Genomic DNA, 41,413 nt, shown 5'->3' on the forward strand with positions numbered 1-41,413 from the left:
GGCGCGAGCGATCGCCGCCGCCAGCGAGCGCTGGGCGAACGGGGTACTCGAGCTGACCAATAGGGCCAACCTGCAATTGCGCGGCGTGCGCCCGGACGGCGCCGACGCCCTGGTGGCCGCGCTGCAGGCCGCCGGTATGGGTCCGGCCGATCCGGCCGCCGACGACGTGCGCAATCTGCTGCTCAGCCCGGCGGCGGGGCGTGATCCGCAGCAGCTGCGCGACGTCCGCCCCCTGGCCGCCGAATTGCTCGCCCTGCTGGAGGGCGACCGCCGACTGCATGGGCTGTCGGCCAAGTTCGCCCTGCAACTGGACGGCGGCGAAGCCCTGGCGCGGCTCGATCATCCCCACGATGTCTGGCTGTCGGCTCGCGCCGAGGGCTACGTGCTCGGTCTCGCCGGTATCCCGCTGGATGCGCCGGTTGGACTGATCGTCCCGGGCCAGGAGGTGGCGACCGTGACGCGGTTGCTGCATCGCTTTCTCGATCTCGCCGGTCCCGAGCAGGGCCGCATGCGCCAGCTGCTGGCGCAGCGTCCGGTCGCAGAGGTGGTGGCCGGCCTGGATCTGCTGCCGCCTCCCACGACCTCCCGCGCGCCGGCGCGCAGCGTGTTGCGCCTGGGGTGCCATCCACAGCGTCAATCGGGCCTCTGCTGGGTCGGTGCCCAGCCCGCGTTGGGGCGGCTGCCGGCCATGACCCTGGCAGCGGTCGCCGACCTGGCCGAGCACCAGGGCAATGGCGAACTGCACCTCACCCCCTGGCAGGGCCTGTTGCTGCCCGATGTGCCGGTCGACCAGGCCCAGGCGCTGCTCACGGCCTTGACCACCCTGGACCTGACCACCGACCCTGCCGCACCCCTGGCCCGGCTGATCGCCTGTACCGGCAGCCAGGGCTGCGCCAAGGGCCAGGCCGACACCAAGGGCGATGCCCTGCGCCTGGCCGAGCGGCTGCCGGCGGACCTGGAGGTGCATCTCTCCGGTTGCCCGCGCAGTTGCGCACTGGCCGGCCAGGCGCCCCACACCCTCTTGGCGGTGGCCCCCGGTCGCTATGACCTCTTCGTGCGCGACGCCACCCAGCCCGGTCCGGGCCGGCGGCGCGCCACCCACCTTTCTCTCGACGAGGCCGCCGCCTGGCTGGCCCGGAGTCCTAGTGATGCTTGAATACGAACGCGACGGCCAGGCGATCTATCGCCAATCCTTCGCCACCATCCGCGCCGAGGCCGATCTCTCGGCCATCCCCGCCGACCTGGAAAAGCTCGCCGTGCGGGTGATCCACGCCTGCGGCATGGTCGACGTGGTCCAGGACCTGGCCTTTTCCCCGGGTGCCGGCGCGGCCGGTCGCGCGGCCTTGGCGGCCGGCGCGCCCATCCTCTGCGATGCCCGCATGGTCGCCGAGGGCGTTACCCGCACTCGCTTGCCGGCCAACAATCAGGTGATCTGCACCCTGCACGACGAGGGTATCCGCGAGCTGGCCGTGGCCCAGGGCAACACCCGCTCGGCGGTGGCCCTGGAGCGCTGGCGGCCGCACCTGGCCGGCAGCGTGGTGGTGATCGGCAACGCCCCCACGGCGCTGTTCTATCTGCTGGAGATGCTCGATGCCGGGGCGCCCAGGCCAGCGCTGATCCTCGGCATGCCGGTGGGCTTCGTTGGTGCCATGGAGTCCAAGGACGCCCTGGCCGCCGACAGTCGCGGCGTGCCCTACGTCATCGTCCGCGGCCGCCGTGGCGGCAGCGCCATGGCCGCGGCAGCGGTCAATGCCCTGGCCACGGAGGTGGAGTGATGGCCGGCCGCCTGCTCGGCCTGGGCGTCGGCCCCGGCGATCCGGAACTCATCACCCTGAAGGCCCTGCGCCTCCTGCAGGGCGCGCCGGTGGTGGCCTATTTCGTCGCCAAGGCCAAGGCCAACGCGGGCCAGGGCGGCAATGCCTATGGCGTCATCGAAGGCTATCTGCTGGACGGCCAGCAGCGCCTGCCACTGGTCTATCCGGTGACCACCGAGAAGCTGGCGCCGCCGCTGTCCTACGAGACGGTGATCGCCGACTTCTACGACACCGCCGCCGCCCAGGTGGCCGACCATCTGGACGCCGGCCGTGACGTGGCGGTGATCTGTGAAGGCGATCCCTTCTTCTACGGCTCCTACATGTACCTGCACGACCGCCTGGCCGAGCGCTACGAAGCCCAGGTGGTGCCGGGGGTCTGCTCCATGCTCGGCGGTGTGGCCATGCTCGGTCTGCCGCTGGTCTATCGCAACCAGACCCTCACGGTGCTTTCCGGGGTGCTCTCCGCCGAGGAACTCAAGGCGCGCCTCGCCAGCGCCGACGCCGCCGTGGTGATGAAGCTCGGGCGCAATTTCGAGAAGGTGCGCCAGGTGTTGCGCGACCTGGGCCTGGACGAGCGTGCCCGCTACATCGAGCGCGCCACCATGGACAACCAGCGCATCGTCGCGCTGGACGCCGTCGAGCCCATGGCCTCGCCGTATTTCTCGCTGGTGGTGGTGCCGGGGGTGAAATGGAAGGGTTGAGCCCGGCCATCGTCATCCTCGGCCCCGGCGCCCTGGCCACCGCCCGCCGCCTGCAGGACGGCCTGCCGGGCAGCCTGGTGCATGGCCTGGCCGGGCGGGTCGAGGGCGATGTCAGCTACAACGCCTTCGGCGACCACCTGCGTGACCTCTATCGCCAGCAGCGGCCCTTGGTGGTGCTCTGCGCCGCCGGCATCGTCATCCGCACCCTGGCGTCCTTGCTGGATGACAAGACCGCCGAGCCGCCGGTCCTGGCGGTGGCCGAAGACGGCAGCGCCGTGGTGCCGCTGTTGGGTGGTCTGGCCGGTGCCAACCGTCTGGCTCGCCAGCTGGGTACCTTGCTGGACGTGGCCCCGGCCATCACCACCAGTGGCGAACTGAGATTCGGCACCTGCCTGCTCGATCCACCGGCCGGCTATGCCCTGGCCGACGTCGACGTGGCCAAGCATCGGGTGGCCGATCTGCTGGCCGGCGCCCCGGTACGCATCGAGGGCGAGGCGCCCTGGCTGGATGAGGTACCCCTGGCTCGCGATCCCGAGGCGCGGCAGCGCATCCTGGTCTCGCCCCTGACCAGCGCCGACGACCATACCCTGCTGATCCATCCCCGCGCCGTGCTGGTGGCGGTACGCGCCGATGCCACCGCTGCCGCCGTCACCGAACTGCTTGCCAGCACCGGCTATGCGCCAGGTGCCGTGGCGGTGCTGCTGGCGCGGGCGGAAGACATGGCCGCGCCCGGCCTGGTCGAGCTGAGCCAGGCGCTGGATGTGCCGTTGAGATTCGTCGACGTCAACACGCCGGACTTCGCCCTGACGACGGTGGAACGTGCCCAGGAGCGGGGCATCGCCCTGCACCTGCATGACCGGCCGCTTGACGCCGAGGACCTTGGCCAGCGGCGTGGCCGCCTCAGCGTGGTGGGCTTAGGCCCCGGTGCGGCCGAACTCATGGCACCGGTGGTACGCCGCGCCCTGGACCAGGCCGAGGACGTCCTCGGCTACGCGACCTACGTGCAGATGGCCGGTCCCTTGCGTCCGGACCAGCTGGCCCATGCCAGCGACAATCGCGAAGAACTGCAGCGCGCCCGCCATGCCTTCGAACTGGCCGCCAGCGGGCGCCAGGTGGTGATGGTGTCGTCCGGCGATCCGGGCGTCTTCGCCATGGCCGCCGCGGTGCTGGAGGTGCTGGAGGGCGCCGCTGACCCGCGCTGGGCGGCGGTGGAGCTGGAGATCCTGCCGGGCATCACCGCGGCCATGGCCAGCGCCGCTCTGGCCGGGGCGCCGCTGGGCCACGACTTCTGCCTGATCTCCCTGTCCGACAACCTCAAGCCCTGGACGGTGATCGAGCAGCGCCTGCGCCAGGCCGCAGCAGCGGACCTGGCCATGGCCTTCTACAACCCCATCTCCAAGGCCCGCCCGCACCAGTTGGAGCGGGCGCTGGACGTCTTGCGCAGCTGCCGTCCGGCGAACACCCCGGTGATCCTTGGTCGCGACGTCGGCCGTCCGGGTGGCGGTCTCGAATACACCAGCCTCGGCGCCCTGCGCAGCGACATGGTGGATTCGCGCACCCTGGTGATCCTCGGCTCCAGCCATACCCGGCGCTTTCCGCGGGCCGACGGCGGCGAATGGGTCTATACGCCGCGCTGGTATGATCCGGAATTGTTATAAAGTAACATTTAATGCTTGAATCCTGGTCGCCGCTGGCCCACCCTCGGCGACCTTCCTGTTCCCTGGCGGGAAGCCGGTGAGAGTCCGGCGCGGTCGCGCCACTGTGAGCTTCGTAAGAAGCGAGCCAGACCTCGCCAGGGGACACCCATCATCCACAAGGGACGCGTCATCCCAAGGAGAGTCCATGTTTCGCCGTCTTCTGCCGCTGCTCAGCGCCGGCCTGCTGTCCGTATCCCCCCTCGCCACCCAAGCCGCCACTGCCTATCCACTGACCGTGCACAACTGCGGCCGTGACCTGGTCTTCGAGCGCGCGCCCCAACGGCTGGTCAGCCTGGGCCAGGCCAGTACCGAGTTGCTCTTGCGCCTGGGCGTGGGCGCGCGCCTGATGGGTACCGGGGTCTGGTTCGGCGGCCTGCCGAAGGACCTGCAGGAGGAGGGCAAGGGCATTCCGCGCCTGGCCGACAACGCGCCCAGCTTCGAAGCCGTGGTCGGGACCCGGCCGGACCTGGTGGCGGCCCAGTACACCTATCACGTCGGCCCGGGCGGCGAGGTGGCGGACTTCCCGCGCTTCGCCAAGCTGGGCATCGCCGCCTATGTGGCGCCCAGCGATTGCGAGGGCAAGGCGGTGACCGCCGATTCCAACAGCGACGGCAGCCGCAGTGCGCCCTTCGACATGAATCTGGTGACCCGCGAGGCCCAGGAACTGGCGGCCATTCTCGATGTGCAGCCGGCCGGCAAGCAGCTGGTCGCCGAGCTGGACCGCCGCATCGCCGCCGCTGGCGGGCAGGCCAAGGCCGCCGGGGTCCAGGGGCGTTCGGTGCTGTTCTGGTTTTCCAGTCCGCGGCTGGAAGGGGATCCCTGGGTCGCCGGCAACCTCGGCGCGCCGGCCTGGATCGCCCGGGCCTTGGGCCTGCGCAACGTGGTCGACAGCGCCGAGGAATGGCCGGCGGTGAGCTGGGAGCGCATCGCCAGTCTGGACCCTGACTATATCGTCGTGGCGCGCATGGACCGTCGTCTCTATCCCGCCGATGACGTCGACAAGAAGCTGGCCTTCCTGCGCAGCGATCCCCTGACCCGCGAATTGCGCGCGGTGCGCGAGAACCACCTGCTGGTGGTGGACGCCCCGACCCTCAATCCCTCGCTGCGGGTGGTGGACAGCGTCGAGACCCTGGCCGCCGATCTAGCCAAGCCGCAACCATGAGCCTGCCCCTGGCAGCCGAGGGGGCCCGGCCCTGGCGCTGGCTGCTGGGCCTGACCGCCGTGCTGGCGCTGGCGGCGAGCGTGGTGCTGGCGGCCTCCTTCGGCGAGATGCCCATCGCCCCGCTGACCAGTCTGCAGGCCATCGCCAACGGCCTGGGCCTGGGGCCCTATCCGGTGGAGCGCATCGTCCAGGGCATCGTCTGGGAATACCGCCTCAGTCGCGCCCTGGTGGCGGCCTGCTGCGGCGCCGGCCTGGCGGTCTCGGGTGCCATCCTCCAGGCGCTGCTGCGCAACGCCCTGGCTGAACCCTATGTGCTGGGGCTGTCGGCAGGAGCCTCCACCGGTGCGGTGCTGGTGATGCTGCTGGGCGTCGGCGGCGGGGTGCTCGGCGTCTCCCTCGGCGCCTTTCTCGGCGCCGTGCTGGCCTTCGCCGTGGTGCTGCCCTTTCTGGGCAGTGGCGGCAGCACCCGCATCATCCTCGCCGGGGTGGCCGCCTCCCAGCTGTTCAATGCCCTGACCGCCTATATCGTCGCCACCGCGGCCAACGCCGAGCAGGCGCGCAGCGTGATGTTCTGGCTGCTCGGCAGCCTGGCCGGGGTGCGCTGGCCGGACGTCTGGCTAGCCGCCGGGGTGGTGCTCGCGGGGCTGCTGGTGTGCCTGGCCTGCGCCCGGGCGCTGGACGCCTTTGCCTTTGGCGAGGACGCCGCCGCCAGCCTCGGGGTCGCTGTGGGGCCGCTGCGCCTGCTGCTGCTGGCGGTCACCGGCCTGATCACCGCCTGCCTGGTCAGCCTGGTGGGCGCGGTGGGCTTCGTCGGCCTGGTGATTCCCCATGTGGCACGTTTCCTGGTCGGCCCCGGGCATGGCCGGCTGCTGCCCACCTGCGCGCTGATCGGCGCCCTCTTCATGGTGCTGGCCGACATCGTCGCCCGCACCCTGGTGGCCAAGCAGACGCTGCCCATCGGCGTGGTCACCGCCCTGGTGGGCGCGCCGGCCTTCGCCTTCATCCTCTATCGCGCGCGGGAGGTCCGATGAGCCTGGCCGCGCGGGACGTGGCCTGGAGCGCCGGCGGCCAGCCGATCCTCCGCGGGGTGACGCTGGCGGTGCCGCCCGGCGGGGTACTGGGGCTGCTCGGCCCCAATGGCTCGGGCAAGTCCAGTCTGCTGCGGCTATTGGCCGGGCTGCGCCGCCCGGAGCAGGGCCGGGTCAGCCTCGACGAGACGCCCCTGCAGGACCTGCGTCGTCGCAACCTGGCGCGCCGGGTGGCCCTGGTGGAGCAGCAGGCCGGTACCGAGGCCGATCTGTCGGTGGCCGAGGTGGTGCGCCTGGGGCGCACGCCCCATCGCGGCCTGCTCGACGCCTGGAGCGCGCGCGACGCCGAGGTCTGTCAGCGCGCCCTGGCCCAGGTCGGCCTGGTCGACAAGGCTACCCGCCGTTGGCACAGCCTCTCGGGTGGCGAACGCCAGCGCGCCCAGATCGCCCGCGCCCTGGCCCAGGAGCCCAGCGAACTCCTGCTGGACGAGCCCACCAATCACCTCGATATCCAGCACCAGCTGGAGATCCTCGGCCTGGTCCGCCGCCTGCCGGCCACCTGCGTGCTGGCCATCCACGATCTCAACCTGGCCGCGCTGTTCTGCGACCGCCTGGCGGTGCTGCGCGACGGTCGCCTGGTCGCCGAAGGCGCCCCGGCCGCGGTGCTGACGGCCGAGCTGATCCAGCAGGTCTGGGGCGTGAAGGCACAGGTGACGCTGGACGGCCCCGACGGTCGGCCGACGATCCGCTATCGGCTGGATTGACGGCGCCGTACCGGGCCAGCCCGCTCTTCGATCGCCTGCCTGAGCTGCGGGCGACCACCCAGCCAGAAGACCGCTTCGGTGGTGATGAACAGCGGACCGATGGCCAGGCCGGCGAGGTCGTCGAGAAAGGCCGGCTTGCGCCCCTCGTAGTGGTGACCGACGAACTGGATGGCCCAGCCGACCAGGAACAGACCCAGCCCCCAGCCCAGCCAGACGCCCGTGGCCTGGGCCGCCAGCGCGGCACCCAGCCAGAGGGCAAGACCAAGCAGCACGCTCATCAGCAGCCCCAGCGGCCGATCCAGGCGCAGGTAGAAGACCGCCACCGCCCCGGCCAAAGGTACCGCGGGCGACAGCGGCCAGCCGGCCAGGCTGAAAACCGGTCGCGACAGCAGGATGGCCACCGCCAGCACGATCAGCAGGATGCCGGGAAAGTGGCTGGCGATGTTGCGCGGATCGCGGTGGTAGCTCGCGTATTGGCTGAGATGATCTTCCAGGGTCTTCATCGGCAGGCATCCAAGCGGCTGGGCGGGAAGCCTCAGCATGCACCGGGAAGACCCTGCGCGTCAGCGGGCACCAGGAGAAATGCGATTGCGATAATCGCCCCCTCGCTCGATAATCGATCAAAAGCCTGCCGAGGACCGGTCCGATGGACGATAACCGCACCGCTCACGCCACGGGCCTGCCGCCACTGGCCGCGCCGCCCATCATCGCCTCGCCGGCCAAGCGCATCGAAGCCTTTACCGGTGACCCGAATTTCATGACCTCTTTGGCCCGCGGCCTGGCGGTCATCCATGCCTTCCAGGAGCGCAAGCGCCAGCTGACCATCGCCCAGATCAGCCATCGCACCGAGATCCCGCGCGCCGCGGTGCGCCGCTGCCTGCATACCCTGATGAAGCTGGGCTACGTCACCACCGACGGCCGCACCTACTCGCTGCTGCCCAAGGTGCTGACCCTGGGACACGCCTATCTGTCGTCGACGCCGCTGGCGGTCACCGCCCAGCCGGTGCTCGATCGCTTGAGCGAGCAACTGCACGAAGCCTGCTCCATGGCCACCCTGGAAGGCGACGAGATCCTCTACATCGCCCGCTCGGCGACGCCGCAGCGATTGATCTCGGTGGACCTCAGCGTCGGCAGCCGGCTGCCGGCCTATTGCACCTCGATGGGCCGCATCCTGCTCGCCGCCCTGGACGATGCCGCCCTGCACGACTACCTGGAACACGCCGATCTGCAGGCCAAGACCAGCCGCACCCTCTATCAGCCGCCAGCGCTCATCGAGTGCCTGGGCCAGGTGCGCCAGCAGGGCTACGTCATCGTCGACCAGGAGCTGGAGGTGGGGCTGAGATCCCTGGCGGTGCCCCTGAGAGACGCCGCCGGCCAGGTGCTGGCGGCACTCAACGTCGGCACCCACGCCAGTCGGGTCAGTCGCCAGGAACTGGAGACGCGCTTCCTGCCGGTGCTGCTGGCGGCCAGCCAGGAATTGAGTACCCGGCTGTTTCACTAGCGAATCCGGTCGATTATCGGCCATATCGTCGATAATCGAATTGTCAGCTGTTCGGAGTTGGGCTTAACGTCGGCGCAGTGGCGCACTACGCCGATAACAACAACACGAGCAGACCACCATGACGCAAACCCTCGCGGGCGCCGTGCCCCTGGCCGACCATCTGGCCACGGCGACAGCCGGCACCCTGGACGTCCAGCAGTTCATCAATCGCCAGGCGCTGTCCGCCTACCAGTGGCGCATCGTCGCCCTGTGCTTTCTCATCGTCTTCCTCGATGGGCTGGACACCGCGGCCATGGGCTTCATCGCCCCGGCGCTGTCGGTGGAGTGGGGCATCCCACGCGCCAGCCTGGGGCCGGTGATGAGCGCCGCCCTGGGCGGCATGGTCTTTGGTGCCCTGGGTTCCGGCCCGCTGGCCGATCGCTTCGGGCGCAAGGGCGTGCTGGTGGTCGCCACCTTCATCTTCGGCGGCTTCAGCCTGCTGTCGGCCTTCAGCGCCAACCTCGAACAGCTGGTGATCCTGAGATTCCTCACCGGGCTGGGCCTGGGCGCGGCCATGCCCAACGCCACCACGCTGCTCTCGGAATACACCCCCGAGCGCCTCAAGTCGCTGCTGGTGACCAGCATGTTCTGCGGCTTCAACCTGGGCATGGCCGGCGGCGGCTTCGTCTCGGCCTGGATGATCCCGGCCTACGGCTGGCACAGCCTGCTGGTGCTGGGCGGTGTGCTGCCCCTGGCGCTGGCCGTGGTGCTGCTGCTCTGGCTGCCGGAGTCGGCGCGCTATCTGGTGGTGCACGGCAAGAGCGCCGAGCGCATCCGCCGGGTATTGGCGCCCATCGGCCGCGAGGCCACCGAGGCCCGGCACTTCGTGGTGCCCGAGCAGAAGTCGGTCAAGACCGGCAACGTCTTCGCGGTGATCTTCAACCGCAACTACAGCGCCGGCACCCTGCTGCTGTGGCTGACCTATTTCATGGGCCTGGTGATCGTCTACCTGCTCACCAGCTGGCTGCCGACGCTGATGCGCGACGCCGGCGCCAGCCTGGAGCAGGCCGCCCTGATCGGCGCGCTGTTCCAGTTCGGCGGGGTGCTCAGCGCGGTGTTCGTCGGTTGGGCCATGGACAGGTTCAACCCGCACAAGGTGATCGGCCTGTTCTATGCCCTGGCTGGGATCTTCGCCTACTGCGTCGGCCAGAGCCTGGGCCAGGTCGCCCTGGTGGCCACCCTGGTGCTGGTGGCCGGCATGTGCATCAACGGCGCCCAGTCGGCCATGCCCTCGCTGGCGGCGCGCTACTACCCGACCCATGGCCGCGCCACCGGGGTGTCCTGGATGCTCGGCATCGGCCGCTTCGGCGCCATTACCGGCGCCTGGATGGGCGCGACCCTGCTGGGCCTGGGCTGGACCTTCACCCAGGTGCTCACCGCACTGCTTCTGCCCGCGGGTCTCGCGGCCCTGGCCGTGCTGATCAAGGGCGTGGTCAGCCACGCCGACGCGACCTAGCGTCGACGGCTTCCCCTTTGCCGGTGGCGGGCGCTAGGCGCAGGCGCTGCCACCGCGTAAAGTTGCACCCTTTGCACGCTCCGCAGTCACCCGGCTAGAGCGGTGCAGACGTCCAAGGGGTTCCATGAAAGGTTTCGCTCGCCGCGGGCAGTGGGCTGTCCGGCTGGTAACGCTTATCGCTTGCTTTCTGATTGCTCCGGCCTTCGCCGAGACGCGCCAAGTCACTGACGTCCTCGGGCGTACGGTGACCATCGACGCGCCGGCCAAGCGCGTGGTGCTGGGCTTCCACTATGGCGACTACCTGGCGGTCGGTGGCGAGCACGCCTTCGACGCCGTGGTCGGTGTCTCCCGCGGTGCCTGGGAGCGCAAGGTGCCGGCCAACTGGGCGCTCAACGTCGCCCACCGGCCCTCCCTGGCCACCCTTCCCGATGTGGGGGAGACGGAAAACAATAGTTTTTCCGTGGAGAAGGTGCTCGCTCTAAAGCCGGACCTGGTGGTGCTGGCCGCCTGGCAATTCCAGGCGCTGGACAGCGAGGTCAAGCGCCTCGAACAGCTCGGCATCCCGGTGGTGGCGATCGATTACAACGCCCAGACCCTGGAGCGCCACCTGGCCTCCACCCGCTTGCTCGGCATCATCACCGGCCAGGAGGCACGGGCCGCCGAGCTGGCCGATTTCTATGCCAAGGTGGTGGAGGACATCCAGACCCGCATCGCGGCCGCTCATCGTCCGAAGCCGCGGGTCTATGCCGAGTTCGGCAACAAGGGGCCGGCCGAGTACTCCTTCACCTATGGCCGCAACATGTGGGGCGCCATGGTCACCCTGGCCGGCGGCGACAACATCGCCGCGCCCTTCATCCAGTGGTGGGGGGTGATGAATCCGGAGCAGGTGCTCATGGCCCAGCCAGAGGTCATCTTCATCTCCGGGCGCGAGGACAACAGCAATCCCACCGCCTTGCCCATGGGCCCCGGCGTGACCGCCGATGACGCCCGCAGCCATCTGCGCGCCTTCATGCAGCGACCGGGCTGGAGCAATCTGCCGGCGATCCGCGACGGGCGTCTCTATGGTGTCTACCAGGGTGCCTCGCGCAGCCTGGAAGACTTCGCCATGCTGCAGTTCATCGCCAAGCAGCTCTATCCGGATCTGTTCCAGGACATGGATCCCATGGCCAACTACCGTGAGTTCTACCGCCGCTACATGCCGATCCAGCCCCAGGGCACCTTCGCCATAGGCCTGAACCCATGAGCGCTTCCTCACCCTCCAGCCACGCGGACGCCATCGCCGACCAGCGCGCCCGCGAGCGGCGGCGCTGGCGGGCCTGCGGGGTGTTTCTGCTGCTGACCCTGGCGGGTCTGGTGCTGGACATCGCCACCGGGCCTTCGCTGCTTTCACCGCTGGAAGTGCTCAAGTCCCTGACCGGCCTCGGCGAGCGTCAGCCGATGACCGACGCCATCGTCCGCGACCTGCGCCTGCCGGTGGCGCTGATGGCCCTGGCGGTGGGCGCCGCCCTTGGCGCCGGCGGAGCGCAGATGCAGACGCTGCTCAACAATCCCATGGCCAGTCCCTACACCCTGGGCATGGCGGCTGCCGCCGGCTGTGGCGCGGCCCTCAGCCTGGCACTGGGCAGCTTCGGCCTGGGCGCGCTGATCGGGGTGCCGCTGGGCGCCTTCGTCTTCGCCATGCTGGCGGCGCTGTTCCTTTTCGCCCTGGCTTCGCTCAAGCGCACCGGCAGCGACACCATCATTCTCGGTGGCATCGCCCTGCTGTTCCTGTTCCAGTCATTGCTGTCGCTGGTGCAGTTCCTCTCGTCGCCGGAGCTTTCCCAGCAGATCCTCTTCTGGCTGTTCGGCAGCCTCGGTCGCGCCACCTGGACCACCCTGGCCATCGTTGCCGGGGTGACCCTGCTGTGCTGCATTCTGCTCTTGCGCGATGCCTGGAAACTGGCTGCCCTGCGCCTGGGCGAGGCGCGGGCCGAGAGCCTGGGCGTGGACATCCGCCGCCTGCGCCTCAAGGTGCTGATCCTGGTGGCGGTGATGACCGCCACGGCCACCAGCTTCGTCGGGGTGATCGGCTTCGTCGGCCTGGTCGCGCCCCATATCGCCCGCTGGCAGGTGGGGGAGGATCAGCGCTTCCTGCTGCCACTGTCCGCCATCTGCGGCGCCCTGATGCTGTCCTTCGCCTCGGTGCTGTCCAAGTCCATCCTGCCCGGGGCGCTGTTTCCGGTGGGCATCGTTACCGCCATCGTCGGGGTGCCCTTCCTGCTCTGGCTCATCTTCGCCCCGCGCAGGTCCAGCCTATGATCCGCCTCCATGACCTCGCGCTGAAGCGCGGCGACCGCACCGTGATTTCCGGTTTGAGCACCGAGCTGCATCCCGGCCAGGTCCATGTGATCCTCGGCCCCAACGGCACCGGCAAGACCACCCTGCTGCGCGCCCTGGCCGGGGACCTGCCGCTGGCGGCCGGCCATATCGAACGCGGCGAGCGGCGGCTGGTGGCAGGTGCTTCGCTCCGCGCTCAGCGCGAGGGTTGGCGCCAGGGCGTGGCCTATATGCCCCAGGATTCCCATGCCGAGGCGGCGCTGTCGGTGCTGGAGACGGTGGCCATGGGCAGCCTGGAACGGCTGACCCTGCATCTGGACGATGAGCTGCTGGAACGGGCGCTGGGCAAGCTCGACGAGGTGGGGATCGGCCATCTGGCGTCGCGCCAGCTGGGCACCCTGAGTGGCGGTCAGCGGCAGCTGGTGTTCTTCGCCCAGGTGCTGATGCGCGAACCCGAGGTGATGCTGCTGGACGAACCGGTCAGTGCGCTGGATCTGCGGCACCAGATCAACCTGCTCGATCGGGTACGCCACGAGACCCGGCTGCACCAGCAGGTGACCGTGGTGGTGCTGCACGACCTCAACCTGGCCTGCCAGTACGCCGATTCCCTGCTGGTGCTGGTGAACGGTGGCCTGCTGGCCGCCGGGCGACCCGCGGCCATCGTCACCGCCGACCTGCTGGAGGCCACCTACGGCGTGGCGGTGGACATCCTGCAGGACCGCCAGGGCCGTCCGGTGGTCCAGCCGCTGACCGGCCAGGCCTTCACCGAGGCCTGACCGCAGGGTTGCAGAGGGTGGGGCGTCAGAAGGTGTAGGTGAAACCGGCCTGCACGGTACGCGGCTCGCCCGGATAGCTGTAGGCGTTCCAGGAACTCTCGTCGTAGCCCTTGTTGAAGACGTTGCGCACGTCCAGGTTCAGTCGCAGGTGCTCGTCGACCTTGTAGAAGCTCAACAGGTCGGTGACCGTGTAGCTGTCCATGGTGTAGTCGCTGGCAATTGTTTTCTGGCCTTCGCGTTCACCCACGTACTTGAGGTTGGCGCCCAGTCCCAGGCCGCGCAGCACGCCGTCATGGAATTCGTAGACGTTGAGCAGATTGACGGCATTGCGCGGGATATTGGTCAGGCGCGTACCGCGGACCAGGGTGTTGTCCTTGGTGACCTCGGCATCGGTGAAGGCGTAGCCGCCGAGGATGCGCCAGTTGGGCGTCAGGTCGCCGGTCACGTTGACCTCGAAGCCGCGGCTGCGTACCTCGCCGGCGGCGACGTTGAAATTCGGATCGACCGGGTCCAGGGTCAGGACGTTTTCCTTGACCGTATGGAAAATCGCCGTGTCGACGCTGAGGCGGCCGTCCAGCGCCGCCCACTTCATGCCCACTTCGTAGGCCTTGCCTTCCTCGGGGTCGAAACCGCCGCCCAGGCGCGCCGCGCCGGTGTTGGGTTTGAACGACTTGGAGGCGCTGGCATAGAGCGCCAGTTCCGGGGTGAGGTCGTAGCTGACGCCCAGGCGCGGGGTGACGGCGTTGTCGGCGTTGGACCAGCTCTGACCACCGGCGACGAAGTTGTCGTAATCGTGCTCGAAGCGCTCCAGGCGCACGCCACCCAGCACCTTGAAACGCTCGGTGAGGGCGATCTGGTCCTGCACGAAGGCGGCCCAGGTCTTGAGGGTCTCGTGGTCATGGGTCGGCGTACGGGTCAGGGCCGGACGCGGCTGACCAAGGACCGGATTGACCAGGTTGACCGCATAGACACCGGTGCCGCCGGGGGAGCGCTGGATGATCGACTGATAGTCATAGTCTTCCACCTCGATCCCGGTGATCAGGGTGTGACCCAGGCCAAAGGTGTCGAAGCGACCGGTCAGGTTCAGCTGCAGGTCGCGATCAGTCCACTCCAGCTTGCGGTAGTTGAAGTTGCGGCCCAGGGTCACGCCGTCGGCTTGCACGCCGTTGGCTTCCACGGCATTGCCCTTGAGGCTGCCGTCCAGGTACTGGAAACCACCCGCCAGGGTCCAGGCGTCGCTCAACTGGTGCTCGAAGCGCAGCTGATAGGTCTCGCTGTCGCTGTGCAGCAGGTTGGTGGTGCCCTTTTCCCAGGCATTGGTGGAACGACTGGCCTCGGCGCGCTGAGTCAGGTAGTTGGTGCGGCCGCGATCCAGCGGGGCGTTGCTGCGGATGATGTCCGCCTCGAAGGTGATGAGGGTGGCGTCGGTGGCCTGCCAGCTCAGCACCGGGGCGACTTCGTAGCGCTCGGTGTGCACGTCGTCGCGGAAGGTGTCGCCGCCCTCGGCGATCAGGTTGAGGCGATAGGCCAGGCGGCCGTCCTCGTCCACCGGGCCGGTGGTGTCCAGGGTGCCGCGTTTCTGGCCCTGGTCGGTGAACTGGCTGCCAAGGGTGGTCTTGCGCTCGCCCAGCGGCTGCTTGGTGACCACGTTGAAGGTGCCGCCCGGATCGCTGCGGCCATAGAGGGTCGCGGCCGGGCCGCGCAGGACCTCGACCCGTTCCAGGGTGGCGGCATCCGGCGCGCTGGGATAGCCACGATTCATGGGGAAGCCGTTGCGGAAATACTCGGAGCTGGTGAAGCCGCGCACCGTGTAGCTGGTCAGGCCCTGGCCGCCGAAGTTGTTGCCGCGGCCGACGCCACCGGCCTGGTCCAGCGCCTGCTGCAGGCGGGTGGCGGAGAGATCGTCGAGGGCTTCGCGGGAGACCACGCTCACCGACTGGGGCGTCTCGTGCAGCGGGGTGTCGGTACGGGTGGCACTGCTGGAACGCTCTGCCTTGTAGCCCTGCACCGGCCCGGTGGGCGATTCGGCCGCGCCGACGATGGTGAGCTCGGACAGGGCTTGGGGCGAATCTTCCGTCTGCTCCTGGGCATGACCAGTGAGGGGGAGGGCACAGAGGGGCAGCAGATAGAAGGCAGGAACCAGCCGGCGCATTGTTGTTGTCCTGGGATTCGGGGAGGCGGATTCTAGAGCGCCTGACAAAGTGGATACAACTGCGAGTCGTTACCGCCTGAGACATATTTTCATCGGACTGGTCGGTTCGTGGGGGAACTTGTCTGCCGAAGGGCACGAAGGGTGAGTCGCAGAGGACGGTTGCCGGGCTTGCCGCAGCGGGCCTCGGGAGGCGACGCCGGCGCTTTTGCCGTAGCATGCCGCTCCTTTGCCGTCGTGATCGCCCATGAATACCGCCACCCTTGCCCGCCTTACCGACCTGCTCCTGGTCGCCCTCGATCCGCCCCCTGCCGAGGCGCGCCGACTGGTGCACGGCCGTGGCCGGTTGCTGCCGGGGTTGGAACAACTGACCGTCGACTGGCTGGAAGGCGTGGTGCGGGTAGGGCTGTTCCGCGAAGTGCCCGCGGTCGAGCTGGAGGCCCTGCGCACGACCCTCACGGCTCTGGGCGAGACCCCGGCGTGGCGCGCCAGTGGTGCCCAGAGCCTGCTGCTGCAGCATCGTTACCGCCTGGATGCCGCCAGCGAGGCGCTGATCGGCGCGCCGGTGGGCGAGCACGTCATCCATGAGGACGGCCTGACATTCGGCCTGGACCTCTCCCGTCACCAGAACATGGGGCTGTTCCTCGACATGCGCCTGGGCCGCCGCTGGGTGCGCGAGCAGGCCACCGGCCTGCGCATCCTCAACCTGTTCGCCTACACCTGTGGTTTCTCCGTAGCGGCCTTGGCCGGCGGCGCGGCCCAGGTGGTCAATCTGGACATGGCTCGCGGGCCCCTGACCCGCGGCCGCGAAAATCATCGGCTCAATGGCCACGACCTGGGCAAGGTCAGCTTTCTCGGCCACGAACTGTTCAAGTCCTGGGGCAAGGTGCGCAAGCTGGGGCCCTATGATCTGGTGATCGTCGATCCGCCCAGCTTCCAGCAGGGCAGCTTCGCCCTGACCAAGGACTATGCGCGCATCCTGCGCCGGTTGCCGGAGCTGCTCACCCCTGGCGGGCGAGTGCTGGCCTGCGTAAACGATCCCGGTGTGGGGGCGGACTTCCTCATCGCCGGCATGGCCCAGGAAGCACCGGGACTGGCCTTCGTCGAGCGCCTGGCCAATCCACCGGAATTCGCCGACGAGGACCCCGAGGGCGGCCTCAAGGTACTGGTCTTCGGACAGTCCTGAGCCTGGCGTTGCCGTGATACCCGGCGCCGATGAGGCAGGCACTGGCACAGGTACCGCAGGCACACATCGTTACGGCAATCCCTCCGCAGACCGCTCTCCACTGCCAGAGCCCCATCGCGCCGAGGAGCCGCCCAGGGCGCGCTTCTCAGGCTCTGCGGTGAGCCGCGAGCGCCTCATAAACGGCCGTTTCGAAGTCCAGGTAACCCTTGACCGAAGGCGGATCGACGAAGGGCAGGATCTGCGTGGCCCAGAAGCCACCGATGCCGTTCTGCCGGTCGATCCAGTAGTAGAGGTTGGCCAGCCCGGCCCAGGCCAGGGAGCCGGCTGGGCGACCGGTCGGGGCATCGGTGTCGTTGATCATGAAGGTCAGTCCCCAGGACTTCGCCATGCCGGGAAAGAATTCGGCCGGGTTGGACAGGTGGGGAATGACACCGGGCAGGCCCCTGATCTTCAGCGCGCCGAGTCCGTTCGCCGCGGCCATCCGCACGGTCTCCGGCCTGAGCACCCGGCCGTCGGGGCCGTCGCCGTCGTTGAGCCACAGGCGGATGAACTTGGCGTAGTCCAGGGCCGTCGAGTAGAGGCCGTGCCCGCCCATGAAGACCTCCGGCTCCTGCGGTAGCACGAAGTCGTCGAGAGGAGCGAGTTGGCCGGTGGCGTCGCGCTGGTGCAGGGTGGCGAGCCTGTCGCGCATGTCGGCGGTAAGCACGAAGGCGGAATCATGCATCCTCAGGGGAGCGAAGATCCGCTCCGCGAAAACTTCGTCCAGGCGGCGGCCAGTGATGCTTTCCACGACCAGACCGGCCCAGTCGATGTTCGAGCCGTATTCCCATCGTTCGCCCGGATCGAAGAGCAGCGGCGTTTCCAGGGCGGCGCGGGTAGCGGTGATGACGCTGGGTTGGCCGTGCTCGGTGGCGAGGCGCTGGTAGTGCGCATTGAAGAAGTCGTAACCAAAGCCTGCCGTGTGCAGCAACAGCATGCGGGTGGTGATGGCTCGCCGCGGCGCACGCAGGCGCGGTTGGCCATCGTCGGCAAAGCCTTCGAGCACCTGCAGCTTGCCGATGGCGGGCACATAGGTGCTGGCGGGCGCATCCAGGTCGAGCAGGCCCTGCTCCACCAGTTGCAGTACCGCGGTCCCGGTAATCGCCTTGGTAGTGGAGAAAATCGCGCACAGGCTGTCGGGCGCCATGAGGTCGGCACTGCCTAGGGTGCGCCTGCCGGCGGCGCCCACATAGAGATTGCCGTGCCGGTTGGTTACCACGGCGGCAACGCCGGGAACGCCTGGGGTGCTCTCGACTGCCCTGGCCAGGATCGCGTCCGCGGCCGTTTTGAGAGTGTCTGCCATCGTCTGATCTCGCTCTGGCGCTGGTTTACGCGCCCGGTCGGGCGCGCGTGGCGAGATCTTGCGATGACCAGGGTCCGGGGTGATATCCGGCCTCGGCAGGCGCTGTCTGCCATCGGCAGATAGCCGAGACGGTCAGGCGGTGCCGCGGCGCAGGGTGTCTGAAGGTCGCTCGCCGAAACGCAGGCGATAGCTGCGGGCGAACTCGCCCATGTTGATATAGCCCCAGGCCGCGGCGATGGCGGACACGCTGGCACCAAGTGGTGCGGCGCTCAAGACTCGGCGCGCCCCTTGTAGGCGTTGCTCGCGCAGGAAGGCGCTGGGTGGATAACCGCGAAAGCTCTTGAAGGCGGCACTCAGGGTGCGGACGCTGGTGCCCACGGCGCGGGCGACATCGGCCATGGTGGGCAACTCGGCAGCATGCTCGATCATGAATTGCTCGGCGGTGCGGACCGTGCGCGGGGCCAGGCGGTGGCAGGGATCGTTCAGGTCCAAGCCGGCGCGCAAGGCCCACTCGTTGAGCAGGCGGACGCAGATGGTCTGCTCCAGGTGTCGAGCGAGCGGCCCCTGGGTGAGCCGTTCCGGCGCCTCGGCGATGGAGCGGGCGACGTAATCCATCAGCCCCAGCCAGCTGGATTCCGCGCCGCCCAGACCCACCTTGGCCTGCCAGAGCGCATCGCCGGGATTGAAGCCGAACCAATCGAGGGCGGTCCGCTCCAGTAATTCGTGGGGAATGGTCAGGTTGAATTGCAGATGGTCGGGATCGAAGTCGACCCAGTAATCGGTCCGACTGCAGTCGACGACGAAGGAGCTGCCCACCGGAGTTTCGACCGCCTGTTCGCGATCCACCCAGTGCCGCGCGGTCCCGCCGATGGTAGTGGCGACGAAGGCGTTGCCGGCGTCCTGGTCCCAATCCTTGATGTGTACCGGGATGCCATAGGCGAAGCGGGTGGCGGTGATGGCGCCGATCTTCGCCAAGTGCATCGTCGAAGCCGGGGCGATGTGGCGACCGATGGGCGCCACGTCGTAGGGCATGTACACCTCGCTCGACCAGGCCTTGATCTCGTCCCAGGCGTTGGAGAAGACCTTGTGGTGCTGGGCGATCGGCCGCCCTTGAGCATCGACGAGCAGTGCTTTCTCGAGCATGTCCTGTCTCCCTGCCGGCGTATTCGCCTACGGCGCAGTGGTTCGTTCGACTATAGGGCAGGGTTGCTGCGGTGTCGACAGGGGCGAAAGGCTCTAGTCAGGCTATTAGCGCCGGGGCAGGCGCCGGTAAAGCTGCTCGACCTTTTCCCGCGCCCAGGGCGTGCGGCGCAGGAAGGTCAGGCTGGATTTGATACTGGGCTCATGGGTGAAGCAGCGCAGCGGGATGCGCCGACCGAGTTCTTCCCAGCCGTGATGCTCCACCAGGCGGGTGAGCAGGGCTTCGAGGGTGATGCCTTCGAGGGAGGCGCGGGGCTTGTCGGACATCGGCTGGGCTCTGGATGAGGGGAGGGCAGTGTAGCCGCTGCAACAGCGCGCTGCGCGTCGAAGGGGTCGACAGCCCATAAAGCGATGCTGTTCGATAATCGAACCCTTAGTCGATTATCGGATTGTTTGCGCGGATGGGGCTTTGTAGTCTGACTCCAGACCGCCGCACCGGGCGGCGCCGACAACAAAGACGCGAGTCGACAATCCATGGCCCAGATCCTGTCCCTGAGCGAAGCCATCCAGCGCTTCGTCCACGATGGCGAGACCGTCGCCCTCGAAGGCTTCACCCATCTCATTCCGACCGCCGCCGCCCACGAGCTGATCCGCCAGAGCCGGCGCGACCTGACCCTGGTGCGCATGACCCCCGACCTGGTCTATGACCTGCTGATCGGTGCCGGCTGTGCCAAGCGGCTGATCTTCTCCTGGGGCGGCAACCCCGGGGTCGGCTCCCTGCACCGGCTGCGCGATGCGGTGGAAAAAGGCTGGCCGCACAAGCTGGAGATTTCCGAGCACAGCCACGCGGCCCTGGCCAACGCCTATGTCGCCGGCGCCTCCAACCTGCCCTTCGCCGTCCTGCGCGGCTACCAGGGCTCGGACCTGGCCAAGGTCAATCCGGACATCAAGACCATCGCCTGCCCCTTCACCGGCGAGCAGCTCGCCGCGGTGCCCAGCGTGCGCCCCGACGTCACCGTCATCCATGCGCAGAAGGCCGACCGCCAGGGCAACGTGCTGATCCAGGGCATCCTCGGCGTACAGAAGGAAGCGGCCCTGGCCGCCCAGCGCTGCATCGTCACCGTGGAGGAGATCGTCGACGACCTGCAGGCGCCGATGAACGCCTGCGTGCTGCCGACCTGGGCGCTCAGCGCCGTCTGTGTGGTCCCGGGCGGGGCGCATCCGTCCTATGCCCACGGCTACTACGAGCGGGACAACCGTTTCTACCAGGCCTGGGACCCGATCGCTCGCGACCGCGACACCTTTACCCAGTGGATCGACACCTACATCCGCAGTACCGCGGACTTCGCCGCCTTCCAGGCGAAGCTGGCTGCGGAGGCCTGAATCATGAGCGACTTCACCACCAATGAAATGATGACCGTGGCTGCGGCACGTCGCCTTGGCAATGGCAGCGTCTGCTTCGTCGGCATCGGCCTGCCATCCACCGCGGCGAATCTGGCACGCCTGACCCATGCGCCGGACGTGGTGCTGATCTACGAATCCGGCCCCATCGGTGCCAAGCCCTCGGTGCTGCCGCTGTCCATCGGCGACGGCGAGCTGGCCGAGACTGCCGACACCGTGGTGCCCACCGGCGAGATCTTCCGCTACTGGCTGCAGGGCGGACGCATCGACGTGGGCTTCCTTGGTGCGGCCCAGGTCGACCGCTTCGGCAACATCAATACCACGGTGATCGGCGACTACCACCAGCCCAAGGTGCGTCTGCCCGGCGCCGGCGGGGCCCCGGAAATCGCCGGCTCGGCCAAGGAGGTGCTGATCATCCTCAAGCAGTCGCACCGCAGCTTCGTCGACAAGCTGGCCTTCATCACCTCGGTGGGCTTCGGCGAGGGGGGCGATCACCGCCAGCAGCTGGGCCTGCCGGGCAAGGGTCCGACCGCCATCATCACCGACCTCTGCATCATGGAGCCGGAGGCCGGCACCCACGAATTCGTGGTGACCGCCCTGCATCCGGGTGTGACCCGCGAACAGGTGGTGGCCGCCACCGGCTGGGCCATCCGTTTCGCCGACCAGGTCGCCACCACCGCAGCGCCGACGGTGACCGAACTCGACGCCCTGCGTGATCTGCAGGCCAGGACCAATGCCGCCCATGGCGGTCAGAAAGGAGCTGAGGAATGAGTCGCCCAGTCTATATCTGCGACGCCATTCGGACCCCCATCGGCCGGCTCAACGGCGGTCTCTCGGCGGTACGTGCCGACGACCTGGCGGCCATTCCGCTCAAGGCGCTGCAGGAGCGCAATCCCCAGGTGGACTGGACGGCGGTGGACGAGGTGTTCATGGGCTGCGCCAACCAGGCCGGGGAAGACAACCGCAACGTGGCGCGCATGGCGGTCTTGCTGTCGGGACTACCGGAAACGGTGCCGGGCGTGACCCTCAATCGCCTCTGCGCCTCGGGCATGGAAGCGGTGGGCCAGGCCTATCGCGCCATCGCTCTGGGCGAGATGGAGCTGGTGATCGCCGCCGGGGTGGAATCCATGACCCGCGCGCCCTATGTCATGGGCAAGGCCGACAGCGCCTTCGGTCGTGGCCAGAAGCTGGAAGACACCACCCTGGGCTGGCGCTTCGTCAATCCGGCGATGAAAGAGGCCTATGGCGTCGACAGCATGCCGGTCACCGGTGACAACGTCGCCGCCGACTATGGCGTCAGCCGCGCCGACCAGGACGCCTTCGGCCTGCGCAGCCAGCAACGTGCCGCGGCGGCCCAGGAATCCGGCTACTACGCCGAGGAAATCGTCCCGGTGACCCTCAAGGGCAAGAAGGGCGACGTGGTGGTGGAGCGGGACGAGCATCCGCGTCCGGACACCACCGTAGAAGGCCTGGCCAAGCTCAAGCCGGTCAACGGTCCGGACCGGACCGTGACCGCGGGCAACGCTTCCGGGCTCAACGACGGCGCCTCGGCCATCATCCTGGCCTCGGCGGACGCGGTGAAGAAGCACGGCCTCACGCCCCGCGCCCGGGTGCTGGGCATGGCCAGTGGTGGGGTGGCGCCGCGCATCATGGGCGTCGGTCCGACCCCGGCGGTGCGCAAGCTGCTGCAGCAGTTAAACCTGCCCATCGAGGCCTTCGACGTCATCGAACTCAACGAAGCCTTCGCCGCCCAGGGCCTGGCCGTCCTGCGCGAGCTGGGCGTGGCCGACGACAGCCCCAAGGTCAATCCCAATGGCGGCGCCATCGCCCTGGGTCATCCCCTGGGCATGAGCGGCAACCGCCTGGTGCTCACCGCGGTGCACCACCTGGAAAAGACCGGCGGCCGCCTGGGGCTCGCCACCATGTGCGTGGGCGTCGGCCAGGGGTTGGCGCTAGCGGTGGAGCGGGTGGACGGGATCTGAGGCTTTGTCGCAGCGACAAATCGCGGCCATGGCGGTCCGCCGATGCGGCCGCTCCTACACGTGCCGCGCCTGTAGGAGCGGCCCATGGCCGCGATTCTCGGGGCCGATCGTAGAGCCTTTGCTTGAGCAAACAACCAAATCTCATTCACCCCATGCCCACACCTCCTGTAACCGCGTGTGTCTCTCCTGGTCCGATGGCGGTAGGCTGTCCTCCGTCCATCCATACCTATAATTAAGGATCTCCATGAGCACTCACCCGCATTACAGCTTCGAGGAGCGCAAGAAGCGCATCTTCGCCATCGTCGGCGCCTCGTCCGGCAATCTGGTGGAATGGTTCGACTTCTACGTCTACGCCTTCTGCTCCATCTATTTCGCCGCCGCCTTCTTCCCCAAGAGCGATCCCACCGTGCAGCTGCTCAGCACCGCCGGGGTGTTCGCCGCGGGCTTCCTCATGCGGCCCCTGGGCGGCTGGATCTTCGGGCGCGTCGCCGATAAGTACGGTCGGCGCACCTCCATGGTCATCTCCATCCTGATGATGGGCGCCGGCTCCCTGGCCATCGCCTGCCTGCCCACCTATGCCAGCATCGGCGTCGCGGCGCCGGCGCTGCTGCTGCTCGCGCGCCTGTTGCAAGGCATCTCGGTGGGCGGTGAATACGGCACCACCGCCACCTACATGAGCGAGGTGGCGCTGCGTGGCCAGCGCGGTTTCTTCGCTTCCTTCCAGTACGTCACCCTGATCGGCGGCCAACTCCTGGCCGTGCTGGTGGTGGTGATCCTGCAGCAGGTCCTGAGCGACGCCGATCTGCGCGCCTGGGGCTGGCGGATTCCCTTCCTGGTCGGTGCCGCCGCGGCGGTGATCTCGCTGTTCCTGCGTCGTTCGCTGGAAGAGACCACCACCGCCGAGACCCGCGCCAACAAGGAGGCCGGTACCCTGAGCGGCCTGTTCAAGCATCACAAGGCGGCCTTCTTCACCGTGCTCGGCTACACCGCCGGCGGCTCGCTGATCTTCTATACCTTCACCACCTACATGCAGAAGTACCTGGTCAACACCAGCGGCATGGACGCCAAGACCGCCAGCGCCGTGATGACCTGCGCCCTGCTGGTGTTCATGCTGATGCAACCGCTGTTCGGCATGCTCTCCGACCGCATCGGTCGGCGCGCCTCCATGCTGCTGTTCGGTGGCCTGGGCACGGTCTGCACCTGGCCGATCCTCACCGCCCTGGCCAGCGTCCAGAGTCCCTTCGTGGCCTTCCTGCTGATCTGCCTGGCCATGGCCATCATCAGCCTCTACACCTCCATCAGCGGCCTGGTGAAGGCCGAGATGTTCCCACCAGAGGTGCGCGCCCTGGGTGTGGGCCTGTCCTATGCGGTGGCCAATGCGATCTTTGGCGGCTCGGCGGAATTCGTCGCCCTGAGCTTCAAGACCCAGGGACACGAAGAGGTGTTCTACATCTATGTCTCGGTGATGCTGGCGGTGGCCTTCCTGGTCAGCCTGCGGCTGCCGCGGCAAGCTACCTACCTGCATCACGACCACTAGGAGCAACCAACAAAACTACTGCGCGTCCGCCATGCGGGCGCGTGCAGTGCTCGGAATCCTCATGTACCCGTCGTACATTCCGGTTCCTGCGCGCCGCTCGCACCCGCCTGACAACCGCTCGCTACGCTTTGTTGGCTGCTCCGCCACTTGAGGAATCCCCATGTCCAACCTGCTGTTCGACGCCTACTTCACCAGCGCCGCCATGCGCGCGGTGTTTTGTGACCACGGCCGACTACAGGGCATGCTGGACTTCGAGGCGGCCCTGGCGCGCGCCGAGGCGGCGGTGGGGGTGATTCCCCAGACGGCGGTGGCGCCCATCGCCGCCGCCTGCCGTGCCGAGCTATACGATGCCGCCGAACTGGCCCGGGCGGTGGTCAGCGCCGGTAATTCCGCCATTCCCCTGGTCAAGGCCCTGGGCCGGCAGATCGCCGCCCAGGATCCCGAGGCCGAGCGCCATGTGCACCGCGGTGCCACCAGCCAGGACGCCATGGACAGCGGCCTGGTCGTGCAGATCCGCCAGGCGCTGGACCTGCTGGACGCCGACCTGGCGCACCTGGCCGAGGCCCTGGCCATCCAGGCCGAGCGCCATGCCGGTACCGTGCTGGCCGGGCGCACCTGGCTGCAACATGCGACGCCCGTGACCCTGGGCATGAAGCTGGCCGGGGTGCTGGGCGCCATCACCCGTCACCGCCAGCGCCTGGCTGAACTGCGGCCACGGGTGCTGGTGCTGCAATTCGGCGGCGCCTCGGGCAGCCTGGCCGCCCTGGGCGCTGATGCCCTGCCGGTGGCCGAGGCCCTGGCCCGGGAGCTGGCGCTGAGCCTGCCGGAGCAACCCTGGCATACCCAGCGTGATCGCCTCGTGGAGGTCGGCACCTGGCTCGGCCTTGTAGCCGGCAGCCTGGGCAAGTTGGGGCGCGATCTGTCGCTGCTGATGCAGACCGAAGCCGCCGAGGTCTTCGAACCCTCGGCGCCGGGCAAGGGTGGTTCCTCCACCATGCCGCACAAACGTAATCCGGTGGGCGCAGCCGTGCTGATCGCCGCCGCCACCCGCGCGCCGGGTCTGGTCAGCACCCTGTTTTCCGCCATGCCCCAGGAGCACGAGCGCAGCCTGGGGCTTTGGCACGCCGAGTGGGAAACCCTGCCGGAGCTGTTCTGCCTGGTCTCTGGCGCCCTGCAACAGGCCCAGGCCATCGTCGCCGGCCTGGAAGTGGACGCCGCGCGGATGCAGGCCAATCTGGAACTGACCCACGGCCTGGTGTTGGCCGAGGCGGTCAGCATCGCCCTGGCTGGGCGTCTGGGTCGCGAGGCCGCCCACCATCTGGTGGAGCAGAGCTGCAAGCGCGCCGTCCAGGAGGGGCGTCACCTGCGCCAGGTGCTCGGCGACACGCCGGAAGTAACCGCCGAACTCTCCTGCGCCGAGCTGGATCGCCTGCTGGACCCCGCCCATTACCAGGGCCAGGCCCGCGCCTGGGTAACCCGCGCCCTGGCTGAACACCGCACCCTGCTTGCCCATCCCTAGACCAGAGGACTGCCTGATGCCCAGCGTACGTCTCGCCGATGGCGACCTGAACTACCGATTGGAGGGCCCCGAGGGCGCCCCCGTGCTGATCCTGTCCAACTCCCTGGGCACTAACTTGGCCATGTGGGATGACCAGGCCGCCGCCTTCAGCGAGCGTTTTCGCCTGCTGCGCTACGACACCCGCGGCCACGGCGCCTCCCTGGTGACGCCCGGCCCCTATCGGATGGACGAGAACGGGCGCGACGTCCTGGCCCTGGCCGACGCCCTGGGCATCGACCAATTCGCCTTCTGCGGCCTGTCCATGGGCGGCTCCATCGGCCAGTGGCTGGGCATCAACGCGCCGGAGCGAGTCACCCGCCTGGTGCTGTGCAACACCGCCGCCAAGATCGGCACCCCCGAGGTGTGGAACACCCGCATCCAGACCGTGGAAGCCGGCGGCGAGCAGGCCATGCGCGACCTGCGCGACGCCTCCATCGGTCGCTGGTTCACCCCTGATTTCGCCAGCGCCGAGCCGAATCGGGTCGACCGCATCGTCGCCATGCTCGCCGGCACCTCGCCCCAGGGCTACGCCGCCAACTGCGCGGCGGTGCGCGACGCCGACTTCCGCGAGGTACTGGACGCCATCCGTGCGCCGACGCTGATCGTCGCCGGCAGCCATGACGCCGTGACCACCCCGGCCGACGGGCGCTTCCTGCAGGAGCGTATTCCCGGCGCCGAGTACGTCGAGTTTCCCGCCGCCCACCTGTCCAACGTGCAGATGGGCGCTGCCTTTACCCAGCGCGTGCTGGCCTTCCTCAGCGCCTAAAGGAGTCGATCTTGGACGAAAGAGAACGTTATGAAGCCGGCATGCAGGTCCGCCGCGCCGTGCTGGGCGACGCCCATGTCGATCGCAGCCTGGAAAAGCTGACCCCCTTCAACGAAGAATTCCAGGAGATGATCACCCGCCACGCCTGGGGCGACATCTGGACCCGCCCGGGCCTGCCGCGGCACACCCGCAGCCTGATCACCATCGCCATGCTGATCGGCATGAACCGCGAAGGCGAACTGCGCCTGCACCTGCGCGCCGCGCGCAGCAACGGGGTGACGCGGGAGGAGATCAAGGAGTTGATCATGCAGAGCGCCATCTACTGCGGCATCCCGGCGGCCAATGCCACCTTCCACCTGGCGGAGGCGGTGTGGGATGAGTTGGGGGTGGAGTCGCTGGAAGGGTGAGTGCGCCCCTCTGTCGCCCCCTGAGTGGGGCCCGCTGGAGTGGTCTGGCGGTTTGGGGCGAACGAGGTTGGGTTGAGCGTTAGCGAAGCCCAAAGGATTACGGGTAGGGTTATAGGTGCCCTAGCTATTTATCGCGGTCTGCTTGTGGCTCTTGTTTCGCCCACCCGGGCGACTCACTTTTTTCAGTCGCAAAAAAAGTAAGCAAAAACGCTTGCCCCACGTTTCGGCCCTCCGCTTCGCTCCGGGTCCCCTCGTTCCGGTGCCGCTCCGGGGGCACGGCACGAAGGGGCCTCCTGCCCCTCGCGCCTTGCTCGGCGTCCTGCCTCGCATCCCCCTCCGCGACACCTGCACTCGGCCTCACTGACGGGGCGGGGCGCCAGCCTGAGGCTGGGGTGTTTACAAGCGGAGCCAGAGCGATTCGTAGCGTGGAAAACCGCGCAGCGTTTTCCACTGTTGGGCACCGACACCATTAGTGGACAAGGCGTTGCCGTTGTCCACGCTACGGGCTTTTTGTGGCTTCTCAGCCAACACTTTCAGGCTGGAGAATCGCCCCGTTCAGGAGGGCGAACGGCAGTGTCGTGGAGTGGGTCGAGCCGCATGGATGCGGCGAGAGGTCCAGTGGGCCAGGGACGGCCCATCTGGACCGACCCCGGAACGGCGCTGTTGTGAGCGGACCTGGAGCGAAGCGGAAGGCCGGATGGTGGGGCAAGCGTTTTTGGTTACTTTTGCCGCGACTGGCAAAAGTGACTCGCCCGGGTGGGCGAAACAAAAGGCGTCAAAGCGCTCGATAAATAGCTAAGGCAACTCAGCTCGATGTTGGGCTTCGCTAACGCTCAACCCAACCTACAAAAGCGGCCCCCAACCCAAGTAAGGGGCCTCAGGCCCCTTACTTGGCCACTACCCGCGTGATCCGATCCCCCTCGGCATCATCCTGGCCCTTGGCCTTGTTCACCGCGTAGACCACGCCCTTGCTGTCCACCACCGCATGGTTGGGGTAGGTGCCCAACTCCAGGTTGGCCTTGATGGTGCCGTCCGGGTCGACCACGGTCAGGGTGCCGGCGCCGCGGTTGGTGACGTAGGCCAGGCGCTTGACCGGGTCGAAGACCACGCTCAGCGCACCCGCGCCGGTGGTGACGTTGTGCAGGGTCTTGCCGGTCTTGGCGTCGACGATCAGCAGGTTGTCGCTGCCCTGGGCGGTGATGAACAGGCGATCGGTCTGGGGATCGTGGGCTACGCCCATGGGGGTCTTGGCGCCCTGGATCGGGAAGACCTTCTCGACCTGCTCGGTCTTGGCGTCGATCACCGCGGCTTCGTTGGTCTTCAGGCTGACGGCGTAGAGCTTGTGCACCGCCGGGTCCAGGTGCATGCCGACCACGGCGAACTGCTCGCCGCGCACGCCCGATTCGATGGTGATGTGCTTGCGCACGGCCGGGGTCTTGGCGTCGAAGCTGACGATGTCCGGGGTCATGGCCGCCGAGGCGAAGGCGCGGTCGAGCTTCTCGTCGACCACCACGGTGTGGGCATGGGGCACGAGGCCGGGTTCGAATTGCTTGACCAGGCCCAGGTCGCTCTGGCGATAGACCGCCACGGTGTTCTGCCGGGTATTGGTGGTCCAGACGTGGCCGTTGCGATCGTCCACGCCCACGCCGTAGACGGCGTAGACACCGGCGTCCTGGCCCGGGGCGGCGGCCGGGGTGATCTGGCGCTGGATGGACAGGTCCTTGGGATCGAGTTTGAGCAGTTGCGAGACCTTGACCGGCGGGCGGCCCACGGCCGAGGTGACGAAGAGGGCGCCGGTCTTGGCGCTGCTGTCCACCTGGTAGAGGCCGGGGACCAGTTTGACCGCGGTGAGGCTATAGGCCTCGGCACCGGACAGCGGGACCACCGGCGAGACCTTGAGCGGGAAGACCGCGGCGCCCGAGGGCTGGGCGGTGCTGATGACGATGGGATGCTGGCCGGGGGCGGCGTCTTCCGGAATGCGCAGGGTCGCCTTGAAGGTGCCCTGGGCGTCGGCCACGTAGGCGGCGTCGGGATTGAGCGCCACGCCACCGCGCGACAGGGTGATCTGCTGACCGGGGGTGAAGCCGCGGCCGTCCAGCGCGACCTCGCTGCCGGCCAGGATGGCGGTGCCGCTGACGGGACTGGCCTTGATCTCGCCGTGGTAGTCCGGATCGGGGGCTTCGAAGCTGGAGCGCGCCTGGGCGGCCTGCCCGCCCAGCGCCAGCAGGGCGGCCAGCAGGGTGACGGAAAAGACGCGCCGGCCCTTGGCCGAAGACGCTGGAGCGATGTTCATCAGGGATTCCTTGTAGCGGCGATCAAGATACCCGCGCCAGAGCGCCGGGCAGCGGAGGCCCTCCTGGGCTAGGCCATGTTAAGGCGAAAGCGAAATACTTGCATTTAGATTTGCAGGTTTTACGAGTGGTCGCTGTCCGGGGTATCGAGGGTGCGCTGCATCAGGCAGGCGCCGGCGCCATAGCCGGCCAGCTTGGCCTTGAGCGCGGCGTCGGCCGGGACCGGTTGATAGTGGTGGCGTTGCCAGTAGCCGATGGCGTTGGACAGCGACACCAGCCGCCCCTGGCGCAGGCGGGCGCGTCGGGCCTGGCCCTTGGCGTGACGATAGAGACGCCCCGCCACGCCCTGACCTTGGGCCTCGGGATGCACGGCGCAATCGTGCAGGAACCAGGTCGAGGCCGCGCCTGGCAATTGCTTGAGAGGAGCACCCAGTACCGGCGGCAGGCCGTCGTCCCAGGGATAGGCGATCAGATAGCCGCGCAGGCGATCCTCGGCATCGGTCGCCACCCAGCAGTGTTCCGGGGCGAGTTCCAGGCGATTGGCGTAGAAGGCGTGGTCTTCGAGCAGGTCGGCGGGGTAGTTGGCCGACTGGATGTCGAGAACGGCCGGGATGTCGGCAGGGCGCAGCGGGCGTATCGAAGGCATGACGATGAGGGGAAAAGGTCCGGCCGGGCAGTATGGTCACTGCCCGGCCGGGAGGCAAATGCCCCGGAGCCGTGGGTGGTGAGTCCCCTCGGCAAGCCTGCGCCCAGGCTGTGGGGGACTGGATTCCACCGACGACCTTGGCATGTCTGGCGCCGCCTCTGGCTTCAAGCCTTGGCGATCAGCCGCGAATTACGCTCGTTGCGGAATTGCAGGTCCTCGATCCGCTGGGTCGCGGTCTCGGCTTCCTGGCGGGCGGCGAGGATGAGGTCGTGGTGCGGTGATTTGGCGCAGACCGGATCGGCGTTGCGCGCATCCCCAGTGAGCATGAAGGCCTGGCAGCGGCAGCCGCCGTAGTCCTTTTCCTTTTCGTCGCAGGAGCGGCAGGGCTCGGGCATCCAGTCGTAGCCGCGGTAGACGTTGAAGCCGAAGGAGTCGTACCAGATGTGCCGCAGATCCTGCTCCTTCACGTTCGGGAAGGCGATGGGCATCTGCCGGGCGCCGTGGCAGGGCAGGGCGGTGCCGTCCGGCGTGATGGTCAGGAACAGCTTGGCCCAGCCATCCATGCAGGCCTTGGGGCGCTCTTCGTAGTAGTCCGGGGTGACGAAGATCAGCTTGCAGGGATGATTCTCGGCCTTGAGGCGCGCGCGGTACTGGTTCGTGATGCCTTCGGCGCGCTCCAGCTGGGCCCTGGTCGGCAGGAGACCGGCGCGATTGCGCTCGGCCCAGCCATAGAACTGGCAGGTAGCGAGTTCGACGAAGTCGGCTTCCAGCGCCAGGCAGAGGTCGATGATCTGGTCGATGCGATCGATGTTGTGCCTGTGGGTGACGAAGTTGAGCACCATCGGGTAGCCATGGGCCTTGACCGCCTTGGCCATGGCCAGCTTCTGGGCGAAGGCCTTCTTCGAGCCGGCCAGCAGGTTGTTCACCTGTTCGTCGCTGGCCTGGAAGCTGATCTGGATATGGTCCAGACCGGCTTCCTTGAATTCGGCGATGCGCGCCTCGGTGAGGCCGATGCCGGAGGTGATGAGGTTGGTGTAGTAGCCCAGCCGGCGCGCCTCGCGGATCAGCTCGGCGAGGTCCTGGCGCACCAGGGGTTCGCCCCCGGAGAAGCCGATCTGGGCCGCGCCCATCTCCCGTGCCTCGGCCATCACCTTGAACCACTGCTCGGTGGTCAGTTCGCGCCCCTGGGCGGCGAAGTCCAGGGGATTGGAGCAGTAGGGGCACTGCAGCGGGCAGCGATAGGTGACCTCGGCCAGCAGCCACAGCGGCAGGCCGACGCTGGGCGCAGCAACGGTGGGCGGCTGCGGCAACTGCATGGGCGTGCCCGGCAGGCTGGTGTCAGCCGAGCAGGAGCCAGTGCTCGGCACGGGCGACCTCCATGAATTGTTCGACGTCCGCACCCAGTTCGGGGACGCCGGGGAAGCGTTCGTCGAGGTCAGCGATGATGGCGGCCACGTCACGCTGGCCGTCGATCAGCCCGCCGATGGCGGCGGCGCTGTCGTTGAGCTTGATCATGCCCTCGGGATAGAGCAGCACATGGGCGTGCTGCGCCGGCTCGAACTGGAAGCGGTAGCCGGGACGCCAGCGCGGCACCTGGGTGCGGTCGAAGCTCATAGGTCGATTCCTCGGTGCCAGCGACGCTCGGCGGTGACGCTGTGATAGGGCGGGCGGTGCAGTTCGTAGGCCATGCTCATGGCGTCGAGCATGCTCCAGAGGATGTCCAGCTTGAACTGCAGGATCTCCAGCATGCGCTGCTGGGATTCCCAGGTGGTGTAGTGCTGCAGGGTGATCTGCAGGCCGTGCTCGACGTCGCGCCGCGCCTGGCCCAGGCGGGTGCGGAAGTATTCGTAGCCGGCCGGATCGATCCAGGGGTAGTGGGTCGGCCAGGCGTCCAGCCGCGACTGGTGGATCTGCGGCGCGAACAGCTCGGTCAGGGAGCTGCTGGCGGCCTCCTGCCAGGAGGCGCGGCGGGCGAAGTTGACGTAGGCGTCCACCGCGAAGCGTACCCCGGGCAGCACCAGTTCCTGAGAGAGCACCTGCTCGCGATCCAGGCCGGTGGCCTCGGCCAGGCACAGCCAGGCCTCGATGCCGCCTTCGCTGCCGGGCTCGCCGTCGTGGTCGAGGATGCGCTGCACCCATTCGCGGCGGATCTCGCGATCCGGGCAGTTGGCCAGGATGGCGGCGTCCTTGAGCGGGATGTTGACCTGGTAGTAGAAGCGGTTGGCCACCCAGCCCTGGATCTGCTCGCGACTGGCGCGACCCTGGTACATGGCCACGTGATAGGGGTGGTGGATGTGGTAGAGGTCGCCCTTGGCGCGCAGGGCGGCTTCGAATTCGGCGGGCGTGAGGGCGTTGGGCATGGCGTTCACAACTCGATGGACATCCCGTCCCAGGCGACTTCCACGCCCTGGCGCGCGACGATGGCGCGCTCGGGGGAGTCTTCGTCCAGGATCGGATTGGTGTTGTTGATGTGGATCAGCACCTTGCGCTGGCGCTCGAAGCCGGCCAGCACCTCCAGCATGCCGCCGGGACCGCTTTGCGGCAGGTGGCCCATCTCGGTGCCGGTCCGGGTGCCCACGCCGCGACGCTGCATCTCGTCGTCGGTCCAGAGGGTGCCGTCCACCAGCAGGCAATCGGCCTGGCCCATCAGCTCCAGCAGGGCGGTGTCCGGCTGGCCGAGGCCCGGGGCATAGAACAGCTTGCCGCCGGTGTGTCTGTCATGGACCAGCAGCCCCAGGTTGTCGCCAGGGTGCGGATCGTGGCGATGGGGCGAATAGGGCGGCGCGGCGCTGCGCACCGGGAAGGGCGTGAATTCAAGGTTCGGGCAAGCCGGGATGGTGAAGCTGCCGCTCAGGGCGATGGGCTGCCAGGTCAAGCCGCCATTCCAGTGCTGGAGCATGTTGAACAGCGGAAAGCCGGTGGTGAGGTCCTGGTGGACCATCTCGGTGCACCAGACCTGGTGGGGGCAGCCTTCACGCAGGCTGAGCAGGCCGGTGGTGTGGTCGATCTGGCTGTCCAGCAGGACGATGGCGCGGATGCCGGTGTCGCGCAGGGCCCGCGCCGGCTGCAGCGGGGCGAAGCCGGCCAGCTGGGCGCGGATGTCGGGCGAGGCGTTGCACAGGATCCAGTTCACCCCGTCGTCGGACAGGGCGATGGAAGACTGGGTGCGGGCCTGGGCCCTGAGGGTGCCCTTGCGGAAGCCGTCGCAATTGGGGCAATTGCAGTTCCACTGGGGAAAGCCGCCGCCGGCGGCGGAGCCGAGAATCTGGATATGCATGGGAAAGGTCGAACCTGAAAAAAGTACGCCCCGGCGGACCGGGGCGTGGGGCGCATCAACGGTTGGCGAAGTACATGGTGACTTCGAAGCCGATGCGCAGGTCAGTGTAGGCAGGCTTGGTCCACATGGGAGGTCTCCTCTTTGACTGCGAAAGCCGGATGGATCCGGTCGCTGAGTTTAACAAATGTTACCTAGCTAAGGGTTTTTGCCGCGACGAATCGCCGGCGGTCCGGCGGACATAACTGTCTTACCGATCCTGCAACAGATTGACCGCCAGCAGCGGCCCACGCTCCCGGGAAAGTGTTGAAAGCTATGACATCCAGCCGGATGGTGCGGCGGCATTGGCCAGGACGAAGCGCGGCGCCTCGGCGGCGGTGAGCTGCTGCCAGGCCTGCTGCAGGGCCTTGTCGTCCAGGGCGGCCAGGGCTGCTTGCAAGGGCGCGAGATCCAGCGCACCGCTGCGCTGGAAGCCCGACCAGAGGCGCTCGGCCAGAGCGGCGCGTTGAGTGGTGGCGGGGCTGAAGTCGCGTACCAGCTGGCGGATGTTCTGCGCCAGCGTCGCGGACTCGGCCTGTATGGCGGCCAGGCTGTCAGCCAAACCGCTCTCGATTTCCGCCAGGATCTCCGCCGCCCGCGCATGGGGCGACTGGACACCGATCAAGAGGCCGCTCTGATCGCCCAGCTGGCGATAGGCGGAAAACACCGCATAGCCCAGTTGCCGCTCGCTACGTAGGCGCTGGAACAGCGGTCCTTGCAGGCGCGCCGCCAGCAGCCGCCAGGCGGCTTCGGTGGTGGGGCGCGCATCGGGTTGCGGACAGAACAGCAGCAACGCCTGCTGGGCGTCGGCGCTGGGTTCGGGGTGCCAGTGGCGACCGGTGAAGCTGTGCGACTCGCCCAGCGGCCCTGCCTGGGGCCGAGGCGGCGGGGTAACGGCGGCCAGGGATGCCTGCGTCGCCTTGGGCAGGCCGCAGGCCAGGGCTTGCCAGCGCGGTCCGCCTTCACTGACGGTTAAAGCCATGCCGTTCGGCAGTCGCTCGGGCAGGACCTTGAGCAACTGGCGGATCAGCATGGGTTCGGGTGGTACCACCGATGCCGGTCCGATGTTATCCAGCTCTGCCACCAGCCTGTCGAGCGCCTGCTCCAGCACCGCTGGCAGCGCCGCGGCCCAGCCCTGCAGCCGCAATTCCCAGGGTGCCCCGGGTGGACTCCAACGTAGGCTCACGCCTGCCTCGGCGGCCAGCCGCGGTAACGCGCCCAGCACCTGGGCGTCGGGCGCGACCGGTACCGGCCCCGGCCACCGCCAGCCCAGGAACAGCAGGCCTTCGCGCTGCTGGGGCGCGAGGGCGGGGCTGATTGGCCAGGGTTGCGTAGCCGGGGTACCTGGAGTGCCTGGGTCAGCGAGCCGCGGATTGGGCGGGGGCAGGGCAAAGGTGGTGGCCACGGGGGCCGGCACGCTCGGTGGATTGGCCAAGCCAGCGGCGAAGCCAGTGAGCCGTTCCGGCAGCAACTGGGCGAGTAGCCGTGGCCAGGCCGTCTGGGCGGCAGCCGAGAGGACCGGTTGTGGCCAGGTGTTTCCCTGCCGATCCAGCCAGAGGCGTTCGCCCAGGCGCCGCACCCGCGCCAGGGCGGGCAGGGTGGCCCATTGGCGTTGGACGCGTTCGGCATGGCCCTGCTGCAAGGCAGCCAGGGGCGTCTGGCGCAGGGCAGCCAGCCAGGTGAACAGGGCGCCGGTCAGATCGTTGGGGCTGGCCTGGGCCCCGGGCGAGAGATCCAGCCGGAACAGGCCCTGGCGTGCCTGGCGATAGGGCCAGGCGAGGCTCAGGCGTTCGGCCAAGCCCGCCTGGCGCAGGGTCACGGGCAGACCGCCGGGATGGTCGCCCAGCAGCAGGGCTTCCAGCAGCTCCACCGCTTCCCAGCTGCCAGGCGGCAGGTCGTCGAGGGCGAATTGCAGGGCCAGCATTGGCGGCGAGGCGCTGCTGGTCTGCCAGTGTTCGCCTGTGGCCGGGAGTGATCGAGGCATTGCGTTGCTGGGTGCAGGACCGGAGGGCAGCAGGGCACCGTGCTCGCGGGCCAGCTCTGCCAGTTCGGCCAGCGATTGCGGCCCGGCCAGCACCAGCAGGGCGTTCTCCGCGCAGTACTGCTGGCGCTGGAAGTCGCGCAGCGCCCTCTGGAAGGCAGGGCTTTGCAGCGGCAGGCTGTATCGGTTGCCGGCATGGAAGCCGGCGGCTGGATGGTCCGTGGGCAATCCGGCTGCCAGGGCCAGGTCGCGGCGGGTATCGGCGCTGCGCGACCAGGCGATGAATTCGGCGTGCAACACCTCGCGCTCGCGGCGCTGGGCGTCCGCTGCCAGCAGCGGTGCGGCGAGTATGTCCAGCAGGCGAGCGAGGCCGGCGGCCAGGTGTTCGGGCGCCAGGGCGAAGAAGAAGTCGGTGGTGGTCTCGCGGGTGCTGGCGTTGAGTTCGCCGCCTAGACGCTGCACCAGCGGCATCAGGCCGTCCGCCGCCGGATAGCGGCGGCTGCCGAGAAAGAACAGGTGTTCGAGAAAGTGCGCCAGCCCCGGATAGGCCCGCGGCGCCTGGTGACTGCCGGCGCCGATGCGCACCAGGGCAGCGGCCTGGGGCAGCTCGGGATCGTGCAGCAGGGCGACGGCCAGGCCGTTGGCCAGGCGCAGGCGGCGGTGGTGGGGCGGGGAGCTGGGCATGGGGGTAGCTTAACCGAGTCGGGTGGACGGGATGGAGCGGGGTTTGCCCTCACCCCAGCCCTCTCCCAGGGGGAGAGGGCGCGTTCGAGGCACGGTCTTGACCCCGTAGCGTGGAGAACAGCGCAGCCTTTTCCGCCGAGCCTTAGGTGCCAGGGGGCTCTTTTCATAGAAAGAAAAACCCAGGCGAAAAAAATCCCGGCCAGGCCGGGATTTCGGGGTGGGGCGAGGGGGGTTCCAACAGGATGTCAAAGTGCTCGAAGCATCCTCGCCCCGGACCCTCTCCCGGAGGAGAGGGGAGTTCGGGCGCGAGCGCCCTTACTTCTTCTCGGGCAGGGCGAAGGCCATCACATAGTCACCCTGCTTGGTACCCAGCGAGCCATGGCCGCCAGCGTAGACCAGCACATACTGGCGACCGTCCTTGCCGGTGTAGGTCATGGGGGTGGTCTGGCCACCGGCCGGCAGGCGGCCTTTCCACAGTTCCTTGCCGTTCTTCACGTCATAGGCGCGCAGGTACTGGTCCAGGGTGCCGCTCAGGAAGGCCACGCCACCGGCGGTGGTGACGGTGCCGCCCAGGCTGGGCACGCCCATGGGCAGGGGCAGCGGAACCGGCGAGTTGTCGCGCACGGTGCCGTTCTTGTGCTTGTAGACCAGCTTGCCGGTGGTCAGGTCGAGACCCGCCACGTAGCCCCAGGCAGGTGCCTGGCAGGGCAGGCCCAGGGGCGACAGGAAGGCCGACAGGATCACGCCGTAGGGCGCGCCCTTGTTGGGCTGGATGCCCTCGGTCTCGCTCTTGCGCGCCGGCTGGTTGGCGATCTCTTCACGGGGGACCAGCTTGGAGGTGAAGGCCATGTAGCTGGGGTTGAGGAAGGCGATCTGGCGCACCGGATCGACCGAGATACCGCCCCAATCGAACACGCCGAAGTTACCCGGATAGACGATCGAGCCCTGGGTGGACGGCGGGGTGTAGATGCCCTCGTAGCGGTGCTCGCGGAAGGCGATGCGGCACAGCGCCTGGTCGAAGGGCGTACCGCCCCACATGTCGCTTTCCTTAAGGGTCGGCGCGGCCAGGTTGATCGAGGAGACCGGCTGGGTCGGCGAAGTATGGTCGCCTTCCACCGCGCCCTGGGGCACCGGGGTTTCGGTGATCGGGTAGATGGGCTGACCATTGGTGCGGTCCAGCACATAGATGCTGCCCTGCTTGGTCGAGGCCATCAGTGCGGGTTTCACGCCGCCTGCGGTCTTGATGTCCACCAGGGTCGGCTGACCGCCGACGTCCATGTCCCAGAGGTCATGGTGGGTGAACTGATAGTTCCAGCGCACCTTGCCGGTGGCGATGTCGAGGGCGACCACGCCAGCGCTGTACTTCTCGGACGCCGGGGTACGGTTGCCGCCCCACTGGTCGGGCATCTGGTTGCCCATGGGCAGATAGACCATGCCGACCTTCTCGTCGACCGCCATCATCGACCACATGTTGGGCGAGTTGCGGGTATAGATGCCGTCAGCGGCGATGGGCGCGGTGGCGTCCGGATTGCCGCTGTCCCAGTTCCACACCAGCTTGCCGGTGTGCACGTCGTAGGCGCGGATCACACCGGACGGCTCGTCGGTGGAGACGTTGTCGGTGACGTGGCCACCGATGATCACCAGGTTGCGGGTCACCGCCGGCGGCGAGGTGGAGTAGTAGCCGCCGGGCGTGAAGCTGCCCATGTTGGCGGTCAGATCGACCTGGCCGTTATCGCCGAAGTCGCTGCACACCTTGCCGGTGTCGGCGTTGATGGCGATCAGGCGGGTGTCGGCGGTGGGCAGGAACAGGCGCCGCGGGCAACTGCTGGCGGCCGGGGTGCTCTGCTCATCGACCGGGACGGCACTGCCGGTGGCCGGGCTCTGGCCCGCGGTGGTGGTGCCGGCGTAGGTGGCGTCGTCGTGGTAGGCCACGCCGCGGCAGGTCATGTGCGCCCAGCCCTTGAAGCTGTCGGCGTGCTGGGTGCTCAGCTTGGGATCGAAGCGCCAGATTTCCTTGCCGCTGTCGGGGTCCACGGCGATCACCTGGCTGTGCGGCGTGCAGACATAGAGCATGCCGTTGACCTTGAGCGGGGTGTTTTCCGCGGTGGTCTCCTGGGGATCGTTCGGGCCGGGGATGTCGCCGGTACGGAAGGTCCAGACGGGCTCCAGATTCTTCACGTTGTTGACGTCGATCTGCTTGAGCGGCGAGTAGCGATCACCGAAGGCGGTGCGGCCATAGGACGGCCAGTCGCCATCGGCGGCGGTCGGGGCGGCGCTTTCGGTGCCGGCGGTGTCGCGGCCCAGGTCACCGTCCAGACGGTTGTAGTTGACGAACTGGGCGACCAGGGCGACGACCGCCGCGATCACCAGCGAGCCGACCAGTGGCAGGCCGCCGCTACGGCTGTCCAGCGGGCGGCGGAACACCGGGATCAGCAGGACCAGGCCAAGGACGAACCAGAGCGCCAGGCGCGGCACCAGTTGCCACCAGTCGAACTGGACTTCCAGTACGGCCCAGGCGGTGGAGACCACCAGGAAGAAGGCATAGACCCAGATCCCGCTGGCCCGCCGGATGCACAGCAGGTAACCGCTCAGGGCGAGCAGCACGCCGCCGCCGAGGTAATACAGGGAGCCCCCGAGGGTGGCCAGTTTGATGCCCAGCCCCAAGAGGCCCAGGCCCAGGAGCATGAACAGGATGCCGAGTAACCTGGCAGGCAGGCCTCCCGGTCTCGCGTTGGAAGTGACAGTCATGGCAGCGCTCGCAATGCAATCGTGAAAAGAGACTTCGACTCGATCGACGACATCGCAAATCGGAACCGCATGCGGATCTGTCGTCTGCTACGTCTGAACCTGTTGTCTGTCTTATTGTTCCACCCCTTCGCCGGCTTCCCTGGCAGGAGGCTAGAGCGGTCGCGCTGAGGCGAAGCGAGGGATGGATCGGGGGCGTCGTCTGAATCGGGCGGGTAGATAGTAAGCTAAGCATTGATTGATGTCACTTCGCGATGACGGAAGGAAGGGACCCGTGGCGCGCCGTGCCTGCTACCATCGCGAGCCGTTTCCGCGATGCCTTCTGCCATGTCCGACGTGCTTGCCCTGGTCCAGGCGACCTTCGACGTCACCGCCCCGGTCTTCGCCCTGGTGCTGCTCGGCTGTGTGCTCAAGCGGCTGAACTGGATCGATACCGCCTTCATCAATACCTCGTCCGCCCTGGTGTTTCGCGCCACCATGCCGACCCTGCTGTTTCTCGGCATCCTCAAGGCCGACCTCGGCGAAGCCCTGCAACCGCTGCTGCTGGGCTACTTCGCCCTGGCCACGGTGGTGAGCTTTCTCGCTGCCTGGGGCTGGGCGATCTGGCGCTGCCCTCATGCCGATCGCGGGGTCTACGTGCAAGGCGCCTTCCGCGGCAACTGCGGTATCGTCGGCCTGGCCCTCGCGGCCACCCAGTACGGCGACTACGGTCTGTCGGTGGGCGGGATCATGGCCGGCATGGTCATCCTCTTCTACAACGTGCTCTCGACCATCGTGCTGGCGCTCTACAGTCCGCAGCTGGAGGCCAACTGGCGCACCCTGCTGCGCAGCATCCTCGGCAACCCGCTGATCATCGGCATCCTGGTGGCGATTCCCTTCGCCTATTTCCAGTGGCAGCTGCCACGCTGGTTGGACACCTCGGCGCGCTATTTCGCCGGGCTCACCCTGCCGCTGGCGCTGATGTGCATCGGCGCCACCCTGTCGCTGGCCTCGCTGCGCGAAAGCAGTGGCCTGGCGGTGGGTGCCAGCTTGTGGAAGATCGTCTGGATTCCGCTGCTGGGCGTGCTGGGCGCCCTGGCGCTGGGCATCCAGGGGCCGGCGCTGGGCATCCTCTTCCTCTACCTGGGCTGCCCGACGGCCGCCTCGAGTTTCGTCATGGCCCGCGCCGCCGGCAGCAATGCCCAGCTGGCGGCCACCATCGTGGTGCTCAGTACCCTGGGCGGGATGCTGACCACCAATCTGGGCCTGCTGCTACTGAAAGGATTCAGCCTGCTGTAGGGCGCGCTGGCCAGACATCGGCGTTGTGAGAACGTTTATCGGTTGGCGCCAGCTAAAAGTCAGATTTGAGCGTAATAGTGCGATGTCGCCCGTCCCAGGTCGTCTTGCCCTCCAGATAATTATCGCAATCAGCATGTGCGAGGAGCGCGGCTGCCCTTTCCTAAGCCTTTCGCGTGGTATCCATGAAACGCTCGCTCCAATTCAGCCACAAGATCCTGCTGGCGGCTGCCCTCGTGGTGACCATCGCCCTGGCCGGTTTCGCCAGTTTCAACGCCTATCTGCAGCGCCAGGCCATCACTCAAAGTCTCGAAGCCTCCCTGGGCGAGATCGGCCGCATCACCGCCGGCAACATCGCCTACTGGCTGGATGCGCGGGTCAAGCTGATCGACAGCCAGGCCCAGGCGCTCAGCCGCGACAGCAGCCCGGCCAATGTCGCAGGCCTGCTCGAACAGAAGCTCTACACGAGCAACTTCGATTCCACCTACCTGGGTGAGGTCGACGGCACCTTTACCGACCGCCCCCATACCCCCATGGAGGCCGGCTACGACGCCCGCCAGCGCGACTGGTACAAGGCCGCGGTCAGCGCCGGTGGCCCCATCCTCACCGAGCCCTATCTCACCGCACCGCCGCAGAGCTTCCTGTGCATCACCATCGCCGCGCCGGTCCTGCAGAACGGCAAGTTGATCGGCGTGGTGGCCGGTGACCTGGTGATGGACAGCCTGATGAAGATGATCACCTCGCTGGACGCCGGTGGCCTGGGCGAGGCCTTCCTGGTGGACGGCGACGGCAAGATCCTGGTCAGCAGCCACGCCGACCAGGTGCTGAAATCCCTCAAGGACGTCTTCCCCGAGCAGACCCCGAGCCTGGCCCCGGGCTTCCACCACGTCCTGCAGGGCGGCAGCGAGCGGCTGGTGAGCTTTACCCCGGTCGCGGGCCTGCCCTCGGTCAAGTGGTACCTGGCGCTGTCCATCGACCAGGCCAAGGCCTATGCCCCGGTGACCCAGGCGCGTAACCTGGCCATCGTCGCCACCTTGGTGGCGGTGATCGCCATCATCCTACTGCTAGGTCTGCTGATTCGCGTGCTGCTGCGTCCGTTGCACGACCTGACCCGCGCCATGGACGACATCGCCGAAGGCGAGGGTGACCTGACCCTCCGGTTGCCGGTGCAATCCCGCGATGAATTCGGCGCCCTGGCCGAGGCTTTCAACAAGTTCGTGGCGCGGATCCATACCTCGATCCGCGATGTGGCCCAGACCACCGGCGAGCTGAATCAGAGTACCCGCCGGGTGCTGGAGGCCTCGCAGTCGTCCATGCAACAGTCCGATATCCAGGCCCAGCGCACCACCAGCGTGGCCGCGGCGATCAACGAGCTGGGCGCCGCCGCCCAGGAGATCGCCCGCAACGCCGCCCACGCCTCGGGCGAGGCCAGCACGGCCCGCGCCCAGGGCGAGGAGGGGCGCGAGGTGCTCGACGAAGCCCTGCACGCCATGCAGGCGCTGTCGAGCAAGATCGGCACCAGTTGCGAACACATCGAAGCCCTCAACGGCAAGACGGCCAACATCGGCCAGATCCTCGAAGTCATCCGCGGCATCTCCGAGCAGACCAATCTGCTGGCGCTCAATGCCGCCATCGAGGCGGCTCGCGCCGGTGAGGCCGGGCGCGGCTTCGCCGTGGTGGCCGACGAGGTGCGCTCCCTGGCCAGCCGCACCCAGAGTTCGGCGCAGCAGATCCAGCAGATGATCGAAGAGCTGCA

At 68.0% G+C, this 41,413-nt stretch carries 36 protein-coding genes, 1 other RNA gene and 1 riboswitch (1 of these 38 running past the window's edge); of the genes, 23 read left to right on the plus strand and 14 right to left on the minus strand.

All coding sequences use genetic code 11. The features are described from left to right. From cobG to AX284_RS01805, 7 genes are all read left to right on the plus strand, one after another. On the plus strand, positions 1-1,156 hold the 3' portion of the coding sequence (gene cobG, locus AX284_RS01775; protein ID WP_082731491.1) for a precorrin-3B synthase. Its footprint begins 131 nt before the window's first position; only the last 1,156 of its 1,287 coding nucleotides appear in the window; the start codon falls outside the window, past its left edge; its stop codon occupies positions 1,154-1,156. Then, positions 1,149-1,775 (plus strand): precorrin-8X methylmutase, encoded by a 627-nt coding sequence (locus tag AX284_RS01780; RefSeq protein ID WP_017642945.1) that lies wholly within the window; start codon positions 1,149-1,151, stop codon positions 1,773-1,775. The genes cobG and AX284_RS01780 overlap by 8 nt, the downstream gene beginning before the upstream one ends. Then, positions 1,775-2,515 (plus strand): precorrin-2 C(20)-methyltransferase, encoded by a 741-nt coding sequence (locus tag AX284_RS01785; protein ID WP_068383253.1) that lies wholly within the window; start codon positions 1,775-1,777, stop codon positions 2,513-2,515. The genes AX284_RS01780 and AX284_RS01785 overlap by 1 nt, the downstream gene beginning before the upstream one ends. Then, on the plus strand, positions 2,503-4,173 hold the full coding sequence (gene cobJ, locus AX284_RS01790; RefSeq protein ID WP_068383255.1) for a precorrin-3B C(17)-methyltransferase: 1,671 nt from the start codon (positions 2,503-2,505) through the stop codon (positions 4,171-4,173). The genes AX284_RS01785 and cobJ overlap by 13 nt, the downstream gene beginning before the upstream one ends. Before the next feature lie 6 nt (positions 4,174-4,179). Next, positions 4,180-4,326: riboswitch (cobalamin riboswitch) on the plus strand. Between the two features lie 31 nt (positions 4,327-4,357). After that, complete coding sequence (locus AX284_RS01795; protein WP_068383257.1) at positions 4,358-5,374, plus strand: ABC transporter substrate-binding protein; 1,017 nt, start codon at positions 4,358-4,360, stop codon at positions 5,372-5,374. After that, positions 5,371-6,405: a FecCD family ABC transporter permease gene (locus AX284_RS01800; RefSeq protein WP_068383260.1), complete on the plus strand. Its 1,035-nt coding sequence runs from the start codon at positions 5,371-5,373 to the stop codon at positions 6,403-6,405. The genes AX284_RS01795 and AX284_RS01800 overlap by 4 nt, the downstream gene beginning before the upstream one ends. Beyond that, positions 6,402-7,166, plus strand: coding sequence for an ABC transporter ATP-binding protein (locus AX284_RS01805; RefSeq protein WP_068383262.1), 765 nt, complete (start codon positions 6,402-6,404; stop codon positions 7,164-7,166). The genes AX284_RS01800 and AX284_RS01805 overlap by 4 nt, the downstream gene beginning before the upstream one ends. On the opposite strand, the gene AX284_RS01810 is transcribed toward AX284_RS01805, so the two are convergent. Beyond that, positions 7,151-7,669 (minus strand): Mpo1 family 2-hydroxy fatty acid dioxygenase, encoded by a 519-nt coding sequence (locus tag AX284_RS01810; RefSeq protein ID WP_068383263.1) that lies wholly within the window; start codon positions 7,667-7,669, stop codon positions 7,151-7,153. The two genes, AX284_RS01805 and AX284_RS01810, sit on opposite strands and share 16 nt — an antisense overlap. Positions 7,670-7,812: 143 nt before the next feature. On the opposite strand from AX284_RS01810, the gene AX284_RS01815 reads away from it, so the two are divergent. The 5 genes from AX284_RS01815 to AX284_RS01835 all read left to right on the plus strand — a co-directional run bounded on the left by AX284_RS01815 (position 7,813) and on the right by AX284_RS01835 (position 13,254). Further along, positions 7,813-8,667 (plus strand): IclR family transcriptional regulator domain-containing protein, encoded by an 855-nt coding sequence (locus AX284_RS01815; protein ID WP_068383265.1) that lies wholly within the window; start codon positions 7,813-7,815, stop codon positions 8,665-8,667. A 118-nt stretch (positions 8,668-8,785) separates the two neighbouring features. Continuing rightward, the gene (locus AX284_RS01820; protein WP_236712128.1) at positions 8,786-10,162 is read left to right on the plus strand and encodes an MFS transporter; all 1,377 of its coding nucleotides are present in this window, start codon (positions 8,786-8,788) and stop codon (positions 10,160-10,162) included. Between the two features lie 124 nt (positions 10,163-10,286). Further along, a complete protein-coding gene (locus AX284_RS01825) occupies positions 10,287-11,405 on the plus strand; it encodes an ABC transporter substrate-binding protein (RefSeq protein WP_068383267.1) in 1,119 nt (372 codons plus the stop codon). Next, positions 11,402-12,460 (plus strand): FecCD family ABC transporter permease, encoded by a 1,059-nt coding sequence (locus AX284_RS01830; protein WP_017642955.1) that lies wholly within the window; start codon positions 11,402-11,404, stop codon positions 12,458-12,460. Before AX284_RS01825 ends, AX284_RS01830 begins: the two co-directional genes overlap by 4 nt. Then, positions 12,457-13,254, plus strand: a complete 798-nt coding sequence (locus AX284_RS01835; RefSeq protein WP_068383269.1) for an ABC transporter ATP-binding protein — start codon at positions 12,457-12,459, stop codon at positions 13,252-13,254. Before AX284_RS01830 ends, AX284_RS01835 begins: the two co-directional genes overlap by 4 nt. 25 nt (positions 13,255-13,279) lie before the next feature. On the opposite strand, the gene AX284_RS01840 is transcribed toward AX284_RS01835, so the two are convergent. Then, the gene (locus AX284_RS01840) at positions 13,280-15,406 is read right to left on the minus strand and encodes a TonB-dependent siderophore receptor (RefSeq protein ID WP_064308423.1); all 2,127 of its coding nucleotides are present in this window, start codon (positions 15,404-15,406) and stop codon (positions 13,280-13,282) included. 244 nt (positions 15,407-15,650) lie between these two features. On the opposite strand from AX284_RS01840, the gene AX284_RS01845 reads away from it, so the two are divergent. Next, complete coding sequence (locus tag AX284_RS01845) at positions 15,651-16,589, plus strand: class I SAM-dependent methyltransferase (RefSeq protein WP_068383271.1); 939 nt, start codon at positions 15,651-15,653, stop codon at positions 16,587-16,589. Between the two features lie 145 nt (positions 16,590-16,734). Here AX284_RS01845 and AX284_RS01850 read toward each other — a convergent pair whose 3' ends face one another. The 3 genes from AX284_RS01850 to AX284_RS01860 form a co-directional block, all read right to left on the minus strand. Then, positions 16,735-17,931 (minus strand): serine hydrolase domain-containing protein, encoded by a 1,197-nt coding sequence (locus tag AX284_RS01850; RefSeq protein WP_068383272.1) that lies wholly within the window; start codon positions 17,929-17,931, stop codon positions 16,735-16,737. A gap of 132 nt (positions 17,932-18,063) precedes the next feature. Beyond that, on the minus strand, positions 18,064-19,074 hold the full coding sequence (locus AX284_RS01855; RefSeq protein WP_068383274.1) for an AraC family transcriptional regulator: 1,011 nt from the start codon (positions 19,072-19,074) through the stop codon (positions 18,064-18,066). Between the two features lie 105 nt (positions 19,075-19,179). Continuing rightward, complete coding sequence (locus AX284_RS01860) at positions 19,180-19,398, minus strand: VF530 family DNA-binding protein (RefSeq protein WP_017642961.1); 219 nt, start codon at positions 19,396-19,398, stop codon at positions 19,180-19,182. A 207-nt stretch (positions 19,399-19,605) separates the two neighbouring features. On the opposite strand from AX284_RS01860, the gene AX284_RS01865 reads away from it, so the two are divergent. The 8 genes from AX284_RS01865 (at position 19,606) to pcaC (ending at position 26,722) form a co-directional block, all read left to right on the plus strand. After that, entirely contained in the window at positions 19,606-20,454 is an 849-nt protein-coding gene (locus AX284_RS01865; protein ID WP_068383276.1) for a CoA transferase subunit A, read from the plus strand. Positions 20,455-20,457: 3 nt separating this feature from the next. Then, positions 20,458-21,243, plus strand: a complete 786-nt coding sequence (locus AX284_RS01870; protein WP_068383278.1) for a CoA-transferase subunit beta — start codon at positions 20,458-20,460, stop codon at positions 21,241-21,243. Beyond that, a complete protein-coding gene (gene pcaF, locus AX284_RS01875; protein ID WP_068383280.1) occupies positions 21,240-22,454 on the plus strand; it encodes a 3-oxoadipyl-CoA thiolase in 1,215 nt (404 codons plus the stop codon). The genes AX284_RS01870 and pcaF overlap by 4 nt, the downstream gene beginning before the upstream one ends. Before the next feature lie 244 nt (positions 22,455-22,698). Beyond that, positions 22,699-23,991: an MFS family transporter gene (locus tag AX284_RS01880; RefSeq protein ID WP_017642965.1), complete on the plus strand. Its 1,293-nt coding sequence runs from the start codon at positions 22,699-22,701 to the stop codon at positions 23,989-23,991. A 61-nt stretch (positions 23,992-24,052) separates the two neighbouring features. Next, positions 24,053-24,128, plus strand: a non-coding RNA gene (locus AX284_RS01885) — sX9 sRNA. Positions 24,129-24,151: 23 nt separating this feature from the next. Continuing rightward, positions 24,152-25,510, plus strand: coding sequence for a 3-carboxy-cis,cis-muconate cycloisomerase (locus tag AX284_RS01890; RefSeq protein WP_064308419.1), 1,359 nt, complete (start codon positions 24,152-24,154; stop codon positions 25,508-25,510). 16 nt (positions 25,511-25,526) lie between these two features. Continuing rightward, positions 25,527-26,315, plus strand: a complete 789-nt coding sequence (gene pcaD / locus AX284_RS01895) for a 3-oxoadipate enol-lactonase (RefSeq protein WP_064308418.1) — start codon at positions 25,527-25,529, stop codon at positions 26,313-26,315. Positions 26,316-26,326: 11 nt separating this feature from the next. Further along, a complete protein-coding gene (gene pcaC, locus AX284_RS01900) occupies positions 26,327-26,722 on the plus strand; it encodes a 4-carboxymuconolactone decarboxylase (RefSeq protein ID WP_017642968.1) in 396 nt (131 codons plus the stop codon). Between the two features lie 886 nt (positions 26,723-27,608). Here pcaC and AX284_RS01905 read toward each other — a convergent pair. The 9 genes from AX284_RS01905 to AX284_RS01940 all read right to left on the minus strand — a co-directional run bounded on the left by AX284_RS01905 (position 27,609) and on the right by AX284_RS01940 (position 38,385). Beyond that, a complete protein-coding gene (locus AX284_RS01905) occupies positions 27,609-29,015 on the minus strand; it encodes an ATP-binding protein (RefSeq protein ID WP_068383282.1) in 1,407 nt (468 codons plus the stop codon). A gap of 119 nt (positions 29,016-29,134) precedes the next feature. Beyond that, on the minus strand, positions 29,135-29,659 hold the full coding sequence (locus AX284_RS01910; RefSeq protein WP_068383284.1) for a GNAT family N-acetyltransferase: 525 nt from the start codon (positions 29,657-29,659) through the stop codon (positions 29,135-29,137). A gap of 164 nt (positions 29,660-29,823) precedes the next feature. After that, the gene (pqqE, locus tag AX284_RS01915; protein WP_068383298.1) at positions 29,824-30,975 is read right to left on the minus strand and encodes a pyrroloquinoline quinone biosynthesis protein PqqE; all 1,152 of its coding nucleotides are present in this window, start codon (positions 30,973-30,975) and stop codon (positions 29,824-29,826) included. A gap of 22 nt (positions 30,976-30,997) precedes the next feature. Continuing rightward, positions 30,998-31,273: a pyrroloquinoline quinone biosynthesis peptide chaperone PqqD gene (gene pqqD, locus AX284_RS01920; protein ID WP_064308414.1), complete on the minus strand. Its 276-nt coding sequence runs from the start codon at positions 31,271-31,273 to the stop codon at positions 30,998-31,000. Continuing rightward, entirely contained in the window at positions 31,270-32,019 is a 750-nt protein-coding gene (gene pqqC, locus AX284_RS01925) for a pyrroloquinoline-quinone synthase PqqC (RefSeq protein ID WP_064308434.1), read from the minus strand. The genes pqqD and pqqC overlap by 4 nt, the downstream gene beginning before the upstream one ends. Positions 32,020-32,024: 5 nt before the next feature. Beyond that, positions 32,025-32,936, minus strand: coding sequence for a pyrroloquinoline quinone biosynthesis protein PqqB (gene pqqB, locus AX284_RS01930; RefSeq protein ID WP_068383286.1), 912 nt, complete (start codon positions 32,934-32,936; stop codon positions 32,025-32,027). Positions 32,937-32,991: 55 nt separating this feature from the next. Continuing rightward, on the minus strand, positions 32,992-33,063 hold the full coding sequence (gene pqqA / locus AX284_RS11640) for a pyrroloquinoline quinone precursor peptide PqqA (RefSeq protein WP_003243383.1): 72 nt from the start codon (positions 33,061-33,063) through the stop codon (positions 32,992-32,994). Positions 33,064-33,246: 183 nt separating this feature from the next. After that, complete coding sequence (gene pqqF, locus AX284_RS01935; protein ID WP_068383288.1) at positions 33,247-35,637, minus strand: pyrroloquinoline quinone biosynthesis protein PqqF; 2,391 nt, start codon at positions 35,635-35,637, stop codon at positions 33,247-33,249. A 315-nt stretch (positions 35,638-35,952) separates the two neighbouring features. Then, entirely contained in the window at positions 35,953-38,385 is a 2,433-nt protein-coding gene (locus tag AX284_RS01940; protein WP_064308411.1) for a glucose/quinate/shikimate family membrane-bound PQQ-dependent dehydrogenase, read from the minus strand. 333 nt (positions 38,386-38,718) lie between these two features. On the opposite strand from AX284_RS01940, the gene AX284_RS01945 reads away from it, so the two are divergent. After that, a complete protein-coding gene (locus AX284_RS01945) occupies positions 38,719-39,660 on the plus strand; it encodes an AEC family transporter (RefSeq protein WP_064308433.1) in 942 nt (313 codons plus the stop codon). 182 nt (positions 39,661-39,842) lie between these two features. Beyond that, positions 39,843-41,413, plus strand: a 1,571-nt coding sequence (locus AX284_RS01950) for a methyl-accepting chemotaxis protein (RefSeq protein WP_068383289.1), incomplete at its 3' end; no start/stop codon positions are given.

This window comes from Pseudomonas sp. HUK17, from assembly GCF_001566765.1.

What these genes read in the sequence shown, in the direction of transcription:
- AX284_RS01840 (WP_064308423.1), bottom strand. Translation starts at nt 15,406, where the DNA reads ATGCGCCGGCTGGTTCCTGCCTTCTATCTGCTGCCCCTCTGTGCCCTC.
- AX284_RS01910 (WP_068383284.1), bottom strand. Translation starts at nt 29,659, where the DNA reads ATGCCTTCGATACGCCCGCTGCGCCCTGCCGACATCCCGGCCGTTCTC.
- pcaD (WP_064308418.1), top strand. Translation starts at nt 25,527, where the DNA reads ATGCCCAGCGTACGTCTCGCCGATGGCGACCTGAACTACCGATTGGAG.
- pqqF (WP_068383288.1), bottom strand. Translation starts at nt 35,637, where the DNA reads ATGCCCAGCTCCCCGCCCCACCACCGCCGCCTGCGCCTGGCCAACGGC.
- AX284_RS01810 (WP_068383263.1), bottom strand. Translation starts at nt 7,669, where the DNA reads ATGAAGACCCTGGAAGATCATCTCAGCCAATACGCGAGCTACCACCGC.
- pqqD (WP_064308414.1), bottom strand. Translation starts at nt 31,273, where the DNA reads ATGAGCTTCGACCGCACCCAGGTGCCGCGCTGGCGTCCCGGCTACCGC.
- AX284_RS01845 (WP_068383271.1), top strand. Translation starts at nt 15,651, where the DNA reads ATGAATACCGCCACCCTTGCCCGCCTTACCGACCTGCTCCTGGTCGCC.
- pqqC (WP_064308434.1), bottom strand. Translation starts at nt 32,019, where the DNA reads ATGCCCAACGCCCTCACGCCCGCCGAATTCGAAGCCGCCCTGCGCGCC.
- AX284_RS01855 (WP_068383274.1), bottom strand. Translation starts at nt 19,074, where the DNA reads ATGCTCGAGAAAGCACTGCTCGTCGATGCTCAAGGGCGGCCGATCGCC.
- AX284_RS01865 (WP_068383276.1), top strand. Translation starts at nt 19,606, where the DNA reads ATGGCCCAGATCCTGTCCCTGAGCGAAGCCATCCAGCGCTTCGTCCAC.
- AX284_RS01905 (WP_068383282.1), bottom strand. Translation starts at nt 29,015, where the DNA reads ATGAACATCGCTCCAGCGTCTTCGGCCAAGGGCCGGCGCGTCTTTTCC.
- AX284_RS01835 (WP_068383269.1), top strand. Translation starts at nt 12,457, where the DNA reads ATGATCCGCCTCCATGACCTCGCGCTGAAGCGCGGCGACCGCACCGTG.
- pcaF (WP_068383280.1), top strand. Translation starts at nt 21,240, where the DNA reads ATGAGTCGCCCAGTCTATATCTGCGACGCCATTCGGACCCCCATCGGC.
- cobJ (WP_068383255.1), top strand. Translation starts at nt 2,503, where the DNA reads ATGGAAGGGTTGAGCCCGGCCATCGTCATCCTCGGCCCCGGCGCCCTG.
- AX284_RS01870 (WP_068383278.1), top strand. Translation starts at nt 20,458, where the DNA reads ATGAGCGACTTCACCACCAATGAAATGATGACCGTGGCTGCGGCACGT.
- AX284_RS01830 (WP_017642955.1), top strand. Translation starts at nt 11,402, where the DNA reads ATGAGCGCTTCCTCACCCTCCAGCCACGCGGACGCCATCGCCGACCAG.
- pqqE (WP_068383298.1), bottom strand. Translation starts at nt 30,975, where the DNA reads ATGCAGTTGCCGCAGCCGCCCACCGTTGCTGCGCCCAGCGTCGGCCTG.
- AX284_RS01860 (WP_017642961.1), bottom strand. Translation starts at nt 19,398, where the DNA reads ATGTCCGACAAGCCCCGCGCCTCCCTCGAAGGCATCACCCTCGAAGCC.
- AX284_RS01805 (WP_068383262.1), top strand. Translation starts at nt 6,402, where the DNA reads ATGAGCCTGGCCGCGCGGGACGTGGCCTGGAGCGCCGGCGGCCAGCCG.
- pqqB (WP_068383286.1), bottom strand. Translation starts at nt 32,936, where the DNA reads ATGCATATCCAGATTCTCGGCTCCGCCGCCGGCGGCGGCTTTCCCCAG.
- AX284_RS01815 (WP_068383265.1), top strand. Translation starts at nt 7,813, where the DNA reads ATGGACGATAACCGCACCGCTCACGCCACGGGCCTGCCGCCACTGGCC.
- AX284_RS01850 (WP_068383272.1), bottom strand. Translation starts at nt 17,931, where the DNA reads ATGGCAGACACTCTCAAAACGGCCGCGGACGCGATCCTGGCCAGGGCA.
- AX284_RS01780 (WP_017642945.1), top strand. Translation starts at nt 1,149, where the DNA reads ATGCTTGAATACGAACGCGACGGCCAGGCGATCTATCGCCAATCCTTC.
- AX284_RS01890 (WP_064308419.1), top strand. Translation starts at nt 24,152, where the DNA reads ATGTCCAACCTGCTGTTCGACGCCTACTTCACCAGCGCCGCCATGCGC.
- AX284_RS01940 (WP_064308411.1), bottom strand. Translation starts at nt 38,385, where the DNA reads ATGACTGTCACTTCCAACGCGAGACCGGGAGGCCTGCCTGCCAGGTTA.
- AX284_RS01880 (WP_017642965.1), top strand. Translation starts at nt 22,699, where the DNA reads ATGAGCACTCACCCGCATTACAGCTTCGAGGAGCGCAAGAAGCGCATC.
- AX284_RS01800 (WP_068383260.1), top strand. Translation starts at nt 5,371, where the DNA reads ATGAGCCTGCCCCTGGCAGCCGAGGGGGCCCGGCCCTGGCGCTGGCTG.
- AX284_RS01825 (WP_068383267.1), top strand. Translation starts at nt 10,287, where the DNA reads ATGAAAGGTTTCGCTCGCCGCGGGCAGTGGGCTGTCCGGCTGGTAACG.
- AX284_RS01785 (WP_068383253.1), top strand. Translation starts at nt 1,775, where the DNA reads ATGGCCGGCCGCCTGCTCGGCCTGGGCGTCGGCCCCGGCGATCCGGAA.
- AX284_RS01820 (WP_236712128.1), top strand. Translation starts at nt 8,786, where the DNA reads ATGACGCAAACCCTCGCGGGCGCCGTGCCCCTGGCCGACCATCTGGCC.
- AX284_RS01795 (WP_068383257.1), top strand. Translation starts at nt 4,358, where the DNA reads ATGTTTCGCCGTCTTCTGCCGCTGCTCAGCGCCGGCCTGCTGTCCGTA.